Here is a 57,671-nt window from a genome sequence, read left to right as displayed (position 1 = left end):
CAGGAACTGTCAGCCCGCTTCCCGAAGGGCGTCAGCTACGCGATGCACTACGATACGACACGTTTCGTTTCGGCGTCGATGCACGACGTGCTGGTCACGCTCGGCGAGGCGCTGGTCCTGGTCGTCGCGGTGGTGTTCATCTTCCTGCAGAGCTGGCGCACCACGATCATCCCGACGATCGCGATTCCCGTGTCGCTGATCGCCACGCTCGTCGTCATGTATATGTTCGGCTTCTCGCTGAACATGCTCAGCCTGCTCGGCATGGTGCTGGCGATCGGCCTCGTCGTCGACGATGCGATCGTCGTCGTCGAGAATGTCGAGCGCCAGCTGGAAGCCGGCCTCAAACCGCTGGCTGCCACGCGCGCGGCGATGGCCGAGGTCACCGGGCCGATCATCGCCACGACCGCCGTGCTGATGGCCGTGTTCGTGCCGGTCGCCTTCATACCCGGCGTTTCCGGGCGGCTCTACAACCAGTTTGCGCTGACGGTGGCGATCTCCTTCGGCATCTCCGCCTTCGTCTCGCTGACGCTCACCCCGGCGCTCAGCGCCGCCTTCCTGCGCCACCGCCCGGCAACCCAGTTCGTGCTGTTCCGCTGGTTCAACACGGGCTTCGAGCGGCTGTCGCATGCCTATGCCCATGGTGTGCGCTTCCTCATCCGCCTGCGCTGGATCATGCTCGGGCTGTTCGCGGCCGGGCTTGTCGCGACCTATTTCGTCTGGCAGCGCCTGCCCTCGACCTTCCTCCCGGTCGAGGACCAGGGTTATTTCTTCGTCGTCATCCAGTTGCCGGATGGGGCATCGCTGGAGCGCACCGACGCCGTGGCCCGCAAGGCACGCGCCATCCTGCAGAACACCCCCGGCGTCGATATCGTCGGCTCGATCAGCGGCTTGAACTTCCTCACCAACGCAGCCCAGTCGAACTCGGCGGTGGAATTCGCCATCCTGAAGCCATGGGACGAACGCGGCCCTGACCAGAGCGCCTCGAAGCTCGTCGCCGACGTGCGCTCGAAACTCATGGAGCTTCCGGAAGCCTTCGCGCTGAGCTTCGATCCGCCTTCGATCCCGGGTATCGGCACGACCGGCGGCTTCGAATTCCAGGTGCAGGATCTGACCGGTCGCGGCAGCGCTGCGCTCAACGATGCGACGCAAGCCGTACTCGCCGAGGCGCGCAAGCAGCCCGAGCTCAACCCGCAGCAATTGTTCTCGTCGTTCTCGACCTCGACGCCGCAGTTCAACTACGACCTCGACCGTAACAAGGCGAAGCTGCTCGGCCTCAGCCTGCCTGACGTGTTCAACACGCTGCAGATCTATCTCGGCTCGCTCTATGTGAACGACTTCAACCTGTTCGGCCGCACCTTCCGGGTGACGATCCAGGCCGACAAGGATGCGCGTGCGGGTGCTGCCGACATTTCACGGCTCTATGTGCGCAATGCCTCTGGCGGCATGGTGCCGTTGAGCACACTCGGCAAGCTGGTGCCTATCGTCGGCCCGGAAACCGTCCCGCATTACAACAACAATGCGTCGGCCCTGATCAACGGCGGTGCTGCACCCGGTTACTCCTCCGGACAAGCGGTCGCCGCGATGGAACGTGCCGCTGCCACGGCACTGCCGAAGGATTTCGGCTACGAATGGACTGGCATCACCTATCAGGAGCTCAAGGCCGGATCGATCGCCTCGATTGTCTTCGGTCTCGCCATGGTCTTCGTCTTCCTGATCCTCGCCGCCCAATATGAGAGCTGGGCCATGCCTTTCATGGTTCTGCTGGCGGTGCCGCTTGCCCTGTTCGGTGCCTTTGTCGCCTTGTTGATGCGTGGCATGCAGATCGACGTCTATTCGCAGATCGGCTTCGTCATGCTGATCGGATTGGCGGCGAAGAATGCCATTCTGATCGTGGAGTTTGCCCGGCGCCGGCGCGAGGAAGGTCTCAGCATCGTCGACGCCGCGATGGAAGCGGCGCGCCTGCGGCTGCGGCCCATCCTGATGACCGCCTTCGCCTTCATCCTGGGCGTGCTGCCGCTGATGTACTCAACAGGCGCTGGTGCAGCGAGCCGCCAGTCTATCGGCACCACCGTCTTTGGCGGCATGGTCGCGGCGACGATCCTGTCGCTGGTGTTCGTGCCGGTCTTCTATGCGGTGATCGAGCAGCTGCGCGAGCGCGGCGGCAAGAGCGAACCTGTTGCCGAACCGACTGAACCAACTGCCGAACCCGCTTTCGAGCGATTGGCCGAAGCGGCCGAATAGGATTGGAGAATTGATCATGCGTAAATGGAAAATTGCGTTGGGAGCGGCCGTCGCCCTGGGGGCGATCTCGATGGCGAGCGTTCACTTGCTCGACATGGGCAATTTCGGCCTCAACGCCGGTACGGCAGGAGCAGCAACGCCTGAACCCGCGGCGACCGAGCCCGCAGCGTTTGTCATGCCGGTGCCGGTGGTGAGCGTCGTCAAGAAGACGATCCCGATCTATCTCGACTATGCGGCCCGCACCGAGCCGATCCGCAGCATCACGCTGCAGGCGCGCGTGCCGGGTTATCTGCAGGAGCAGGTCGCGCCCGACGGCAGCGATGTCAGGAAAGGCGACCTTCTCTACAAGATCGCTCCAGAGGATTTCCACGCTGCCCTCGACCAGGCGAAGGCCCAGGTCCAGCGCGACGAAGCAACGCTCGACTATGCGCGTTCCAACCTAGGCCGCGGCACCGAGCTGGCAAAGAGCGGATACATCGCCAAGGATGCGTTCGACCAGCGCACCAGCAGCTTGCGCGAAGCCCAGGCCTCGCTCGCCGTGAACCAGGCGGCTGTGCGAACGGCCGAGCTCAATCTGAGCTATTCGGAGATCAAGGCGCCATTCGCCGGGCGCGTCGGCCGTAACCAGGCCTCTATCGGAACGCTGGTCAGTGTCGCCGGCACGGTGCTCAACACACTGGTGCAGCTCGACCCGATCTATGTCACTTTCAATCCGAGTGAAACGGATCTGGCGCAGATCGAGGAAGCCCGCGCGGCGGGACCCATCGATGTCGACGTCCTGCTTCCCGGCGATACGGAACCGCGCCAGAGAGGTCAGCTCACCTTCATCGACAACACGATCGATCGTTCGACCGGCACCATCACCGCACGGGCGACGATCGGCAACGCCAAGTTCACCCTGCTGCCGGGTCAATATGTTCGCGTCAGGCTGCACATCAAGCAGCAGCCCGATGCATTGATGGTGCCGCAGACGGCTCTGGGATCGAGCCAGCTCGGCAAATACCTCTACGTCGTTAGCAAGGACAACACTGTCGATCAGCGCATCGTTTCGCTCGGGCCGACCAATGGCGATCTCATCGCTATCTCAAGCGGCGTATCGGAAGGCGACCAGATAATAACAGGCAATCTGCAAAAGATCGGCCCTGGAATGCCTGTCTCGCCGCTGCCACAGAAACCGGCCACCTGATAACCCCCCGTCAGGTCCGGTCCAGCGGCGCCCTCGGCTCCCACGCCAAGGGCGCCGTTTTGCTGAGCAGTTCGACAAGGCCGGCGACATCGGCGCGATCGGCCTTGGCCGCAGGCATGAAAGCGCAATAGGGATGGCCGAGGCGCAGAGATACCGACGAGAGCGCGATCAGGCGGCCGGCCTCCAGATCGGCGCGGGCCATGATCTGCTGGCCAAGGGCAATTCCGAGACCAAGCCTCGCCGAGGTGATCGCCAGGCTGGACAGACCGACACGGCGTCCATGCGACGGATCAGGCGCGCGGCTGCCGCCTGACGCCGAAAACCAGTCCGCCCATGTCGGATGCGAGACATAGGTCGGACCCCAGTTGGTGTGGATGAACAGGCTCTCATGCACATCCGCCAGGCTGGATGCACCGTTGCCATATCTCTGCCAGAAGTCCGGCGCGCAGACCGGCAGGACGTCATCATGGATCAGACGGATCATCCGTAAACCGGGATAGTGATAATCGCCGTAGCTGATACGAAGATCGATGTTCTGGCGCAGCAGGTCGACGGGATCGTCTTCGACCCTAACGTCAATCGCCATTTGCGGGAACGTGTCTAGAAGCACGGCCAGCCTCGGCGCCAACCACAATTCTGCCAGCGAAAACGGCACGCTGACGACGAGACGCGTCCTCAGGTTTCCATCCAGCATGCGCCGCCCGATCGCCGCGATGTCGCCCAAGGCGCGTGCCGTCTGCGGATAGATTGCGTGGCCGGCGTCGGTCAGCGCTATGCGGTTGCCGCTGCGCACGAACAGCTGCTTGCCGAACCAGGTCTCGAGATTGCGTATCTGCTGGCTGACCGCCGCCGAGGACACGCCGAGTTCGGTGGCGGCCAAAGTGAAACTGCCGGTCCGCGCGGCGACCTCGAAGGCCTTGATCGCGTTTAGCGGGGGGAGCCGTTCCATGCGTGCCTTCCATAAGTTTTTCCTGCGCAAGACTAATAATTTTCATTGTTGAGAGAAAGATTTTTTTGCCGTCTTCTGGCGCTCGAACCTTGGAGCACAAAACGATGAAAGACGTTCTCGATCTGGAGCGGTACCCGCTCGACCGTAAGGGCAGCGCTGAGTGGAAGCGCCTCGTGGAGACCTCGGCTGCGGCGCTGGAAGCCGACGGCATGTTCAATCTCGAAGGTTTTTTGCGGCCCGGCGTGGCCGAACGGGCGGTGCAGGAAATCCAGCCCGTCATGGCGGCTCGGTCGCACGCGCACCGGCGGATGCATAATATCTACTTCAAGCCCGATATCCCGGAACTCGCTCCCGACCACCCCGCCCTGCGTAAGGTCGAGACCATCAGCCATACGGTCTGCGCCGACCAGATTCCTGATAGCCTCGTGCTCGCCATCTACGAATACGAACCGCTGCTGCGCTTCCTGGCCGCGGCAATGGGGAAGACGCGGCTGCATGTCATGCAAGACCCGCTGGCGCGCACCAATGTGATGGCCTATCGCGCCGGCGAGGCGCTGAACTGGCATTTCGATCGCTCGGAATTCACCACGACGCTTCTATTGCAGGCATCGCAGCGCGGCGGCGATCTCGAATACCGCACCGATCTCCGCTCGGACGACAATCCCAACTACGACGGCGTTGCCAGGCTGCTCGAAGGGCGCGACCCCGAGGCAAAGATACTGCGCATGAAGTCAGGCACGCTCAATGTCTTTCGTGGCAAGAACACCGCCCATCGCGTCACCACTGTCGAAGGCGAACGCGAACGCATGATCGCGGTGTTTTCCTACTATGAGAAATCAGGCGTGATGTTCAGCGAAGAGGAGCGGGTCGGTTTTTACGGCCGGGCTGCCTGAGACCGAAGGCGCCCACTCCTGCCCCGAGGCGGAATTCGGAAACGACCTCTTGCTAGATTGTCGACAATCTGCTTGTCTGGCTTTCGGTTCCTCTGGAGTGGCCGAATGGGCAAGCTGGATTTCAGTCCGATCGCGGATACGACACGCAGGGGCGAGATCGTGGCGCTGCTTCGGCGCGCGATCCTGACCGGCCAGCTGGAACCCGGACAGAAGCTCAACGAGCTCAGGATTGCCGAGCAGATGCGGGTGAGCCGCGCGCCGTTGCGCGAGGCGATGCGAGAGCTGGTGCAGGAAGGCATTCTGACCAGCATTCCCTACGCCGGAACCTTCGTTATCGACGTGGCCGCCAAGGACATCGACGACGCCTATTCGCTCAACAAGGTGCTGGACGAGTTCGCCATCGAACTGACCTGGCCGCTTCGCGACCAGCGCTTCTTCGACGAACTTGACCGGCGCCACGAGGCGGTGAAGCAGGCGACGCGCGATCTCGACACCACCCGCCAGATCGAGACGGCGCTGCAACTGCACGGGCTGATCTACGAATGGGCCGACAATTCGGTGCTGCTGGAGACCTGGCAGCGCCTGACCAGCCGGCTGCAGATGTATTTCGCCCTGCACCAGCGCGCACGCAACGAACCGGTGCCTGCCGCTGATGTCCACGAGACTTATGTGCGGCTGCTGAAGGGCGCCGACATGCACGCAGCCCAGCGCCATGCCCGCGAGCATATCGACCTCGATTTCGAGGAGCTGCTCACCTATGCGCGCAGCCTCGAATCCAAGGGCGCGGGGGCCGATCGCGGCGGCCTGCCACGCAAGCGGCCGGGAGAGGCGTGAAGCACCAATCATCGCCGCCAGCAGCGAATCTGACAACGGACAAAGAAATTGCGGATCAAAACCATCAAAGCCTACCATGTCGTGCAGCCCTTTGTGGACGGGCCCTACCGCATGTCGAAAGGGCGTGTCGCCGACGCATTCGACGCGGTAATCGTCGCCATCACTTCCGACAGCGGCCTCACCGGCTGGGGCGAGATGGCGCCGCTCGGCAATTTCTACTCCCCCGCCTTCGCGGCCGGCACGCGCGCCGGCGTCATGGAAATCGCACCGCACCTGCTCGGGCAAGATCCCCGTGCGTTGGCAAGTATCGGCAGGCTGATGGATACGGTGTTCAAGGGCCATCCCTACATCAAGTCCGCGCTCGACATGGCGTGCTGGGATTTGGCAGCACGTGCCGCCGATGTGCCTGTGGTGACGCTGCTCGGCGGGCGCGAAAGCGAGACGGCCGAACTCTACAAGGTCGTCACCCACGGCACGGTCGACGCGATGGCCGCACTCGCCAAACGCATCGTCAAGGACGGATTTCACCGGCTGCAGGTCAAGGTCGGCGGCAACGTCCATGACGACGTCGAACGCGTCACCGCGGTCGCCGCTTCGGTGCCGAAGGGGACGGTGATCTTCTGCGACGCCAATGCCGGCTGGACGCCCTATCAGGCGCGCCAGTTCACCGACGCGACGCGCGCCATTGATTACACGTTCGAGCAGCCCTGCACCACGATCGACGAATGCATGTCGGTTCGCCGCTCCCTCGACAAGCCGATGGTGCTCGACGAATCCGTCGCCTCGCTGGACGACATGCTCGACATCCATCGCAAGGGCGCTGCCGACGGGCTGACGCTGAAAATCTCGCGGCTGGGCGGCGTCACCAAGACGCGCCAGATCCGCGATCTTGCCGTCGATCTCGGCTTCATGATCACCGTCGAGGATACCGGCGGCGCCGAGATCGACACATCGGCCATGGCACATCTGTCGCTGTCGACGCCGGAGGAGCGCCGGCTGCACGCGATCGCCTTCCACGAGTGGGTGACGGTGCGCACCGCATCGAACATGCCGCCGGTTTCGGGTAGCCGCATGGGCATTCCGGACGGGCCGGGTCTCGGTATTGACGTCGTTCCAGAGCTGCTTGGCAGACCCTTCTTCGAGGTCGGCAGCTGAGATGAAGATCCGCCGCATCACCGCAACGCCAATCAACCTCCGGCTCGAAGCGCCCTACGCTTGGGTGTTCGGCGAGCTCGACGGGTTCTCGCCGACCATTGTCGAGGTCGAGACCGAGGACGGACTGATCGGTCTGGGCGAAGCGCCGTCGCCGGCGGCGGCGGCAATCATCAGTGACAATCTTGCGGCACGACTGGTCGGCCGCGACGCTTTCGACATCGCGGGCGCTGAAAATGTCTGCCTGCCTTACTGGACCGGGGTCCAGTCGATCAACGACCGCACCCGCATCATGGCCTTCGGCGCCATCGAGATGGCGCTGTGGGATTTGCGCGGCAAGGCATGGAAGCAGCCGCTCTACCAGCTGCTCGGCGGCGCCATTCGCAAGGACATCCCGTTCACCGACTATTTCTCGCTGCGCGGCGATGGTCCTGGTGTGAAAGGCGAGAGAACGCCGGAAGCGGTCGCCGACTATTGCGTCGAGCTGCACGAGACCTACGGAACGACCTACTTTGAAGGCAAGTTCTCGACCGGGAATGCGAAGATCTCGCTGAGAATGGTGGAGCTGATCCGCACAAAGCTCGGCGACGATGCGATGATCCGCATCGATTCCAACCAGGCGTATTCGCTGGCGACGGCCAGGCTGCTGGCGCGGCCGTTGGAGGAACTCGGCGTGCGCAACTGGGAAGACCCGGTGGCGACCATCGAGGCGATGCGCGAATTGCGCCGCCATTGCTCGATCCCGTTCTCGACGCACAATATCGACATTGCGCGGGCCATGGAGGCGAAGGTGCCGGATGCGTTCGTCGGCAATCCGACCACGCATGGCGGCATCGGCCGCCTGCTGCGCTTCGTCGGTGCCTGCGAACATGCCGGCATCGACTACTGGTGCTACAGCGGCGACAGCGGCATCGGCAGTGCCGCCTACCTGCATGTTTGCGCCGCACTCGGATGGATCAGGGAACCCAACCAGTCGCTGTTTCGCATGCTGCCGATGGATATCACCCTGGAAGGCCCGTTTTCGCCCAAGAACAATGTCGTGCGGGTGCCGGAAGGTCACGGGCTCGGCGTCACGCTGTCGCGCGAGAACCTCGCCGCTTGCCACCGCGACTTTGCCGAGAACGGGCCGTGCAACAAATATCACGACCCGGCAAAGCCGGGGACTTATCGCCGTCTGCCGTTGAACTAGGAGTGATGACACCAGCCAACAGGAAAAGGATACAACAAGAGAAGCCTCGAGCCGTGACAACGATCGGGTATTGCGGACAGAATGGGTGGAAGCAATGCCTCGAAAATCCAAGCCTCTGCCGCAGGCAGCGGATGGACCGAAAAAGACCGCATGCTAAAGCCCCGGTCAACAACGCTCGTTGACGGCCGGGATACGGAGAACTCCACGGATTTTCGTCAACCATAAGAACAAAGGGGAAAGGGTCAAACCCATGAGCAAAGACTATCGCATTCTCGACTTCTTCAGGCGCAATCGTTCGCCGCTCGAAAACCACCTGATCGACGGGCTTGTCGACGGCAGGGTCAGCCGCCGCGACTTCATTCGCCACGGCAGCCTGCTCGGCCTGTCGTTGCCGCTTCTGGGCCGCATCGGTGCTGCCGCCGGCTTTGGCGCCATGCCGTCGCTCGCTCGTGCCCAGGGAGCGCCCGGTGCCACCATCCGCGTGGCAAGCAGCGTGCCCACCGCGGCGATCGATCCGGTAAGCATCGCCGATGCGGGCGGCTTGGTGGTGCTGCAGCAAGTCGCTGAATTCCTCTGCATCGATGGTCCGGACCTCGTGCTGCGGCCGGCTCTGGCTGAAAGCTGGAAGCCGAACGACGACGGCACTGTGTGGACCTTCAAGCTGCGCAAGGGCGTGAAGTTCCACAGCGGCGGCGAGATGAAGGCGGAAGACGTGGTGGCCAGCATCGATCGGCTCGCCGATCCGGCCAACTCCTCCAACGCGCTGTCGGTGTTCAACGGCATCTTGAAAAAGGGCGCGACCAAAAAGGTCGACGACTACACGGTGGAATTCCACCTCGACGCGGCGAACGGCAACTTTCCCTACATGGTGTCGTCCGACAATTACAACGCCGTCATCATCCCGGCGAGCTATGTCGGCGATTACGAGAAGAGCTTCGACGGCACAGGGCCGTTCAGGGTCGATAAATACACGCCGAAGGTCGGGGCGTCGTTCGTCCGCAACGAGGATTACTGGGGCCCGAAGGCGTTGCCGGAGCGCACCGAGTTCACCTTCTTCGCCGACATGCAGCCGCAGATCCTGGCGCTGCAAGGAGGTCAGGTCGACATCATCAACCAGCTCCCGGTGCTGGCCGGCGTCGGCCTGCTGAGCGATCCGAACATCGAAATCATCAGCCTGAAATCGGTCGCGCATCAACAGTTGCATCTGCAGTGCGATGCGGATCCGTTCAAGGATCCGCGGGTGCGCCGCGCCATCGCGCTCAGCCTCGACCGCAACAAGCTGGTTGCCGGCCTGATGAAAGGCCGCGCCGTAGCCGGCAATGACAGTCCGTTCGCCGCCGCCTATCCCTCGACCGACCCGACCGTGCCGCAACGCCAGCAGGATATTGCGCAGGCCAAGCAGCTCATGGAAGCGGCCGGCGCCGGCAAGGGCTTCAAGGTGACGCTGACCACCGAGCGCTATCTGGAAATCCCCGAATACGCCCAGCTCATCCAGAACGCGGTCAAGGAGATCGGCATCGAGCTCGAGCTCAACATCCTCGACCAGAGCGCCTATTACGGCGAGGCGGTGTTCGGCAAATCGAACTGGCTGGATTCGATGATGGGCATCACCGACTACGGCCACCGCGGCGTGCCCAACGTCTATCTCGCCGCACCGTTGAAGAGCGAAGGCACCTGGAATGCGGCGCACTTCAAGAACAAGGACTACGATACGCTGGCGACCAGCTATATCGCCGCCCTTGATCTCGAGGCGCAAAAGGCGGACGCTGGCAAGCTCCAGAAGCTGCTGCTTGAGGAAACACCCGTCATCTTCGGCTATTTCTACGACTACCTGACGGCGACGGTGAAGGGCGTGACCGGCGTGCAGCCGACCGCCATGTCGCAGCTGTTCCTCGACAAGGCGTCGAAAGCCTGAACGGGAGGGAAAGCCAGATCCTCTAACGGCCAGTTCCTGCCTGAAGCTGGCTCCGCAAGGAGTATTAGCCATTCTCTCCTTCCTTGTCCGGCGTGTCTTCCTGTCGCTTGTCACGCTGTTCCTGCTTAGCATCATGGTGTTTCTGGGCGGCCAGGTGCTGCCCGGAAATGTCGGGCGCGCCATATTGGGTCCGTTTGCCGACCAGCGCGCCGTCGATGCGCTCAATCACACGCTCGGCGTCGATCGGCCGCTGCTCACCCAATATTGGAGCTGGATCTCTAATTTCGTGCAGGGCGACATGGGGACGTCCTATATTTTCCGCTCGCCGGTGGCGCCTTTCGTCATCGATGCGCTCGGCAATTCGCTGAAGCTGGCAGCGGTCGCCTTCATACTGGTCGTGCCGATCGGTATTCTAGGCGGTGTCATTGCTGCGCTCAATCTCAACCGGCCGCTCGACCGCATCATCAGCCTCGGCGGACTGTCGGTAACGGTGCTGCCCGAATTCGTCACCGGCATCATCCTTATTCTGATTTTCGGGGTCTGGCTTCGCTGGTTGCCAATCTCTGCCGCATGGCCGCGCGACGCCGGCTTCTTCACCCAGCTTTATTACCTGATCCTGCCTGCCCTGCCGCTGTTCCTGGTGCTGTTCGGCTATATCGCCAGAATGGCACGCTCAGGCATGATCGAGGCGCTCGATTCCGACTACACACGGACCGCGGTCCTCAAGGGCCTGCCGTGGCGGACAGTGATCTGGAGGCACGTGCTGCGCAACGCGCTGTTGCCGACCATCACCGTCATCGCAACGCAGACCGGCTATCTTATCGGCGGCCTCGTCGTGATCGAAACACTGTTTCGCTATCAAGGGATCGGATCGCTGATCTTCACCGCCGCGCGGGGCAAGGATTTCCCGGTCCTGGAAGCCGGCATCCTGACCATCGGCATCGTCTATGCGGTTGCGACATTGGCCGCCGACTTCCTCTATTCCGTGCTCAATCCGCGCATCCGGCTGGGAACAGACCAATGAGCGCCACCGACAGTCCCGCCAGCACCTTGCCGCCTGACAATACGGGCCGGCGCGGGCCCATGGCGGAGGTGTTCTATTCGCTGCTGCGCTCCGGCACCTTTCTCACCGGCCTCGCCATCGTGCTGTTCTGGGTCATCTGCGCGCTGTTCGGTGAACATTTCGTACCCTACGATCCGCTTGCGGACGACATCATCAACGCGCTGGCGCCGCCTTCGGCCGAGCACTGGTTCGGCACTGACCAGATCGGCCGCGACGTCTTCTCGCGCGTCATCGTCGGCTCACGCGACATCCTGACCGTGGCGCCGCTGGCTACATTGCTGGCGACCGTGGCAGGTACGGCGCTGGGCCTGTTCACCGGTTATTTTCGCGGCATCGTCGACGACGTCATCAGCCGCATCCTCGAAGCGTTCATGGCGATCCCGGTGGTCATCGTCGCGCTGCTGGCCATCGTCGCGCTCGGCACCTCCAAGGCCACGGTCATCGTCGTCATCGGCCTCAGCTTTGCGCCGATCATCGCACGCACGGTGCGCTCGGCGGTGCTTGCCGAACGCGAGCTCGACTATGTCGCCGCCGCCCAGCTCCGGCACGAAAGCGCGCTGCATACGATGTTCGTCGAGATCCTGCCGAACGTCATCCCGCCGATCCTGGTCGAAACGACGGTCCGCCTCGGTTATGCGATCTTCGCGGTTGCGACGCTGAGCTTTATGGGCTTTGGCATCCAGCCGCCGTCGCCCGACTGGGGGCTCTCGATCTCAAGCAATTACGGCATGATCGGCGGCGGCTTCTGGTGGACGGTGCTGTTCGACGCACTCGCCATCGCTTCGCTGGTGATCGGCGTCAATCTTGTTACCGACGGCGTGCAGGGGGCTCTCAATGACTGAGCCCGCCAACGCGCTTGAACTGCACGACCTCTCCGTCGCCTACCGCGTCGGCGGCCGCAACCGGGCGGTGCTGCGCAACCTCAGCCTCACCATCAGGCAGGGCGAAGCCTACGGGCTGGTCGGCGAATCCGGCTGCGGCAAATCCACCGTGGCGCTTTCCGTGGTGCGCTATCTGCCGAGAAACGGCTCGATATCAGGTGGGGCGATCTCGCTCGACGGCCAAGACATCATGAAGCTCGACGCCGAGGCCTTGCGCCGCGCCCGCGCGGAAAGCGTGTCGATGGTCTATCAGGATCCCGGCAAGGCGCTGAACCCATCGATCCGCGTCGGCCGCCAGTTGACGGAGATATTCGAGCTCGGCGGCATTTCGGGACAGGCCGGCACCGACCGGGCGATCGCCATGCTGAACCGGGTGCGCATTTCCGATCCGGCCAGCGTCATGCAGCGTTATCCCCACCAGCTTTCCGGCGGCATGCAGCAGCGTGTGGCCATCGCCATGGCGCTTGCCAACGACCCGACCATGCTGATCCTCGACGAGCCGACGACCGGTCTCGACGCGACGGTGGAAGCCGAAGTGCTCGACCTAATCGCACAGCTGCGGCAGGAGCTGTCGGCTTCGATCCTGTTCATCAGTCACAATCTCGCAGTCGTCTCCAACATGTGCGACCGGGTCGGCGTCCTCTACGCCGGCATGCTGGTGGAAGAAGGGCCGACCGACGTCGTGTTCAACGATCCACGCCACCCGTATACGGTCGCCCTGCTGCGCTGCCTGCCGCGCGGCGGCCAGCGCAAGGATCATGGTCGCCTCGACACCATTCCGGGATTCCTGCCCGGCATCGGTGCGGCGATCAAAGGCTGCGCCTTCGCCGATCGCTGCGCCCTCGCTACCGACCGCTGCCGCAACGAATTGCCGCCGCTCTACGATCTGGGCGGCCGGCTGTCGCGCTGCCCCTATCATGAACAGGCGCAATCGCTGCCGCGCGCCACCCCAAGCGATGTCGCCACTGACAGGCCGAAAGCCAAATCCGAGCCAGTCCTCAATATCGAGGGATTGAGCAAGACCTATGCCAGCCACGGCCATGCGCTGCGGGCGGTGAAGGATGTCTCGGTCAGTCTCAGGCCCGGGGAAACGCTTGGCCTGGTGGGTGAATCCGGCAGCGGCAAGACGACCTTCGCCAGGCTGCTGCTCGGCCTCGTGCAGCCGGACCAAGGCGGCACGATCGAACTTGAGGGCAAGAAGCTGGCGCCTCGACTGGACAGCCGCAGCGCGGACCAGATCAAAGCCTTGCAGATCGTCTTCCAGAATCCGGATTCGGCGCTGAACCGCTCGCATTCAATCCGCCATCTCATCAGCCGGGCGCTGAAGAGACTGGCCGGCCTCAGCGGCAAGGCGTTGGAGGCACGCCTGGACGAACTCGTCCGTTCGGTTCGACTTACCGACCGGCATCTTGCCGTCAAGCCGCGCCAGCTTTCGGGCGGACTGAAACAGCGCGTCGCCATCGCCCGCGCCTTCGCCGGTGACCCGCGCATCGTCGTCTGCGACGAACCGACCTCGGCGCTCGACGTATCGGTGCAGGCGGCCATCCTCAACCTGCTCGCCGACCTGCAGTCGAAGGAGCATGTCAGCTATATCTTCATCTCACACGATCTGGGGGTCGTTCGCTATCTCTCCGACCAGATCGCTGTGCTCTATCTTGGAAGGATCATGGAGCTGGGTCCCTCCGAAGATGTCTTTGCCGGCCCGCATCACCCCTACACGGAAGCGCTGCTGTCGGCGGTTCCCAAGCTGGACCAGAGCGAGACGTCGCGCATTCGTCTCGACGGCGAAATCCCCAGCGCCACCAATCCGCCGTCGGGCTGCGTGTTCCACACGCGCTGCCCACGCAAGATCGGAGCGATCTGCGAGGAGCAGGAGCCGCCGCTGGCTGAGGCTAAGCCCGGCCACACGATCCGCTGCCATATTCCCTACGTTGAGTTGGCAATGCTGCAAATGCCGAAGACCGCCGAAACGGAACCCGCCTGATCGCCGCCGGGACGCTGCTTAATCGGCCATGCTGAAAGCGCGGTCATTTTCCGAAAAACCCTGATCGCCCGACCAGTTCTTTGCCAGCGTCCGCAGTCCGGACAGCGCGACCTCAAGAACATCGGACGAGGCTGGATTGCTCGGATAGGCGAGATAGATCGGTCTTTGGAACACCGGCGCACCCTCGATGCGCCGGAGTTCGCCGCGTTCGATGTGGCCGCTAACCGCGCTCAGCGGCAGATAGGCGGCAGCCTGCTGCGACAGAACATGCTGCAGCCCGATGAACACCAGCCCAGCCGATATTGCCGGCTTCACCATCGCGGCGAAGGCGCGATCATGCTCGATGCGAAATTCCAGCCCCCAGTCCATGAGAATGTAGTTCTCGGTCCATGGCCCGGTTTGCGCGGCATGCTGGACCAGGACGACCTGATCGACCGCCAGCGTTTCATAGGCGATGCCGGGATGCGGCCGTGGCAGATAAAGGATGCAGATGTCGAGCAGGCCCTCCGCCAGTTGATCGATCGCCAGGTCAGGAAAGCTGCCTTCGAGCCGCAACGCAACGTTCGGTCGCCTGGCGCGCATCCATTCGACCCATGGCGAGGTGATCAGATCCCACAGATAGGCGGGAGCGGTAAGCCGCAGCAGCGTCTCGTAGCCATCGGGAACCGCGATATCTTGCCTTGACTGTTCCCAGGTGCGCGTAATCGAGGAGGCATGCGGCAGGAACTGCCGGCCGGCCGGTGTCAGCGTGACGCCGTCGCGATCGCGAACGAAAAGCCGGCGCCCCAATTGCTCCTCGAGACCCCGGATCCGCGCGCTGACAGTCGATTGTGCGAGGTTGAGCCGGTTAGCTGCGACGGTGAAACTGCCATGGGTGGCAACCTCGAGAAAACTGCGCAGGTTTTCAGTATCCATGCCGGCTCCTGCATCGAAAATTTCGATGACACCTATCAAAAAATATCGCTTTTCGGTCGCGGTCAACAATGAACTAGATGGCAAAGCCCCACGAGACGCGAGGGAATGCAGCCATGCCGAAGCATTTCAAGACGATCGATATCGCCCGCAGAAACCTGAGCTCAATCGAAAATTCCGCTGTCGACGAACTCCTGGCCGGCAGGCTCGACCGCCGTGATTTCCTTCGCCATGGCAGCATGCTCGGCTTGTCACTGCCGTTCCTGGGCGGCATCGTTGCCGCCGCCGGTCTTGGTACCCAAAAGGTACGCGCTGCCGGCACGCCGGGCGGAACCGTCCGCGCCGGCATTGCTACGCCGGGCGGGGCAATCGATCCGGTCACCTATTACGACAGCGGCAGCTATCAGCTGGTTTTCCAGACCGCCGAATTTCTCTGCGTCACCGAACCAGACCTGACGCTGCGGCCGGTGTTGGCGGAAAGCTGGGCGCCGAACGAGGACGGCAGTGTCTGGACCTTCAAACTGCGCAAGGGCGTCAAGTTCCACAATGGCGAGGATTTCAAAGCCGACGATGTCGTTGCGACGTTCGACCGCCTCGCCGACCCGAGCGGCTCGTCCAACGCGCTGTCGGTGTTCAAGGGGCTGCTATCGAAAGGCGGCACCCAGAAGGTCGACGACCACACCGTCGCCTTCCATCTCGACGCGCCGAACGGCAGCTTTCCCTACTCGGTGTCGATCGACAACTACAACGCCGTCATCCTGCCGGCGAGCTACAAGGGCGACTACGAAAAAACCTTCGAGGGGACCGGTCCCTTCCGGCTCGAAACCTACACGCCGAAGGTTGGCGCGACCTTCATCCGCAATCCAGACTATTGGGGTGAAAAAGCGTTTCCCGATCGTCTCGAGTTCAAGTTCTACGGCGACGTGCAGCCGCGCATCCTGGCGCTGCAGGCGGGCGAGGTCGACCTTCTCGACGCCATTCCGCTCGATGTCAGCCAGGTCATGCTGAACAATCCCGACATCACGGTGCTGCGCGTGGCCTCGACCGCCCACCGACAGCTGCACATGCGCTGCGACATGGCGCCCTTCACCGACAAGCGGGTGCGCCAGGCCCTGGCCCTGAGCATCGATCGCAGCAAACTGGTCGACGGGCTGTGCCGCGGCATGGCCGCGACCGGCAATGACAGCCCGTTCGCGCCGGCCTTTCCGGCGACCGATAAATCGATACCGCAGCGCACGCAGGATATCGTCAAGGCAAAGCAATTGCTCGAAGCGGCGGGACTGGCCAGCGGCTTCGACATGACGCTGACGACGCTGCGCTATTCCGACATTCCGGGCTACGCGCAATTGTTCCAGAACTTCGCCAAGGAGATCGGCGCCCGCATTTCGCTCAACATCGAGGATCAGGACAAATATTACGGGAAGGCGGTGTTCGGCCAGTCGGACTGGCTGGACAGCCCGCTTGGCATCACCGACTACGCGCATCGCAGCGTGCCGAACGTATTCCTGAAAAGCCCGTTGGTCAGCGACGGGCCATGGAACGCGGCCCACTTCAAGAGCTCCGCCTATGACGGCCTGGTCACAAGCTATCTGAAGGCGCTCGACATCGGCGCGCAGCGAAATGCTGCCTCCGAGATCCAGAAACTGCTGCTCGACGAGACGCCGGTGATCTTCAGCTATTTCCCGGACTTGCTGGTACCTGTGCGCAAGAATGTCAGCGGCCTGCCGCCGATCGCCGCCGGGCTGCTGCTCGACCGCGTGTCGATAGGCGGACCATGACCGCTCACCAACGCCAGATCGCGAAAGAAAAGAAACGGGAGACTACCATTCGCAAGCCCCATTTGCGCGGCCGGGGGCCGCATTTTCCTTTGCTCGACACGATCGAGCAGTACGAGTTCGAACCTGGCTACGTCGCCTTCACCATGCCCTGCCCCAAGCGGCTGCGCGTACAGGTCGGCTCGATAATCGTTGCCGACACGACCAAGGCGCTGGTCTTCTACGAGTCCGATCATCTGCCGGTCTATTACTTCCCGATCGGCGACGTGCGCGAGGAGTTCCTGCTGCCCAGCCGGACGACAACGGAGGACCCGTTCAAGGGCGTGGCCACTCATTATTCGCTGAACACCGGCATCACGCTGGTCGAGGACGGCGCCTGGCGTTACCTCAACCCGGTCAAGGGCTGCCCGCCGATAGCGGACTACATGTCCTTCACCTGGAGCAAGATGGGGCACTGGTTCGAGGAGGACGAAGAGATCTTCGTCCATGCCCGCGACCCGTTCCGCCGGGTCGACTGCCTGCCCTCGTCACGGCGGGTGCAGGTCATCCTCGACGGCGAGCAGGTCGCGGATTCACGTCGCGGCGTGTTCCTGTTCGAGACCGGCCATCCGGTGCGCCACTATCTGCCGATCTCAGACACGCGGCTCGATATGTTCGCGCCCAGCCGCTACATCTCGCGCTGCCCCTACAAGGGCATCTCCAATTATTATCACGTGACGACTCCCAAGAAGCGCCACGAGAACCTCGTCTGGTACTATCCCGAACCGGTGCACGAAGCCGAGCGCATCAAGGGGCTGGTGTGTTTCCACCATGAACTGGTCGACAAGATTCTTGTCGACGGCGTCGAAATCCCGAAGGAAGCCACGGCCGCGTCGGACGGCTATTTCTGAGCTGTTCTCCCCCAACGTCCGCTGAAATCCAATAGCCGCAGTGACTGCAACGCGCAGTCGCCGGGGCTATGTGTTTGCGTCGCATTGCAGTGATCCGACGCTGCCTCTTCACCAATCCCTGGAGTAGTTCGCGTTGCTGACACCTGCACCGCCCGTCGAAGATTTGCCGAATTGCCGATTGAAATATTTTTCAAATGGAAATAGGAATGTTCAAAAGATGAGTTTGGCGCTGCGGCGCGTCTGGAATTGGAGGAGCGATATGTCCCATCCGCAATTTGCAGCGGAACTTTTGCAACGCGCCGAAAAGCAGGGACCGATCACCATCGGGCTTGCCGGCGCCGGGCAGATGGGCACCGACATTGTCGTCCAGGTCGCGCTGATGCCAGGCATGCGGATCGGCGCCATTTCCGAGGTCAGGCCGCAGGCGGCGATCGACGCGGCGCTGCTCGCCGGCCACGACCGCTCCGATATCGTGCAGGCCGGCAATGCAGCGGCCATCGACCGTGCCATCGAGGCCGGCAAGATCGCGGTGACCGAAGACCTGCACGCACTCGCCGCCGCCGGCCGCATCGACGTCATTATCGACGCGACAGGCAATCCCAACATCGGCACGCTGTTCGCGCTCGAAGTGATGAAGAACGGCAAGCACATCGTCATGCTCAACGTCGAGGCCGACATCACCATCGGCCGTTTCCTGAAAGAGGAAGCGCGCAAGGCCGGGGTCGTCTATACGGGTGCGGCCGGCGACGAGCCGGCCTGCACGCTGGAGATCATCGGCTTTGCCAGGAGCCTCGGCTTCGACATCATCGCCGCCGGCAAGGGCAAGAACAATCCGCTGAAGATCGACGCCATGCCGGCCGACTACGAGAAGGAGGCCGCCGAGCGCAACATGAATGCGCGCATGCTGGTCGAGTTCGTCGACGGTTCGAAGACGGCGATCGAGATGGTGGCGATCGCCAATGCCACCGGCCTGGTACCCGACGTGCCGGGCATGCACGGCCCGACCGCGACGCTGGAGGAACTGGCCAGCGTGCTCTGCCCGCGCGAGGATGGCGGCGTGCTGCACCGCAAGGGCGTCGTCGATTATTCGATCGGCAAGGGCGTGGCGCCCGGCGTGTTCTGCATCATCGAGACAAGGCATCCGCGCGTGCTGGAGCGCATGGTCGACCTCAAGGTCGGCAAGGGCCCCTATTTCACGATCTTCCGTCCCTATCATTTGACCAGCCTGGAAGTGCCGTTGTCGGCGGCACGCGCCGTTGTCTACAAGCGCGCCGACATGGAGCCGCTCGACCATCCGGTCGCCGAGGCGGTGGCTGTGGCCAAGAGCGACCTTGGCCTCGGCCAGTCGCTGGGTATGATCGGCGAGAACGACTATCGCGGCTTCGCCATGACCTGGGAGGACGCGCGCGCCCGCGGCGCCCTGCCGCTCGGCCTCGCCGAGCGAGCCAAGGTGGTCAAGCCGGTCAAGACGGGCGATTTCCTCACTTATGAAAACTGTGTACCCGACGATTCGATGGTGATAACCCAGATCCGCCGTCGTCTCGACCAGTCGGACGGGCGGTTCGTTACAAACGCAGCCTGACTCCACCGGATCATTGCCTGATGGACGATGTCGTAATCGGGATCGACGCCTCGACCACGGCCGTGAAGGCGATCGCTTTCACCCGCGACGGCAAGGAGCTGTTCCAGGCGCGCGAAGCCTATCCGCTTTCAAATCCCAAGCCTGGCCATTTCGAGCAGGATGCCGAACATTGGTGGACCGCACTGGTCGGTGCACTAAAGCAGGTCACTGAGGCGGTTGGCGCTTCACAGGTGGCGGCGATCTCCATCGCGCACCAGCGAGAGACCTTCACGCTGATCGATCATGCCGGCAAGCCGCTTATTCCGGCGATCCTGTGGCTGGACGAGCGCGCCCGCCCGCAAGTCATCAGGCTGTCGGCGGAACTCGGTCGCGAGACGATCCGCGACTGGAGCGGCAAGCCGCCGGACCCGACGCCGGCGCTCTATGCTGTTCGCTGGCTTGTCGAACACCAGCCGCAAGCGCTCGGCGAGGCAGCTTCACTCGTCGATGTGCATGGCTTCTTCGTCCACCGGCTGACCGGGCGTCTGGTCACCAGCACGGCAAGTGCGGATCCGCTCGGGCTGCTCGACATCAAAACCAGCACCTGGCACGCTGAGCTCGTTGCGGCCGCCGGGCTGCGGCCGGACCAGTTGCCGGAACTGGTCGCGCCCGGCACGATCTGCGGCGGGCTCAATGAAAGCGTGGCCCGACTGACCGGCCTGAAGGCTGGCACGCCTGTTGTCGCCGGCGCCGGCGATGGCCAGGCAATGGGCCTCGGCATGGGTGTCCACGGCGAAGGCAAAAGCTATCTTTCGCTCGGCTCAGGCGTCGTCAGCGGGTGTTATTCCCATGGGATCAGGACGTCGGATGCGTTTCGAACGCTGGTCTCACCGACTGGCTCGGGATTCATGCTGGAGACGGTGCTGCGGTCGGGCATGCAGCTGGTCGACTGGATCGTGCGCACGACCGGCTCGCCGTCGGCCGCAGCCCTGGAGAGAGCGGCGGTCGACGTTGCCGCCGGCAGCGAGGGCCTGCTCGTCATGCCCTATTGGGCCGGTGTCATGAGCCCCTATTGGGACGGTGCTGCGCGCGGCGCGATCGTCGGCCTGTCGCTCGATCACCAACCGGAGCATCTCTTCCGCGCAGTTCTGGAAGGCATCGCTTTCGAGCAGGCGATCGCCAGCGAGGCGATGGAAGCTCAAGCCGGCGGTAAGCCGGCGGCGATGATTGCCGCCGGCGGCGGTACCAATTGCGCGCTGCTGATGGAGATCATGGCAAGCGTGCTTGAGCGGCCGCTCTTCGTTTCGCCCGTCAACGAGGCGGCAGCCTTGGGTGCTGCCATGCTAGCGGCCTCGGCTCTCGGATGGTTTGCCTCGCCTGAGGCTGCGGCCGAGGCGATGACGGCGCCGCCGACCAGGCATGTCGCCCCGGTCGAAGGGCTGGTCTCCGATTACCGCGCGCGCAAAGAAATCTACCGCGACCTCTATCAGGCGACGCGCGACATCCATGCCCGCCTCGAGGCGCTTGGAAAGGCTTAGCGGTTGAGCAGGCCCTTGGCCGCATCCTCGTCGGTGATCAGAACCGATACCTTGGTGTTGGCGAGCGCCGCCCGCATGATGGCAATCTTTTCCTGTCCTCCCGAGACCAGGATGATGGCCGGGATGTCCGCCAGATCCTGCAGCGGATAGGCGCAGACCCGGCGATTGACCTCATGGTCGACTAGCCGCCCCTCGGCGTCGATGAAATGACATAATATATCGCCAACTGCGCCGGCCGCCTGCAGCTCCTCGAGTTCGCTGGGCTTGATGAAGCCGTAATTGGCGATCGGGCTGTCGTTTGAAAACGATCCGACGCTGAGCACGGCGATGTTTGCCCGGCGCGCGCGAAAGACGACGTCCTGAACGCTGCGCTGGCTCATGAAGGCGTCGCGCTGCTCCGGCCGGTCGGCATAGACCGGCACCGGCAGCAAGAAGCACTCGGCGCCGATCTTTTCGGCGAATTCCCAGGCGCTCTCGGTCGGGTTGAGCGGTTGGGCATGCGTCAGGCCGCCCAGCATGGAGACCACCGTCGTCCTGGCGATCGGCCGCCGCGGCAGTTCGTTGATGGCAAATTTCAGCGTCCGCCCCCAACCCAGTGCAATGACATCGCCGGCATTCACATTGTCGGCCAGATAGGCGCCCGCGGCATGGCCGATCATCAGCGGTGCGTTGCTTCGATCGGCGGCCGACGGCACCACAACGGCCTGGCTGAGGCCGAAACGCTGCTTCAGGGCCTCTTCCAGCACCATGCATTCGACGACGCTGTCGCGGATGCGGAACTGGACAATGCCCTCCTCACGCGCAGCGGAGAGGATGCGATGCACCTTGATGCGACCGATGCCGAGGATCTCCGAAATCCTCTCCTGCGTCAGGCCCTCGACATAATAGTGCCACGCGGCACGGGCCTTCAGCTCGGCATCCGGGAAGCGCGAGGCCTTGTCATTTTCCGTCATCGCCATCTTTTTGCCCTCCCGCGGATCCTTCGATGTCATTCAGACGGCGCATCCGACCGAGCGATGCAAATCGTTCTGCGTACCCAGCATTCAAGATCTAAGACATCGACAGGATATCGTCCACAACGCGAGATGAATCCAAAATGGTCAACATTTACTTTGTCTTGGCCGAGCTGCCCTGCCTCAATCAACCGAAATGAATTCGCAGGATGAGACCAGACCCGAAACGCGGCATTTCGTGCCCTTCCGTAAGACAAACCGCCTGGTGGCGCAAACTGGCGTGGAATGATGCGGCGGGCCTTGACAATTTTCCGACGAACAGTTTAGCTGAACAAAATTGCATATCAAAGATAAATTGTTCACAGGGAGGTGCCTGGTGAACAAGAGTAAGCCGGCGACGCAACGCCGGATTGCTGATGGAGGAGACAAAATGGCTGTGAGCAACGGTGCAAGCGACTTGAAGGCCGGCCCGGGCGCGCCAGCCGCGGCGGGCGCGAAGCTCTCGACCCTGTTCGCCGGAACCATGGGGCCGTTGATCGGACTGGTTCTTCTGTGCCTTGCGCTGTCGCTGACCACCGACACGTTCCTGACCGTGCGCAACATCCTCAATGTCCTCGACCAGGTCACCGTGCTCGGCATCATGGCGATCGGCATGACGCTGGTCATCCTGATCGGCGGCATCGATCTGTCCGTCGGCTCCGTGCTGGCGCTCGCCGCCATGGTGATGGGCTTCGTCGCCCATCCCGACCACCTCAACCTCGGCATGCCCGCCGGCATCGTCGCGGCACTTGTCGTTGCTGGACTTTGCGGTCTGGTTTCAGGCCTGCTCGTGACCGTCACCAAGCTGCCACCCTTCATCGCCACGCTGGCCATGATGTCGGTGGCGCGGGGTCTCGCCAACATGATCACCGACGGCTCGCAGATCATCGGCTTTCCCGACTGGTTCACCAGCCTGTCGATCATTCGCCATTTCGGCTTCCTGTCGGTCACCGTCGGGCTGATGATCGTGCTGGCCATCATCTTCGCGATCTTCCTGAACTATCGCGCGACCGGCCGCAGCCTCTACGCGATCGGCGGCAGCGCCGAGGTCGCCCGGCTGTCCGGCATACCGGTCAAGTCGCTGACCAACTGGGTTTACGCGGTCTGCGGCGTGCTGGCCGGGCTCGCCGGCATCGTGCTTGCAGCACGGCTCGATTCCGTCCAGCCGAGCTCCGGCTTCGGCTACGAGCTGGACACGATCGCGGCGGTGGTGATCGGCGGCGCCAGCCTATCGGGCGGCGTCGGCTCGATCGGCGGCACCGCCATCGGCGTGCTCATCATCGGCGTGCTGCGCAATGGGCTGAACCTGCTCGGCGTGTCGCCTTTCATCCAGCAGGTCGTGATCGGCGTGGTGATCGCGCTGGCGGTAGCCACGGATACGTGGCGGCGTAGAGCGCAATGAGATTCACCCGGGTGTCCGGGCGAAAACGGATCGGTGATCCGAACTGGGAGTTGTTCGGCCAAGGGCGCGGTGATGCGCGGCGGAACAGATTTGAACATCAACGGAGGAAACACATGCTGACCAAACGTTCATTGCTGCTTGCTGCCGCAGCCGTCATTCCGCTGCTCGGACTGTCCGACATGGCGTCGGCCAAGGAGGCCAAGAAGCTTGGCCTTGCCGTCGCCAATCTACAGGCCGACTTCTTCAACCAGATCAAGCAGTCAGTCGAAGCCTACGGTAAGGAAAAGGGCATCGAAATCGTCACCGTCGACGCCAAGGGCGATTCAGCGACGCAGGTCAGCCAGGTGCAGGATTTGATCACGCAAAATATCGATGCGCTGATCTACATCCCGGCCGGCGCTACCGCCGCCACCGTGCCGACCAAGACGGCCAAGGCTGCCGGCATCCCGGTCATCAATGTCGACCGCAATGCCGACGGCGCGCCGGGCGACACCTTCATCGCCACCAACAGCGTGGCATCGGCCAAGGCGGTTTGCGACTACATCGCCAAGCAGGCCGGCGGCAAGGGCGAGCTGATCATCATCCACGGCCAGAAAGGCACGACGCCGGAGGTCGACCGCTCGAAGGGTTGCGGCGAAGCGCTGAGCGCCTATCCCGACATCAAGGTGGTCGGCGAGTTGTGGAGCGAAGGCTGGCATCAGGACGAAGGCTTCAAGCTGACCCAGGATCTCTTACAGTCGCATCCAGACGTGTCGATCGTCATCGGCCAGGCCGATGCGCTGGCGCTCGGTGCCGCGCAGGCGGTCAAGGTCGCTAATCCCGGTCACAAGGTCTGGGTTGCCGGCTTCGACGGCGACGTGGCGGCGCTCAAGGCATTGAAAGGCGGCGTCTTCGACGTAACTGCGACGCAGCAGACACAAGGCATGGGCCGGCTTGCCGTCGACGCGGCGATCAAGCTGGTGGCCGGCGAAGCCGTTCCCGCAGAACAGCTGCAGGACGCGACGCTGACCACCAAGGACAATGTCGATCAGTTCATCGCCAAGCATCCCTGACAATCGGTAGCGGAACGATGTCCTTGGATCCCAGCCATACGCAGACCCCGCATCTGGGGCTCTTCGTCAGCGGCCTCTGCAAGAGCTACGGACCGGTCCAGGTCCTGGCCGATGCGAGCTTCGAGGTGCGGCCGGGTGAGGTCGTGGCGCTGCTTGGAGAAAATGGCGCCGGCAAGTCCACCGTTTCGAACATCATCGCCGGTTCGACCAAACCCGATGCCGGCACCATCACATGGCGGGGGAAACCCTATTCCCCCGCCTCTCCCGCCGCAGCCATCGACGCCGGCGTCGGCATGATCCACCAGGAATTGAAGCTGCTGCCGGACCTGTCGGTGGCCGAGAACGTCTATGTCGGGCGGCTGCTGATGCGCGGCGGCCGCATCGACCGCGCAGTGATGAATGCGCAAGCATCGGCGCAACTGAGGCGCCTCGGCCTCGATGTCTCGCCGGAGCGCAAGGTGCGCACGCTGCGCATCGCCGCCCAGCAGCAGGTCGAGATCGCCAAGGCGCTGACGCTCAATGCCGAGCTTCTGATCTTCGACGAACCGACGGCAGCGCTTGGCAGCGAAGAAACGGAACTTCTGTTCCAGCAGATCCGCAAGCTCAAGGCGGAGGGCATGTCCTTCATCTATATCAGCCACCGGCTGGATGAGATCGCTGAGATCGCCGACCGCGTGGTGGTGATGCGCGACGGGCGCATCGTCGCCCGGCACGAGCGCGCCGACATTCCGGTGCGCACCGTGGTCGAGCAGATGGTCGGCCGCAGCGTCGAACGGATGTTTCCGCCGCTCTCTGAACCGGGCAGCGAGACGTTGCTCGAGGTCGAGAACGTGTCCTCGCCGGAACGCAGCTTTCAGAATGTCAGCTTTTCGGTGCGGGCCGGCGAAATCCTCGGCATCGCCGGACTGATCGGCGCCGGCCGCACGGAGCTGGTGCGGGCGATTGCCGGCGCCGATCCGATTTCGTCCGGGTCGGTGCGTGTCGCCGGCAAACCGGTGCACCTCAATGGCCCGGCGGCGGCGATCAAGGCCGGCGTCGTGCTGGTGCCGGAAGACCGCAAGGCGCAAGGCGTGGTGCTCGACCAGACCATCGGCGAGAATCTGGCGATCGGCAATTTCGACCATGTCGCGCCGAATGGCTGGGTGTTTCCGAGGGCGGTGCAGAAATTCGCCGAGGCAGGCATCTCCAGGCTCGGCGTCAAGGGCCGGCCGAACCAGGCGATCAGCAAGCTTTCCGGCGGCAATCAGCAGAAGGTGATCATCGCCAAATGGATTTCACGGCCGCCCAAGGTGTTCATCCTGGACGAGCCGACACGCGGCATCGATGTCGGGGCGCGTGCGGCGATCTATGACGTCATCGCCGACCTCGCTCGCTCCGGCATGGCGGTGGTGGTGGTGAGCTCCGACCTCGAGGAAGTGCTCGGCCTGTCGCATCGCGTGCTGGTGCTGAGCCGTGGCCGCCAGCGCGGCATTCTCGACCGCAGCGAGGCCAGCAACGTTGCCGTCATGGAACTTGCCACGAGCTAAGGCGTAACCGGGAATCGGAACAAAGCGCAGCAGGTGATATCCTCCCAAGCACCGGACCGCGCGGGGCGCCAGCTAGGACTGGCGCCCCTTCATTCCCTAGGCAGCACCGGCGGCTCAACAGGAAACATTTCGATGAAACTTTTCGATCTTCATGGGGACGTTGCTCTCGTCACCGGCGCCGGCAGCGGCATCGGGCAAGCAATCGCCATCGGCCTGGCCGAGGCCGGCGCCGACATTGCCTGTTTCGGTCATGCCTCAAAGGGCGGGCTGGAGGAGACTGCGCACAGGATCTCGCAGCTCGGCCGCAAGGCACTGGTGCTGACCGGCACCGTGACTTCAGAGGCCGATCTCGCGGCGGCGGTCGAGCGCACGGAGAAGGAACTCGGTGCGCTAACCATCGCCGTCAACAATGCCGGCATTGCCGGGGCCGAGCCGGCGGAGACGCTGTCTCTCGAGACGTGGCAGAAGCTCTACGATGTCAACGTCAACGGCGTGTTCCTGTCCTGTCAGGCCGAAGCGCGCACGATGCTGACGCGCGCCAAGGGCTCGATCATCAATATCGCCTCGATGTCGGGCTCGATCGTCAACCGCGGCCTGACCCAGGCGCATTACAATTCGTCGAAGGCCGCCGTCATCCACATGTCTAGGAGTCTCGCCATGGAATGGGCCGATCGCGGCCTGCGCGTCAACGTCGTCAGCCCCGGCTACACGCTGACGCCGATGAACAAGCGGCCGGAGGTCGCCGAACAGGTCAGGATCTTCGAGCGCGATACCCCGATGGGGCGCATGGCAGCGCCGGAAGAGATGGTCGGCCCGACCGTGTTCCTGGCCAGCCGCGCTTCTAGTTTCGTCACCGGCATCGACCTGATCGTCGATGGCGGCTTCGTCTGCTGGTAGGAGAGAAAATGCAGAAGCGATTTGAAGGTAAGACGGCGGTCATCACAGGCGCCAGCGGCGGCATCGGTGCGGCAATGGCCAGGCGCTTCGCGGCGGAAGGTGCTGCGGTCGTCGTCAGCGCCATCGACCAGCGCGTCGAAGAGATCGCCGCTGGCCTCAAGGCTGAAGGCGCCAAGGTCGCATCGCTGCGCATGGACGTGACCAAGAAGGACGAGGTCGTCGCCCTCTACGATCTGGCCGAGCAGCAGTTCGGCCGCGTCGACATCTCGGTGCAGAATGCCGGTGTCATCACCATCGCCCGGATCGAGGCGATGACCGAGGCCGAATGGGACAAGGTGATGGCGGTCAACACCAAGGGCGTATTCCTGTGCTGCCAGGAGGCGATCGCGCGCATCCGCAAGCATGGCGATGGCGGACGCCTGATCAACACCGCCTCCGGCCAGGCGCGGCAGGGTTTTATCTACACGCCGCATTATGCCGCGTCGAAATTCGGCGTCGTCGGCATCACCCAGAGCCTGGCCAAGGAAGTGGCCAAGGAGAAGATCACCGTCAACGCGATCTGCCCCGGCATCATCGACACCGACATGTGGGCCTACAACGACGCTGCGTGGGGCAAGCTGATGGGCAATTACAAGCCCGGCGAGCTGATGGCCGAATGGGTAAAGAATATTCCGATGGGCCGTGCCGGCAGCGGCGAGGATGTTTCCGGTCTGGTCAGCTTTCTGGCCAGCAACGACGCCGCCTACATCACCGGCCAGACCATCAATGTCGATGGCGGCCTGATCATGTCGTGAGGATAGTCGGACGGCAGTGCGCCGCTCGAATTTCATGGTCGGCACGGCGTTAGTCGTTGCGCGACATGAACGTTGGTATATATAATTTCATCCCATGAAAATGGCGTCGGTGACCGCCGGCAGCCGACATCATGGGACCTTGATGGCTCGCAAGCTTGAGGGCGCCGCAAGACCGGCGATCGATCCGCGGATCACTGCTTCGGCAGCTCGGCAGTCATGACGCGACCCGTCCCGCACGACATCCTTATCGAATTGGGCACTATTTCCTCCGCGCCGACAGTAATGTCGTGCCATTGGGTCTTGCGCAACGACCGGCTTTGCCAACACAATCAAAAAAAGACGCCGGAAGGGAACGAACGATAACTTCCACCAGAGCTTGACAGGAGAACAAGCATGCCACTGCGGAGTATGATTTCCAGACTATCAATGGGAGCCTTAACACTTGCCGCGGCAAGTGTGCTGACGTCTTCGGCCCAGGCTGCGGCGCCGGAATCCAACGACCCGATCAAGATCGCGCTGTTCGACTGGACGAGTGTCAATCTCAACGCGAAAATCCTCGGCGGCATTCTTGAAAAGCTTGGCTACACGGTCGAGTACCCGACTGCCGATTATCTCTCCAGCCTGACGACCGGACTTACCAATGGCGATCTCGCTGTCGCCATGGAATTCTGGGACACGACGGCCGGCGAAGCCATGAAGGCCTCGGATGCGACCGGGCAGACCGAACGCCTGGGTAAACTCGGGCCCAAGGCCAAGGAAGAATGGTGGTATCCCGAATACATGAAGGAGAAATGCCCGGGCCTGCCGAACTGGGAGGCGCTGAAGGACCCGAAATGCGCAGAGGCCTTTTCCACGGCGGAAACCGCGCCGAAAGGGCGCTATCTCGGCGGTCCCGTGACATGGGAAGGCTTTGACGACGAACGCGTCGAGGCGCTGAAACTGCCCTTCACCGTCATCCATGCCGGCACCGATGCGGCGATGTTCGCCGAACTGGATTCGGCCTATCAGCGCAAGGCGCCGATCATGCTGTGGGTCTATTCGCCGCATTGGGCGCCGGCCAAATACAAGGGCGAATGGGTGGAATTCCCCGACCATACGGCGGAGTGCTACAACGATCCGAAATGGGGCACGAATCCGGACGCCAAATATGACTGCGGCAAGCCGCATGGCGAGATCTGGAAATATTCCTGGGCCGGCATGAAGGACAAATGGCCGGTCGCCTACAAGGTCGCGAAGAACTACACGGTCGACACCGACGAGCTCAACAAGATGAGCGGCGAGATCGATCTCGAAGGCAAGACGCCGGAAGACGTCGCCGCTGCCTGGATCGCCGCCCATGAAGCCGACTGGAAAGCCTGGGCGCAGTGATCGTTCCAACTGGAAACTGCGAGACCTGGTCATTCATGGCCGGGTCTCTATCCCATATTCCAGAAGGACGACTGCATGGCCGATACGACTGAACAGGTGCCGCAAGCGGCGGGCACGCCAAGGGATGCCCGCCCGATAAAACTTGCCTGCCGCAACGTCTGGAAACTGTTCGGCGCGAACGCGGCCAATTTCATCCGCCAGCGCAACGGCGCAGCCAGCATGGCGGACGTCGCGGCGGCCGGGCTGGTCGGGGCGGTGCGCGCCGTCGACCTCGAAATCCGCCAGGGCGAGATCTTCATCATCATGGGGCTTTCGGGCTCGGGCAAGTCGACGCTGGTGCGCTGCATGTCGCGGCTGGTCGAGCCGACGCATGGCAAGGTCGAGTTCGAGGGCAAGGATCTGCTGAAGATCTCCGATGCCGCGCTGATCGAATTGCGGCGCCACCGGATGGGAATGGTGTTCCAGAATTTCGCCCTGCTGCCGCATCTGAACGTGCTGGAGAACATCGCCTTTCCCTTGGGCATTCAGGGGCAGGATCGGCCTACGCGCGAGAAACGCGCGCGGGAAGTGATCGAGCTTGTCGGCCTGCGCGGCCGTGAGCATTTCTATCCGCGCGAGCTTTCCGGTGGCCAGCAGCAGCGTGTCGGCATCGCGCGCAGTCTCGCCACCAAGCCGGAGATCTGGTTTCTCGACGAGCCGTTCTCGGCACTCGATCCGCTGATCCGCCGCGAGATGCAGGACGAGCTGATGCGGCTGCAGACCATGCTGCACAAGACCATCGTCTTCATCACCCATGATTTCGACGAGGCCATCCGGCTGGCCGACCGCATCGCCATCATGAAGGACGGCGAGGTCATCCAGATCGGCACGCCGGAAGAGCTGGTGGTCAATCCGGCGACGGACTATGTCGCCGAATTCACCCGCGACGTCGACCGCGCCAAGGTGATCTCGGCGCGAAGCCTGATGCGCGCCTGCGACGGCACCGAGCATGGCGGCGCGGTTACGCCGGATGCCAAGATATCAAGTTTTTCGGCCGACATCGTCTCGGCCGGCAAGCCGTTCGCGGTGGTCAACGGCACCGGCAAGCCGATCGGCGAGGTCACGCCGCAAGCGGTGATCGATCTTCTGGCCGGCATCGATCGTCATGGGGCCGGCGCATGACGGTGACGGCAAGCGCCAGCGCAGCGAGACCCCGGCCGGTTCAGACCTGGCTGGTTATCTGGGCCTGCGCACTCGCCGCCGTGCTCATCGTGTTCCTGCTGCAGGACAGAATGCCTTGGGCCGTCAATTATCCGGCCGATGCAGTCGTTCCCGTTGCCGACTGGGTCAGCGTGTTGATGAACTGGCTGAAGCGGAACCTAGCCTGGCTGACGCGGTCGATCACCGCGGCGCTCAACGTGCCGCTCGATTTCGCGCTCAATCTTTTGGCCAAGAATTTCAAGATCGGCCATGGCGCGGATATGGTCGTTCTGCCGCGTCTGTCATGGGTTGGCGTCTGTGCCGCCGCATTCCTGGCCGGACGCGCCGCCGGCGGCTGGAAGCTCGGCGCGCTGGTCGGCGGCTGTTTCCTCTACATCGCGCTGTTCGGCCAATGGACCAGCGCCATGCTGACGCTGGGGCTGATTTCCATCGCCGTGCCGTTCTGCATCGTCACCGGGCTGTTCGTCGGCATCTGGGCCTGGCGCAAGCCTTGGGCGGAGAGGCTGTTGATCTCCCCTGCCCTCGACCTGATGCAGACCATACCGACCTTCGCCTATCTGATCCCGATGCTGCTTTTGTTCGGCAACAGCCCGGTTTCGGCGATGATCGCGACGGCCATTTTCGCGACGCCGCCAATGGTCCGGGCGACCATGCTTGGGCTGTCGCGGGTGCCGTCCGAGATCGACGATTTCAGCGAAATGGCCGGCTGCACGGCGCGCCAAAAACTGTGGCGGGTGTTTTTGCCATCGGCGCGTCCAGCGCTGATGGTCGGCGTCAACCAGGTCATCATGCTGGCGCTCAATATGGTGATCATCGCTTCGATGATCGGCGCCGGCGGCCTTGGCTACGACGTGCTGCTGGCGCTCAGGGCACTGAAGGTCGGCGAGGCGATGGAAGCCGGCCTCGCCATCGTCGCACTGGCGATCGCGCTCGACCGGCTGAGCCAGGCGATCGCGCGCAATCACGCGCAGGGCCATGTCTATCAGGAAACCAGCCCGAGCTTCTGGCGCCGCTATCCGAATCTGACGCTGGCCATCGCCATCCTTGCAGCAACGACGCTGCTTGGCCTGTTCGTGCCGGCCTTCGCCGCAGTGCCGAAGGCGATCACCCTGACCACCGCACCAATGTGGAAGACAGCGGTGAGCTGGATCACGATCAACTTCTTCGACACGATCGAGGCGTTCCGCGTGGCGCTGATCCTCAATGTGCTGAACCCGGTGCGCGCCTTCTGCGAAGGCTTCCCATGGCTCGGCGCGGTGTTCCTGCTCGGTCTTGCCGGCTACCAGCTCGGCGGCCTTCGCCTGGCCGCTCTGGTCGCGGCGCTGACCGTGTTCTGCGCGGTGACTGGCCTCTGGGAAAAAACCATGGCAACGGTCTATCTCTGCGGTATCTCGGCTTTCATCGCTTGCCTGATCGGCATCCCGATCGGGCTGATGGCATCGCGCAGCGACCGTGTCGAAAAGATCGTCACCCCTGTTATCGACACGCTGCAGGTGCTGCCGTCGTTCTGTTTCATCATCCCGGTGGTGATGCTGTTTCGGGTTGGCGACGTGACGGCGATGATCGCCACCGTCGCCTTCGCCGTGGTGCCGGCCATCCGCTACACCAATCACGGCCTCAGGCAGGTGCCGCCGGCACTGATCGAGGCGGCGAAGGTTTCGGGCTGCACCAAACGCCAGACGTTCCTGCGCGTGCAGCTGCCGCTGGCGCTGCCGGAGATCATGCTCGGCGTCAACCAGACGATCCTGATGGCGCTGGCGATGATCATCATCTGCGCCATGGTCGGCACGCGCGATCTTGGCCAGGAGGTGTTTATCGCGCTGTCCAAGGCCGATTCCGGCCGCGGCATTGTCGCTGGCCTCGCCATCGCCTTCATCGGCATCGTCGCCGACCGGCTGTTCAACGCCTGGACGGCGAAGGCACGGGCTAGGCTGGGATAGCCGGAAATAGAGGATCGCGCGCGCCGCGAAACGTCGGCTTCCAGAAGCTGTCCCTGCCAAGCTGATCGCAAGAATGTCAGCTCTGGGGCCGCAAACGGACTGACGGGTTCGGGCGGTAAATATTCAGAGCGGACGTTCAAGATCGGTTTCATCGCCTCGACGTCCGAGCCACGAATTCGAAGAAGGCTTTGACGCTGTAGGCGACGGCCGTCGGGATGCGTGAGCACGCGCAATGCGGGTCAACTCGGGAATGGGGTCCACAACGAGTACGAGGGTCCGATTCGGGATCGCCGAGCGCAATCGGCAGGGGCGCAACGGTTTGTTTCGCATCCACCCCCTAACCGCAGCCGAAGAAATAGCAAATCATCGTTCCGATCAGGGGTATCCCGGCTATCACGCCAGCAACATGCTCGTATTTCTCGCGAGGCAAATTGCTGTCACGGGCTTGGTTGTAATCCGAAACCGTGCAGTTGGGGTATTTGGTGCCGGTCGACACCCTGAGGAACTCGCGTCCTGGGTCGATGTCTCCCGTTTTCCATTCCACCACGAGGTTGGCGTTCTGGCACGATACGTGGAACAAATAGTCAGTCGCTTGGGCTTCGCTCGCCAGGAAAGAAGACACCAGCGCGGCGACGTACCAAAGTCTGCGCAATTTCATTGCCTTCCCCACAACCGATTCGGCGGAGCGAGAGATTAGCCTCATTGTAAGGAACCGAAGCATTGAGCGCTTCACCCTCAAGGGTGGAAGCGCGTCGATAGGCATCATAAGTGGGATTGCCATCGCCCGCATGACCCAATTGGGTCGAATGCGGGCGCGTTTAGTCCCAGACGAATGAGCAAAGTCCTTGGTCGGGCTCCCGATACACCCGGCTGCCTTCAGTTATTGCGAGCTGTTTCCTGGATTTTCAAGCTTGTCAAAGAGCCGACTACGCAAAACGAATGTTCCTTGCCAGCATCGGATCGAACAGGTCTCAATTCGAATTTCGTTCCTGAGAAGTCAATGGCGCTCTGTGTGTCGAAGGCAAACTCAAGGACTGGCCCGACAGGAACAGGAACGGCTATCGGGTGGCCGATTCCTATGCCCCACAGAGAGGCGTTGATCGTGACCGGGACCTCTGTTGGCGACAGCAGGTCCACTTTGCCGCTGGCCCATTTGTTTGCAACGGAAAACAGGTTGATTGCAAAAGCAACGGAAACCCCGTCTTTGCGGACCGCGACAGTGTTGTGAGAACCGATCCTGGCCAGCATCTTTTTAAGATGTACGGCGCCTTGAACATTTGTGGTGAAGCTGCCCGTCCACCTGATAGGGCCTTCTTCATGGGGACCAAGTTGAAAATCCGTTATCTGAACACCCAGTGTTATGGATGGTCTGTCGTGGAACTCGAGAAAGTTGTTGCCGCTCGCCCAAATCTGACCGTCTATGGCGACGCTTCGCCCAGCCACAGCCAAGGGAATATTCGCGCGAATGAGCGCTAACAAGACTTCCTGCAGCTTCTCCAAATCGGCCACTGCCAAAAACTGCGGCGCTTCCGGTTTGAACGATGGGCAAATCTCGACCGCTGAACTTACCCGGCCGTTTCCAGTCTCTGTTTCAGCGGGACGAGCGTGCGCGGCAAGGTGTGAGGCGGCCCCCAAAAGGCCTACGAGCACTGTCGCCTGGAACAGTCGCATCGGATCACCCTCCGTTGTCGATGGACGCAAGCGCCAAAATGACAGCGCCGTCCCCTACAATTTGAGCATCGCCGACTGCAGCCTTGAGGGAAACAGGCTTCATTGAGAAACCGAACGTAACGCCTGATCCGCCGATTCTCTTCGAGAAGTTCGGAATTGTCGCACTGACGTCCTGGGACAACTCGAATGTCGGGTCGAAGGAGATGACGCCATCAGCTGCAAAGACAAGGCCGGCGGCTGAAATGATGCGGGAAACCAATCGTGGGATAGGCGTATCGAAACCTTCAGCACCGATGCGCAACTTATCAATATCGAGAAAGGCTATACCGAGTTTGGCCTCTCGATCTCCCTTTGTGATCTCAACCTGCGCGGAGAATGTCCCTTGGATGCTGGGAACGACCGACAACTCGCTCTCCAAGACAAACGAGCCTTCAATTTCAGGAAAACCACTGGATGGCAAGAATTTCAGTCGATGAATCTGCAATACGGACCGAAGGGGTGCGACCCGGAAACTGGTTGCGAATTCGGAAGCGGCGCTGTTGATGGTATCGATAGGCATGACGACCGAAACGTGTTTCGCAACAGCGGATTCCAAAAAGTTCTGATGGAGTTCAAAGCTTCTGCTGTTTGCTGATTGCTCCTTGAAGAAAAGGAAAGCGCTGCTTGCAAAGGATATGGCAAGCACAGCGCCGACCAGAAGGACGGCGGCCGCCCAAGCTATTCTCAGCGTTCGCATTGCTTGCTCCAACGGTTGCTGATCAACACATCTCGCTTCTATTTACATGCAAACATAGGCATATGCGGGATGTCCCGGAGCACACATCGCAGGACAAATATTGATCTGGACCATTTGGTTTGCGCAACGGGGTTCAGGTGCAGTTGAAGCGGGTGTTGGCCCCCAGCACCCGCAAACCTGCATTCCAAAGCCTGGCGGGAACCCTGCTCCGGCAGCCGCCGGGGTCGGCACTATGGCAAGCGGCACGAGTGCGCCCGTAATCGGCCCTTGAGTCGTGTCGCACCAACAGGGAGTTCCAACCGGAGCGGAACCATTGACTTGGCAAGGACCTATCCAGGTATGGCAGACATTGGAGCTTCCGCTCGCCGAAAAATTGGCGACCGGACGGTTGACCATGAACTCGGTCGTTTGTCCTGTCGAAGAAAACTCGTTGGAGTTGCGAATGGCTGCCCATGCCAAATATCTTGTCTCGGCTTCGTAAGCTTCACGCTCGACGCTTTCGTGGCTCCTGAGATAGCGGATGGCGAAGTCATGCAAGCCCCATTGCTGATACTGCCCAACGTGCGTCAGTTCATGAACCCAAAGAGTTGGATTGTAGAGGGCGTCATTTTGGTCCTTGAAGACGATCACGTAATCCAGCGTAATCGCCTGCGCCTCGCCATATCGAATTGAGTTCACCTGGAGCGTAAGATCGCCGCCGCCCTGAACTCTAAATCTTGCCGCATCGAGGATGCGGTCCGGGATAAATCCGACCAAATTGTTCCGGATCTCGGGAGGTACTGGCTCCACCCCATTGTTCAAAGCGTCGTCTCTTGAGCGGGCAATCAATTCCTGCAGGATGGGCGCACCGGACTGGACAAGGGTTTCATTGACGAGTTGCGACGTTCCCTCCTCTATGGCTTTGTATGGAGGGATTGCCTCCTTTATTTCGCGATGCGCGTCATCGAGCCTGGTTCCGACGCCCGGGGCGATCGTGTTGACCAAATCGCCAATCAACCCGCCAGCCGTCGCTGTTGAAACAAAGCAGGCCATTGCCGTGAAAAGGACTGCCTTTCCTATCGCGGAATAGCCCAAAGGCATGATCTGGCTCCTTCGCGACATTGATGGAATTCTCGTCGACATGGCGTCCTCCTTGCCAAAAATTGGCGTACGCCCGATCGAGAACATCATAAAAGGGAATGGTTGCCGTCTGCATGACCCAATTGGGTAATGGCTACTGTGCTCCTACCCGAAGCCTGGAGAGCAGAGCCATCAGATCAGACTGGCGATGGGTTTCGGTCTTCGCAAAGACAGCTTTCAGCTGGTTTCTGGCTGTCTCATACGTGATGCAGAGGTGCTCGGCTACGGCGAGCAGGCAATCTCCCCCAGCCAACATCCCCGCCAGTTTGGCCTCGGCCCGGGTCAGCCCGAAACAGGACATCAAAACCGTCTCCGTGGGCCGCGACCGAATGTCGGGGTCGACGAAGACCGCGGCGGCCTGGCAGGGCGAAAGGGAATTGTGCGTGACCTTCGGCAGCCGCAGCAGGTAAGCCAGCAGCGGACGTCCTCCGGCGTGCGGTCTCGGCAGCTGGACGGGCGGCATCATTGCGGCCGAGCCGGGAGTTCGGAGCAACTCGTTCAGGCTCCTGTCGAATGTATCGGTGGCATTCCTGCTCCCGGAAACAAGCCGCCCGGATACAATCCTGAGGTCCTGGTCTAGCAGCGCCTCGGCCGGTCCGTTGATCCCGACAACGGCACCGTCGCGCCCCAACATCGCAGCCGGCGTCCCGGTCGCCATGAAGGCGTCGCACGCCGCCTCGAACCGGGCATAGCCGATCGCACAGGCAAAGGCGGCCGCAGTTCCCAATCGCTGCGATAAATCCGCCAGTTCAATGACTTCCCGGCGATTGAATGGTCCCTGCCGGCTCGTTCTTTGGATCGAGAGGCACCAAAGGTCATCTCCTGCAGCCACCTTCACCCCGGCAAACCACCGCAAACCAAATGGGGCGAGGAATTCCTGATAATATGGATGGCGTGCCATTTCGGCTTCCGAGACGATGTCGAGATCGACACCGGCACCCCGCTGGTGAAGGACGGGAGCTATTCGGTAGCGGATGTCCCTGTCGATCCAACCGCCTCTCACGTACTCATCAAACGAGGGCTCTAACGTGCGGCCGCGCGGGATGCCGGGCAAATGATTGTTCACGTCAAAAAGGATCGCACCGTAGCTCCGAGTAGCCTGCGAGACGGCCTCCATTGCCGATCCCCAGAGTCCCGGGTCAAGTGCAGCTTCGGCAAACGCCGAGCTGATCGAGTTCAAATCGAACGCAGCGCCCATATCCCCACTCTTCCCAGGGTCGAACGATGGATCGATGCATTAGAACACAACTCAGGGCAGATTTCGAATCATGCAATAGGAGGGGCCGGGGCCTGCAAAGCAACCAAGACCTGGAGAGGCCTTCGATCGCCCGGCCGCCTATGGGCCGAATGCGGACTGGCTGCTTTCAGCATTGCCTAAGAGCAGACATCCAGAGCCCGTGCCGCCGGGCTATCATAGATCTGGAAATAACCAAGTGGCGCGATACGATTTGGCGGTACTCAACGAGCGCATTCAGGGCTTTGCAAGTTCCGACCGTCCGTGCCCCAAGCGGCCAGCCATGTCGACTGACCTTCTGCAAGGCAGGCGTCTCTGCCCGCGCGTCACCTTGGTCTTGCCCGAAATGCATCCCAAGCTGGCTTCATGCTGAAGTTCTCCACCGTGGTTCTAGCCCTTCTCCTCATCCTTTCCGTCACTGCGCACGGTGCGGATGGCCTGGAGCAGCGGCTTGAAAAGCTCTTCGACGAGGCCGAGCGCCTGGCGCCGCTGCGCACGGTTGCCGTCGCGCATGAGGGCGCGGTGGTGGCGGAGCGTGGCTATCGCGGCCACTCTCCGGCACGTCCTGCCAACGTAAAATCGGCCTCCAAGTCGATCATCTCCGCGCTCGTCGGCATCGCCATCGACAAGGGCGTGCTCCAAGGCACTGACCAAAAGATCGCTCCGCTTCTTCAAGCCGACCTGCCCGCCGACGTGGATCCGCGGCTGCAGGAGGTTACGATCGGTCATCTGCTTTCCATGCAGGCAGGGCTGGGTCGGACCTCCGGCCCAAACTACGGGCGCTGGGTGGCAAGCGACAACTGGGTGCGGGCAGCGCTCGCCATGCCCTTCGACGGCGAACCGGGCGGTACCATGCTCTATTCCACCGGCTCAACCCATCTCCTTTCGGCGATCCTGACGCGCCGGACCGGCCGCTCAACCCTGGAACTGGCGCGCGAATGGCTGGGGCCGCAGGAGGGCTTTTCAATCGCCGCCTGGGACCGGGACCCACAGGGCATCTATCTCGGCGGCAACCAGATGGCCATGAGCCCGCGCTCGCTGCTCGCCTTTGGCGAGCTCTACCGCAACGGCGGGATGAGCCGCGGCGGACGGCAACTCGTGCCGGCCGATTGGATCAAGCTCTCCTGGCAGCCACGCACCGCCTCCCGTTTCACCGGTGACGGTTATGGCTATGGTTGGTTCATCCGGCAGATCGCAGGCGAAGCGGTCTTCTACGGGTGGGGGTATGGCGGGCAGATGGTCTATGTTGTGCCCGGGCGCGCGCTGACCGTGGTCATGACTTCCGATGAAAATGGCCCCGCCGGCCGCAGCGGCCACCGCGACGATCTCCATGCCCTGCTCGAGCGGATCATTGAGGCGACGAAAGACGTGCGCGAGGCTCGCAGCAACTAATATCTCTGCATAGGGGATTTGAAGGTATCTCGTTTTCGCTGGAGCGGTTGGCTCGCAGGTACATTTCCAGCCAGGAATAGCCGCTCGCTGTGCGGCTGCCTTTCCTGCATTCATTGGACCCACCAATGCGGCAACGTCGCCAGAAATCGGGAACTTGTGTCTCGGGCATTTGTTCTAGTCATGCCGCTGAGGTGGCGGGAATTTCGAACGCTGTGAGCTCCAGCTGCCCAAGCGCGATGAACTCGATGACAAAAGACGGCAATGGCCCCGCTCGTGACGCAGCGCTTCGGGGTGTCTTGCTCGAGCGTCGCCTACTGGCGAACCGTAGCCGAGCGAGCAGTCTACGCTGGTTATGGGTGCTCGCCGTCATCATCGCGGGGTTGCTTCCCACGCTTTGGTTCATCACGGCGGCGACCCCTCGGTTTGCCCCTAACGATCGAACATTGATGGGAGGCGACGTGGCTCGTGGGCGGCTCGTCTTTGCTGCGGCAGGGTGCGGTTCCTGCCATGCGAGGCCAGGCCAACCCGATCCGCTCGATCTCGGTGGAGGCCTAGCACTGGCATCCCCTTTCGGAACCTTCCGCGTTCCCAACATCTCACCTGACCCCATCGACGGAATCGGATCATGGTCAGCCGCCGATCTTGCAAATGCGCTGATCTCCGGCGTCTCGCCGGCCGGTGAACATTATTATCCCGCGTTCCCCTATCCCAATTACACGGGTATGCGCATCGAGGACGTTGGGGATCTCTACGCCAATTGCGAACGCTGCCGGCCGTTTCGGGGCGGCCGCCGCCGCACGACCTGCCTCTGCCGTTTCGGATCCGCCGTCTTCTTGGCCTCTGGAAAGTGCTGTTCTTCGACGAGGGCGGATCAGAGGCACGCCTGAACGGCGATCCCCTTCATGATCGGGGCGCCTATCTCGTCGAGGTGCTTGGGCATTGTGACGACTGCCATTCGATGCGCAACATCCTTGGGGCAATCAAGCCGTCGACGCGGTTCGCGGGAGGTCCCGATCCAGAGGGTACCGGATTTGCACCGAACATCACGCCGAGCCGTATCGGCCACTGGTCCGAGACCGAGATAGCAGAAATTCTGACGAGCGGGAGAACGCCGGAACGCCGGCGCTTGGGATCGTCGATGGCCGATGTCGTCTCCAATATCGCTCAACTGCCGCAAAGCGACCGCGTGGCGATCGCGCGCTACATCAAATCGCTGCCGGCACGGCCGACGCCGCATCCCTGACTCAGCGTGCGTAGAGATAGGCCGCAAGATCCCTCGCCTCTGCTTGCGAAATACCGGTTGCGGGCATCGCCGACCGCGGTGAAAGGCGCTGCGGGGAAACAATCCATTGGACGAGATTGTCCGGGGTGTTGTTGACGACCCCGCCGACATAGACCTGCTGCCGCAGATCGACAAGCGGGCCGCCGACCTTGCCGTCCGCGCCTGAAATGCCGGGGATGACGTGGCACCCTCCACATCCATACCTGCGGAAAATCGCCGGGGCCCGTGACGGATCCCCGCCGGTCATTGCCATCGCCACCGCGCGACGCTGCTCCCGGTCTTTGATGAGGTTGGCTCCGATCCCGACCGACAGCAACACCAGCAGGGCGCTCGCCAGAACAAGACGGAAGTCAGGGCGAAGGGAAACGACTGGCATCGAGACCTCCCTTGCCCGAATTCGCGATCCACAGCGCAAGCATCGTCAGCGCCGCTCCGGCATAGATGATGCCGCCGGGCACCCACATCACGATGCCTGCCAATTGCTGATCTTCGAGCGGCGTAAGGCCCCAGTCATCGGCGGCTCGCGTCTGCGCCACATAGATGGCGCGCGGTGCAAGCGCGATCAGGGCGCCGAGAATGCTGGTATGCAACATGGTGAGGAAGAGGTGCCACGAGGCAAAGCCGCGGTCGCTTCGCCAGACCATTACCCACCAGAAGAGGATCGCCGTGATGAAGAAGCTCAGATGCTGTAGGCGGTGAAGCGTTATGTCGCTCACCGTTGCGTCGAGCAGGACTGGCGCATGCCAGACCCATATGGCGACGCCGTGCAGGATGGTTGCGCCGGGTCCTGTCCCCAAGGCGTTCCAGGTCTTTCCTACAACAGCCGTTTTCATGGCGCTACGGACCAGATGCCGGATCGACCGCGGCAGGCCCCAGAGCAGCACGCCGATTGGTCGCGCGAGCACAAAAAGCGGCGCCGAAACCGCCATGACGAGCTCATGCTCGATCATATGGAAGGTGAACAGGTGCTCGCCTAGATAGTGCAGAGGCGATACCAAGGCAGCTGCCAGCACGATCCACCCCAACCAATAGGCGGCTGCGGATCTGATCAGGGACTGACGACTGTTCGACCGCTGCGCCAGCCTGAACGAACCGGCTGCGTAGAGAGCGCCGGCCAGGGCGATCGGAACGACGATCCACGGATCGAAAGTCCAGACGAATGCCGAGCCATGCGCGTCCCCGTTATGCGCCGCCACTTGGCTGACGCTCATCAGAAGCAGCATGATGGCAGTCAGCGTTCGCATGCACTCAGCAGCAGCGTAGCTGCCCCCTGCAGGACAAGCGCAAAGGCGAAGGCAAGGCCGAGGAATACATTCAGCCTGCTGATGAAGAGCTTCGTTCTAGAGGCTGTCGAAACGCCACCGTTGCGCGCGACGAGCACGCCCGTCAGCGCCAGAACGGTAGCGGCGAATGCCGCGCCAGCCGTCCAGCCTGTGCTGCTGGCACAGTCCAGATGGGGAAGCATTTGGCCGAGTTGGGTGTTGATCGCCCATGCGCCCGGCGCCAAAAATCCTATATACCTCGCCGCTCCGATACTCATAGACGTGGCACCCAGTAGATGCAGGCATACAAAGGAAGCCACGCAATGACGACAAAGTTCCAATAGAGCGCGTTGTCTTCGACATCACCATATCGACGAACGTTGTCGCCGTGCCGAGAAAACATCAGGCACGTCAACACCAGCGTGTCGATAAGATCCGTGATGATATGGACGGTGTGAAGGCCAAGTATTGTCCATACAATCGAGCCGTAGGCGCTGTCATCCCAGCTCACATGCTGAGCCGGAAATTCGAAGATGCGCAACGCGAGTGGCGCTATGCCGCACAGCGCCATCACGATGAGGCCGATGCGAACCCTTCGCAGTTTTCTCTGCTGCGCCCAACGGGATACGAGGACGTTCGGCACGACGCTCGCCAGGAGCAGAACTGTCAGACATGTTCCGGCAAACAGATCGGGCGGTGGCGCATCGGGCGGCCAGTGCGGCGCCAGGCTCATCAGGTAAAAATAGACGGCTATGGCGAGGCCGAAGGCGGATCCCTCGATGAGCATGAAGGTGCATGTGCCCCACCAGGCGGGACTTGCCGTTCCCATGCCGTGCAGCGGCAGTTTCGAGACGTCCAGGACCGGCCGTTCCTTCACGACTCATCCTCCGCAATGCCCTTCGGCCAGAACCATCCGATCAGGGCGATCGCGATCGGGATGGAGCCCCAGACGATGGCCCAGGGCGAAAACATCGACCAGATCAGCATGATCGACGTGGCTATGGCCGCCCAGAATGGCCAGACGGAATCCCGCGGCGACGACTCGCGCGCTTCTGGCAGGGCTTCGACGATGCTGCTGATCAAAAGTTCGCGACGATCGGTGCGCAGGCCGGACGCCACCGGCAGTTCATCAGATCCACACCAAAGAGGATCGCGCGCATCGACGACCGGAATGCGCCGGAAATTATAGGACGGAGGCGGCGAATTCATTGCCCATTCAAGGGACGATGCGTTCCATGGATTTTGCCCGGCCGGCGGGCCGGCCGACCAACCGCGGACGACGTCGATGAAGAAGACGAGAAAGCCTGAGGACAGGATGACCGCGCTGAGGCTGATGAACAGATTAAGCCCGCCCCAGGGCATCTCCGGCTGATAGGTGTAGATGCGGCGCGGCATGCCCTGCAGCCCGAGAATGTGCATCGGGAAAAAGGTAAGGTGGAAGCCGGCGAAGATCAGGCAGAATGCCCACCGCCCGAGCCGCTCGCTCATCATCCGGCCGGTCATCTTGGGAAACCAGTAGTAGATGCCGGCGATCAAAGGAAAGATCGCGCCGCCGATCAGCACGTAATGGAAGTGCGCGACGACGAAATAGGTGTCGTGGACCTGAGCGTCAAACGGCACCGACGCCACCATAACGCCGGTCAGGCCACCGATCACGAATGTGACGATGAAGCCGATCACGAAGAGCAGGGGCGTCTTGAATACCGGACGCCCCGCCCAGAGCGTTGCCAGCCAGCAGAAGATCTGGACGCCCGCGGGTATCGCGATCGCCATGCTCGATGCGGTGAAAAAGCTTTCACCGAGCCTGGGCAGGCCGACCACGAACATGTGATGCACCCACAGCCCGAACGCCAACACTCCGGTCGCGATCAGCGCCATCACCAGCGGTAGATAGCCGAAAATCGGACGCTGCACGAATGTCGGCAGGATCGCTGAAACCATGCCGACCGCCGGCAGAAAGATGATGTAGACCTCCGGATGGCCGAAGAACCAGAACAGGTGCTGCCAGAGCAGCACATCGCCACCTTCGGCAGGATTGTAGAATTGCGTTCCGACAAGCCGGTCCATGATCAGGGTCGAACTCTCGAACATGATGGCCGGCATCGCCATGATAACGACGAACGCCATGACGAGCATGGACCAGACCAGCAGCGGTATTCGATCGAGCGACATGCCCGGCGCGCGCTGCTTCAAAACGGTTACGACAATTTCCACCGCGACCGCGAGCGCCGACAATTCGGTGAAAGTGATCATCTGCGCCCAGATGTCAGCGCGCTTGCCCGAGCCATATTCAGGCCCCGAGAGAGGCACGTATGCGAACCAACCGACGTCCGGCGCCGTGTCGAGCGCAAAGGAGATCCAGAGCAGCAGTCCGCCGGCCAGGAATATCCAATAGGAAAAGGCGTTCAGTCTCGGGAAGGCTATGTTTCGGGTGCCGACCATCAGCGGCACGAGATAGACCGCCATGGCCTCCATCACCGGCACGGCGAACAGGAACATCATGTTCGACCCGTGCATGGTGAAGATCTGGTTGTAGCGATCCGCGTCGATAAAGCGTGCCTCCGGCTGCGCCAGCTGGATGCGCATCGCGAGCGCGAGCATGCCGCCGAGGATAAGGAACACGAATGCGGTCACGATGTAGCGCCGCGCGATCACCTTGTGGTCAACAGCAGCGATTGCACCCCAAAAGCCCGTTCGTCGGGCCCATGTCCGATCGAGCCGACGGTCGAGTTCGACATCGTCCAGATCGACGTCGGTCGCTGCCGACGATCTCTGCTCGATCGTCATTTCAGGCTGCCCATATAGGCGGAGATCTGCCGCAATTCGTCAGCCGAGAGCGGCACTATCGGCATGTTGTTCCCGGGCTTGAGCGTCTGCGGGTCGGCGATCCAGGCTGCAAGCGAGCCGCGGGTGTTCTCTAGCAGCCCGGCGGCGATAGTGCTGCGGCTTCCCATATGGGTCAGATCCGGACCGGTGATTCCGGATGCCTCGGTCCCGCGGATCGTGTGGCAGGCCGCACATTGTCTCGCCATGAACGCGGCTTTGCCGGCGGCCGTTTCCGGCTCGCGCGGCTCCAGCCCTTCTTTCCGCTGTGCTGATGCCCATTGCCGGTAGCTCTCCTCATCTTCCGCGATGACAAAAAGAGCCATATGGCTGTGCTGAAGCCCGCAGAACTCGGCGCATTGACCGCGATAGACGCCTGGCCGCTCCGCCCGAAATGTCAGGACATTCGCTCGTCCCGGTATAAGATCCTGCTTTCCCGCAAGGCTCGGCACCCAAAAGGAGTGGATGACGTCGCTGCTTTCGAGCAGCACACGCACGTCTTTCCCGACCGGAATATGGAGTTCGTTGGCAGTCTGGAAGGACCGCGCTGGATCGGCGTCTTCGTAAATGAACCGCCACCACCATTGCTGGGCGCGGACACGGATCGTCAGGCTGGTATCCCGCGCCGGATCGAGGCCACGCGTCGTGTAAAAGCTGGCGATCGTCAAGCCGCTGATGATGAGCGCCGTCGCCGCGACCGCTCCGGATACGGCTATCGTCATGCGTCGATCCAAGCTTCCATCGTCCATCGCTTGCCGATCACGGCGGCGGACGAGCGACCAGACGAGCACGAGCATGACGACGATCCACACGGCGAAACAGGTCGCCACGACGAAGACGATCAGGCCTTTGAGGAGGATGGCATTATCCCCGTGCGCGTCGAGAGCCGACTGAACGCCGCCGCATCCTGAAAGCAAAAGCAGGAGCGAGAGGGAAACCGCGGCTCTTTTCAAAGCGACGGCCCCTGCTCTGGATGGACCGGAGCCGGATCCTGCTCGAAGAGGATCGCAGCCGGGGCACGGTTCTCGGCGGGCCGCGTCTGCCGCTCGTCGTTGCGGCTGGGCGCGGTCAGCTTGGCGGAATAGGCCTCGACGGCTTTGATGTAGCCGGCAAGCTGCCAAATTTCAGCGATTGTCATCCTGTCGCGGAACGCCGGCATGCCGTGCGGGCGCCCATCACGAATGGAAGCCGCAATCGAGACCATCGATGGCCCGTAAAGCCACCACCCATCCAGAAACGATGGCCCGGCCCCACCTTCTCCGTCACCATGACAGGATGCGCAGCCGAACCAGGAATAGAGGCGCTTGCCCTGGTTAAGGTCGTAAGCCGTCCTCTCATAGGGTTGGCCCAGCGCAAAATAGACTTCCGGAGGAGCGCCCGCTATGCCGTTCGGCATCAGGCGCAGCCCCTCAAGTGCCGCCGATACGGGGGGATCGACGCGGTATTGTCGCGGCTGCCGCAGCAAACCCACGGTGGCCGTCACCACGAGCGCAACGACAAAGAGGCCGACCATCGCAAGCAGGCTGGATGATTTGCCCGAAAAAATTGGGCCTAAGGCAACAGTTGGGCCTGGGACAGTTGACGACATCGCGGACCTCTCATCCGGCGATCCTCAATTGATCGGCATGTGGCTCGGCCGGCTGAGACATACCGGCTGAAGCTCGGAGGATGGGGTTTCCGCCCCGATCTCCGGCGGGATCGCCGCTGGCAAGACCGATGTCCGGCGTTCTTTCCTGATCCCCCTGTCATTGGGTTCGGCCCGCAAAGCTGCGTGGGAAATCAAACCACCAAGGAGCCGCTTAGTTCCAATATTATTCGGACTTTCCTATCCTTCTACCCCGCAATGGACGGCGATCGCTGACCACAGCTTCGCGCATTGTCGCAAAGCGGCGGCTCCAGTGGGACCGTTGCCGTAGGGCCGGCGCAGCCATCCGATCCCGGCCTGGCCGAAGGCCGGCAGGCCGGAAAGCCCTCCGAAATGAAGCGGCTCAGCCTGGCTGGTATCGCTGCCTTGCCGTCGTCAGCCGTTCGCTCAAAGCGTAGACGAGATTTTCGATGTCGGCTGTCCAGGACGACAGGCCAGCCTCTTTCACGCGGTTCTCGACATCGCTGTATTTGCCGATGCGGGCTTCTAGGAAGGAGCGCATACGCTGGTGAAACTGGCCGACGGTGAGCTGTCTTCCGTTGGCCTTGAATATCGCGGTATTGAAGCGCGCTGCCTTGGGGAAGAGTTTGCTGGCTTTGACATTTGGCTTCTCATCGGCATTCGACAGGAGCGTTGCTGCCCCGTTCGTGCCAAGGAAATGGGGGAGGTAGAGATCCCTTTCGTCCATGACCTTCTCAAGACGGGCCTCGATAGTTTCCTTGGCCGCAAGAAGGTTCTTGGCCGCAAACGCTGCCGACAGATAGGGATCGCGCCTGATCTCTAGGATGCGCTGTTCTTCGGCCTTGTCCTCGACGAAATGGTGTTCGCGCTTGCCATCGGGGCGGGTCCGGATCAGTTCCGCTTCTTCGCCCAGGCCGAATTCTGCGCCGTGGTTCTTCACGGCCTCGAGCCATGTCTGGTCGAGGAATTGCATAAGACCAAGTGCCGACCCTTTAGGCGGGCGAATGTCGACGTCAAAAGAGGATTCCTTCTCGGCGATCGCGAAAAGCGTATCGGCGGGAAATTGGGTGTCCTTGGCTGCACGGAGGATTTCGCTGGCGACGTGCTGCGACACCTTGTACGTGCCGAACTCGTGCACCGACATACCGGTGACGATCTGTTCGGCGCCTTCGGAAAGAATGGAGACGGTGCTTTTCAGGGCCTCGGCCAGCGTGCGTTCTCCCTCGCGTCCGGAGGTCGGCGTGGTGCCTAGATCGAACTCGGGGGCGGATGAGAGGAAATCCAGAAAAGGAGACGGAATGGCAGTGGCAACCGCGAACTCGGTCACTCCGTTGGCCATAACTCCCGAATAGAGCGGCCAAGGCACGATCGCCACTGTCGCCGCCAAGCCAAGCCCCGCGACCATTTTCGACAAAGGTCGTCTGCCCGAAAGGAGAACGCCTCCGCAAGCCAAGAATTCACGTGTGCTCTGGAGTGACGCCAGGTCCCCCTCCGTTCCTTGTCTAGCTGTCCAGACGCCTTCGGACAGATCTACTTCCAACGCTGCGCCGTCAACGTCGAAAAAGACAAGAAGAACGGTCGGTGTACCCTTGAGGTAATCACGGATCGTGGCGGCACAATGGCCGTAGTGCGGCGAAACAAGTCGCGACGTACAATGAGATGATTTTTATCGAGCCTCGCATAATCGATGCGTTGCTTGTGAAACCCACCGGTTGCGAGCAGAAAATTCCCTGGTGAGTCTGCCTATGGTTCAAACCCAATCAGCGCGTTTTGGCGGTAGAAGCCGGCGAAACCATCCATACTGAAAATAGCCACAAGTATAGCCATGCGGCCGCTACCTTGTTGCTGCGCGCAGCGGGATGGTCGCCAATGGCCGACTGGAGCGACGACAAAGGCCTGTTCGGCGCCCTCCTGTGCGAGGCCAGACCGGAGCTGTCCGCTCCATGACGGGCTAGCAGTCGCCTATCATCAATTCCGGCTCCTCGGCGCAAATCGCGGCGAGAAAATCGATGAACTGCCGCACTCGGGAGGGCATGCGCCGTCCGGCAGCGGTAACTGCGTTGATCGGGAAGGGCGGCGGCGCATGCTGGTCCAAAATTCGTACGACCTCGCCGGAGGCCAGCACATCCGTGAACAACCAACTCGCGTGATGGGCGATGCCGAGGCCCGCGAGGACCGCGCCGCGGACATGCTCGGCGTCATTTGTGCGGAACGCTCCCCCACCGTCGACCGTGACCTGCCGGCCGTCTACGTGGAAGCCCCACCCAATGATATCGCCCTGGTAGACATAGCTGATACGCTGGTGGTTGCGCAGTTCGTCTAACGTTTGCGGCGTGCCGTGTTGGGCAAAATAGTCGGCGGAGGCCAGGGTTATCATCCGCATATCGCCGATGCGCCGGGCGACGAGTGCCGAATCCGAAAGCCGACCGATACGGATCGCGACGTCTATTCCCTCCTCGATAAGGTCAACGTGCCGCCCGGAGACTTCCATCTCGATCGCGACGTCAGGGAAATGGTTCCTAAAATCCGCCAGCCGGGGAATAACGAACATCCTCCCGAAGGCTGGCGAGAGGGTCACGCGAACCAGCCCCGAGGGCGCCGACTGCCCTTCAAGGACTCTCTCTTCGACGAAGTCGAGATCTTGAAGGATACGGACGGTGGCCTCGTAATAGTCCTGTCCTGCGGGGGTGACGGCAAGGGCACGCGAATTTCTCACGAGGAGCTGCGTCCCGAGCCGCGCTTCAAGCGCAGCGAGCTGTTTGCTGACGGTCGGCTGGCTGACATTGAGGTCCCGCGCTGCCTGTGAAAAGCTTCCGCTTTCGACGACGCGCACGAACATCCGCATCGCGTCCAACTTATCCACCACATCCATTCCTCAGTAGAACAGGAGACATAACCGTTTCCGATCTTACCCGATTGCTTAACTGACGTAGATTCGCGATCGAACGGACGCCTTTATGGCCGACCGTAGAATTCTGACACCCGACGCAAATCATCCCCTCGGAGAGTCCGGGCTGAACAGCGTCTGGACCTATGAGACACCCTTCGAAGCGGTTGGCGACATCGCCGGCTATCTCGCTTTTATCCCGACCGGGTGTCGATCGAACTTGCTGGCTAGGCGACGACCCACCAAGCGCACAATACATCAATAATTCCAAAGCAGAATAGATAGTATTCTGAAGGCGCCAATATCATTCGAAGTAGGAATGTGAGAATCGGCATTCGGCCGCCCGTTCACGGGCCCGGAACCGAAAGGAACAGCTATGACAATCAAGATCTATGGTGATGCGGGCTCAGGCAGCTTGCGTCGCGTGACCACCGCCGCGAAGATCATGGGCATCAAGTTAGAACGCGTGAACGTCGATCTGTTTAAGGGCGAAAGCCAGACCGACGAGTTCAAATCGCGCTTCAATCCACACGGCCTGACGCCGGTTCTGGAAGATGGCGATTTCATTCTTTATGAGGCCGCCGCGATCAATCTTTATCTGGCTAACAAGATAAACTCGCCGCTGGTCGGAACCACGGAAAAAGATCGCTTTCAGGTCCTTCAGTGGATGTTCTGGTCAGGCGAGCAATGGCGCATCTTCGCAACCACCCTCTTCGATGAGCGGGTCGGGAAGACGGTCATGGGCCTACCGAAGAACGAACCCCTCATCGCGTTCGCCGAGGGTAAGATTCGCGCCGCAGCAAAGGTGCTCGACCAGCATCTTGAAGGCCGCAAGTTCATGGTTGGCCAAGCTCTGACGCTTGCTGATATCGATATTGGGGGGCCCTTCTCCCAGATCGATCGTTCAAAGCCTCCCTTCCGGGAGTATCCGAACCTCATGGCCTGGCACGACAATCTTCTCCAGTCGTTCCCAGCGTGGGCGGAGACGAAGGCTGAGGTTGACAACCGTATGGAAAGCTTCCTGGCGAGCATCGGCGTGAAACTGTAGTTCTGGCCCTCCTGTCTGGCCAGCGGGCGTATGAGATGGCGCGCGCTGGCCGCAATCGCGACCATCTTGTCAGTGGCGCGGTGGGCGGCTTATCGCCTACTCCGCCGCCACCCCTTTCACTTCCAGATAGCTTTCCATCGAATCGTCCATCGCCTGCAGCCAGGGCGTATGGTGCAACGGCGCCATCGTGCCGGTCATCAGCGAACGGTAGGCATTGTCGCGGAATGTCATGATGTTCTCCATCTTGTGGTGCTCCCACTCCATGAAGGTCTGATTGACAGCCTCGACATCGAAGCCGGGATAGTCGGTCTGCTCCATGAGCTCCTTGGTGTAGTCGCCCTGGAACCAGATCATCTGCTCGGCGTCTTCCAGCGTTTCCTCACGCGCCCGCCATTTCGCGCCGTGCTCCGCCATCACTTCTGCCGAAGGCAGTTTTATGCGGCCCATGATGACGTCGCGGGCGAACCAGGCCTGGGCGTCGAACATGTTGAAGGTGTAGAACTGGTCCTGCATGCCGATATAGGACAGCTGCGGGTTCTTCTCCCAGACGACGCCCTCATAGAGCCCGTCCGGCCACATGCGGTTGGCGGTCTTGAGCTTCAGATCCTCGGTGAGGAACGGGAAGGAATGGAGGTAGCCGGTGCACAGGATGATGGCGTCGACATCCCTGGTGCTGCCGTCCTTGAAATGCGCGGTCTTGCCGACGACCTTCTGCAGCAGCGGCACTTCCTGCCAATTGTCAGGCCATTTGAAGCCCATCGGCTTCGAACGGTAGCTGGAGGTGATCGATTTGGCGCCGTATTTGTAGCATTGCGAGCCGATATCCTCGGCCGAATAGGAGCGGCCGATGATGAGGATGTCCTTGTCCTTGAATTCCATGGCGTCGCGGAAATCGTGGCTGTGCAGGATGCGGCCATTGAAGGTCGAAAAGCCTTCGAAATAAGGCACGTTGGGCACGGAGAAATGCCCTGAGGCGACGACGACGTTGTCGAACTCTTCCGAATAGGTGACGTCGTTGGTGCGGTCATGCGCGGTGACGGTGAACTTCTTTGTCTCGTCCGAAAACGTCACCATGCGCACCGGGCTGTTGAAGCGCACCCATTTGCGCACGCCGGATTTTTCGACGCGGCCCTTGATGTAGTCCCACAGCACCGCACGCGGCGGATAGGAGCCGATCGGGCGGCCGAAATGTTCCTCGAACGTATAATCGGCGAATTCGAGGCATTCCTTCGGTCCGTTCGACCAGAGGTAGCGGTACATCGAACCATGCACCGGGTCGCCATGCTCGTCGAGGCCGGTGCGCCAGGTGTAATTCCACAGGCCGCCCCAGTCGGACTGCTTTTCGAAGCAGACGATTTCCGGGATGTCCGCGCCCTTGTCGGCCGCCGCCTTGAAGGCTCGAAGCTGGGCCATGCCGGAAGGTCCGGCTCCAATGATGGCAACACGACTTTTCATTGCGGGCCTCCCGTTCTCATTTCCCCAGCGAAACAAATTTCACTGACAGGACAGTAATTGCCCCTTCGATGCTGTCAACAGGCCTTTGCCTGAAACCACGCTTCACCAGATCGGATTTTCAGCAAAACTGCTGGCGGCGAAAATCCGGCGCGCACGAGGTTCGACATGAAGCGGCTTGCTGCCGCAGTTGCGCTTAGGTATCCGCAGCGAATATGTTCACCGTGAGTGAAATAAATCCTGAGAACCCCGGGGGTGGCGACATGGCGAAGAAAGCTTCGAACATTAGGAATGGGACAGCTCCCGCCAAGACCAAGCCATTGCCGAAGGGCGCGGCAACGATCCGGGCGCCACTGACCCAGAACCCGCACGCCGTTCGCGACATCCGTGAAAAAGTCCTGGAGGTCGCGATCGGCCGCGAGGTGCGGGCGTTCCGCAAGAAGCTTGGCATCACCGTCGCCGATCTTGCGACTGCCACCGACATTTCGCTGGGCATGCTGTCGAAGATCGAAAACGGCATCACCTCGCCGTCGCTGACGACGCTGCAGGCGCTGTCACGAGCGCTCGGCGTTCCGGTCACCGCCTTCTTTCGCCGCTTCGAGGAGGAACGCAGCGCCGTCTTCGTCAAAGCAGGCGAAGGGCTCGATGTCGAGCGCCGAGGCACGCGCGCCGGCCACCAGTATAATCTGCTCGGCCATATCGGATCGAACACCAGCGGCGTTGTCGTCGAGCCCTATCTCATCACGCTGACCGAGGATTCCGATGTGTTTCCGACCTTCCAGCATGAGGGCATGGAGTTCCTCTACATGCTGGAAGGCGAGGTCGTTTATCGGCATGGCAGCCATCTCTACCCGATGAAGCCGGGTGACAGCCTGTTCTTCGACGCCGATGCACCGCACGGACCGGAAGTGCTGACGGTTCTGCCGATGCGCTATCTCTCGATCATCTGCTATCCGCAGAGTAGTGCGGGGTGAGGCCCTTCGTGTCCCAAAACCGGGGCCACTTCTGGGCGACATGCGCTAGCGCCTGCGGCGCCCGGTTGATGAGGCAAGATACCCAAGCGCAAGCGTCATGGCGGCGACCGCGATCCCGGTGCAGATCACGCCTGCCGGCGTTATCCTGGCACTGCCTTGCAAGGTAATGTGCTTCCCCACTCGCAGATCGAAAACTGATTTGATTTCTTCAGGATGCGGGGGCGAAGGCTCTTCTTGAACAACTGGCATCTTTAGAACTCCGGTTCAAATCTGCCATCGCTCCACAATGATCGGCGCGAGCAACGCTTTGCCCGGTGAGAGGCATCGCAAACACTATAGATTAAACTCAATCCGGCCCAAACCCTGGGCTCGTCGGGCTGCCGTCGTCCAGTTTCGACAGCCATTCGAGCAGCGTCGGGCGATAGCGGGTCAGGCCCTTGTAGGTGGCGAGTTCCTCGGGAAGATCGCGGATGACGCGGTGCAGGCGCCGCGCCCATTTCGGCTGCGTCACCAGCTCGTCCATCTTGATCAGGTAGCAGCGGATCGGAAACACGATGCCGTTCGAGCGGGGCAGCCGCCAGAAGCTCTGCAGCTCGACGCGCAGATGGACCTTCTCGCCAACGTTTTCTGATGTCACCGTCGTCCGGTCCGGTCCCCATTTGTGATAGTTTTCCGGGCTGGTGTCGAGGCGCGGATTGATGGTCATCGTCCAGTTCAGCCGGCGCGCCGGCTTGCCTTGCTGGATGTTGGTGAGGAACTTCAGCGCCCGGACGAATATGCCCTTCTCATGCGCCAGCGGCACCGGCGCGTGCCATTCGAAGAAGTTCATGCCGATGTCGAAATCGAGCGACCAGTCGGCCTGAGTGGTGACCATGCCGGCGTCCATCCACAGATTGCCGTCGCGCTGGTCGAGGATGCAGAAATCGCCCTGGCTCTGGCGCGTGATGTATTCCATCGGTCCATAGGGCAGCGTCGACACGTCGCCGAAGGTGAAGCTGTCGTCAATGCCGAGCGGCCGGTTTATCCAGCGCCATTTGTCGCCGTCGCGCGTCAGCGTGAAGTGCTCGGGATAACCCAGCGCCTGCTGTTCCATCAGGAGTTCGAGCAGATCCCAGCCGGCCAGCGTCATGTGCGGCAACGACTGGCAGCGCAGTGGGTCTTCCGCCAGCACCAGCGCGCGGTCCTGCATCTCGGCGACATAGTGCTCGTCGACGTCGATCAGGTTTTCGAGTACGCTGCCCTTCGGCCCCACAACATGCGGCTCGATGTTGACCGCATACATGTAGCTGTCTTCGTGGAACGGAAACGGGAACCGCCTGATGTGCTCCGGGCTGTTCCTGAAGGTAAAATCGTTACGGAACGTTTCGTTACGAAAGGTAATGCCCAAGCTCGCCTCCTACCTCTCCAACACCAGCGACCTGCCCTCGAAGCGCGACACGCAGGGCATGATCTTCTTGCCGCAACGGTGCTCTTCCTCGCTCAGCCAATGGTCGTTGTGGATGAATTTGCCGTCATGCGAGATGACGTTGGTTTCGCACTGGCCGCAGACGCCGCCGCGGCAAAGATAGGGCGGATCGACGCCGGCGGCCTCAATCGCTTCAAGCAGGCTCTGCTGCTCGCCGACACGGAGCGTCTTGCCGCTGACCGCCAGCGTCACCTCGAACGGCGCGCCGGGTTGGGGGGCCGCGAAATGCTCGAAATGGACGGTTTCCGTCGGCCAGCCGAGCGCGGCGGCACGGTCGCGCACCCAGCCGATCATGCCGGACGGGCCGCAGACATAGAGATGCGTGCCGAGCGGCTGCGACGACAGCAGCCGGTCGAGCTCGATGCGCTCGTCGCGGTCGTCGTGGTAGAGCCTTACCCGGCGGTCGTAACGCTCTCTGAGCACATCGGCATAGGTGCCGAGCGAGGCGGTGCGGCAAGTGTAATGCAGCTCGAAATTGCCGCCTTCCGCCGCCAGCTGCGCGGTCTGCGCCATGAACGGCGTGATGCCGATGCCGCCGGCCAGCATCAGGTGTTTTTTGGCGCGCAGATCGAGCGAGAACAGATTGACCGGATAGCTGATCACCATCTCCATGCCGGGCCTGACATGCCTGTGCATGAACAGCGAGCCGCCGCGGCCGACATCGTCGCGGCGCACCGAGATCGTATATTCGCGGGTGTCGAGCGGCGAACCCATTAGCGAATAGGGGTTAAGCCTAGTGCGCTCGCCGTCGCGCATCTCCACCACAACATGAGCGCCGCCGGAAAATGTCGGCAACAGCTGCCCGTCGCGCCGGCGGAAATGGAAGCGCGTCACCAATTCGTTGACCGGTACGACGTCGCTCACCACGACGTCAAGCTTAGTGGTGCCGGTGCTCATCGAAAGATCTCCTCCACCGGAGGAATTTCGCTGCGATCTTCAGCATTGATGCAGACGCCCTGGAAGGCCGCAATCCGCCTGGAATAATGATCGCGTACCAGAAGAAGCAGGCCACAATGCGAACAGGTCGCCGGCTGCGTCGTCACGTTCTCGGTGATGCCCTTGCAATGAACGCACTGCATGCGGCGCGCCAGCGAGCCGCGATGCTCGGTCTGGATCGACGTGTGATCGATGCCGGCCTCGAGTGCCGCCTGCATGGCCTGGCCGATCAGTCCCTCGGTGCCGGCGAGATAGAGGCGCAGGCCCATATGCGCGTTGGCCAGGGTCTGCTTCAGCCGCGGCAAGGCGCTGGCGAAGGAAGGTCCCTGGTAGAGCTGCGCCGGGTTCAGTGCCTCGAGCACAGCGACATGCTTACCGTCATGGTCGGGGCTAGGGCCGGGGATGAAGATGATATGGGCATCGGCAAAGAAGCCGGCGGGCGCCTTGGCGGCTAGCTCCGTTATCGCCAGCGCACCCTCTGCATCCGCCACGAAAAGATGGTGCTTGCCGGGCTGCGGGGACAGGGTTCCGTAGACCGGCCGGCTGATGATGCTTTTGGCTGCCATCCTCTCAGTATGCCTCAGCCTTTCGCCGTGCGCTTGGTCTTCTTGGGATCGTCGAACGGAAGTGGCTCAGCGGTCGCGCTGATGGCGCCGCTCTTGTTGCGGATCTCGAGCCTGGTGCCCTGGACGGCGCAGTCGACGTCGAGCCGGGCAATGCCCATCGATTTCTTGACCAGTGGCGAATACATGGCGCAGGTCACCACACCGACCTTTTTGCCGTCGCGATAGACTGGTGCGCCCTCGTCGGCCGGCTCCTTGCCTTCGAGCAGCACGCCGAAAATCTTGAAGCGTTCCTTGCCCTTGAGGCGGTAATGCTCCTCGGCGCCGCGAAAGCCTGTCTTGCCGGGGCTGACGGTAAAGTCGAGACCAAGTTCCCACAGCGTATCGCCGGGGCCTTCGTTCTCGAACGGATATTTCTGCGAATTATCGTAGGGGTAGAACAGGAGATAGCTCTCGACGCGCAGCATATCGAGCGTGGTGAACCGGCACGGAATGATGCCGGAACTCTTGCCCTCGTCGAGGATGGTGTCCCAGATCGTGCCGGCGTCCTGGCCACGGCAAAAGATCTCGTAGCCGCGTTCGCCGGTGTAGCCGGTGCGCGAGATCATCACCGGAAAACCGAACAGCCGGGTTTGCATGTGATGGAAATAGGCGAGGTCGCGAATGCCCGGCACATGCTTTGCCAGATAGTCGACAGCTATCGGCCCCTGCAGCGAAAGGTCATGTAGATTGTCGTCGAAGCGCAGCGAGACATCGCGGCCCATCGCGGCCCGCTGCAGTTCCTCATGGCCGGTGCCCGAACCATGCACAACCATCCAGGCATTCGGGCCGGTACGGTAGAGGATGCAGTCGTCGGTGAATTTTCCCGCCTCGTTGAGCATGCAGGCATAGGCCGACTTGCCGGGATATATTTTCTCGACGTCGCGCGTCGTCGCCAGGTCGATCAGATGCGAGGCATGCGGCCCGGTGATGTGGACCTTCTTCAGGCCCGACACGTCCATCAGCCCGGCCTTGGTGCGGATGGCGATGTATTCCTCGTCGGCGTCCTTGTCGTAGGTCCAGGCGGTGCCCATCCCGCTCCAGTCTTCGAGCTTCGAACCGAGCGCGCGATGGCGGTCCGCCAAGGTCGAAAATCTCCAGGATGCCGTCATGGACTTGCTTCTCCTCAACACGATTGCCGACGTTTCGCCACTGCGGGGCACTGCGGTGCCATGTGACGGTCCGCGCATATTGACTCAAAACTCCAAAAGCGCGCAATACTAAGATGCAAAAAGTTTTACTGAGAGGCAAAGAACGCAACTGAACGGAGGGGACATGAAATGGAAGGGAATCTCAACGCGTTAACGACCATTTTCACGGAATTCTATTACTGGGTGACCATCGTCATGATGTTCCTCATCCATGTCGGGTTCTGCATGTACGAGGTCGGCGTCTCGCGTCGGCGCAACCATCTGAAAACGCTCATGAAGAACGCGATGGCGATCCCGCTCGTCACGATCACCTTCTATTTTTTCGGCTGGTGGATCTATTTCGGCTTCCCCAACGGACCGGGCATCGTCCCGGGCGGGCTTGTCACGGCACCTTTCGCTGAAGCGTGGAATCCGCTGATGGGCACTCATCTGTCCGGCGTCAATCCAGGCGAGACAGGGGTCACGCCGACCGATGCGGCGCTGTGGCATCGCCTCAACGGCGTGTTCTGGGGCGCCTTCCTGCTGTTTTCCATCACGACGGCGTCGATCATCTCGGGTTCGATCATCGAGCGCGCGCGCTCTGGCGCATTCTGGATCGTCGCGGTGCTGGTCGGCTCGGTCCTGTGGATCCTCGACGCATCGTGGGGCTGGCATCCGCAAGGCTGGATGGTGAAGCTCTGGGGCTATCATGATGCCTATGCGTCGGGGGTCGTGCACGCAATCGCAGGCGGAGCGGCGCTCGCCTTCCTCATCGTGCTCGGACCGCGCATCGGTAAATTCAGGCCGGACGGCACGCCGCGCGACATTCCGCCCCACAATGTGTGGCTGGTTACGATCGGCCTATTCCTGATCTTCACCGGCTTCTGGGGCTTCTATGCCGCTTGCAACATTCCGCTGATCAGCCCGGCCACGATTGCTGGCCAGATCACCGGTGAGACCTGGACGGCGACCAACATCTATCTCGCGCCGACCACGCTCTCTGCGATCACCTTCAATTTCCTGATGTCGCTGTCTGGCGGTATGTTGGCCGGCTACATCGTCTCGAAAGGTGACCCGTTCTGGACATTCTCCATGGGGCTCTGCGGCGTAATTGCAACCTCGGCCGGCAACGACCTCTACCACCCGATCCAGGCGATGCTTATCGGCGCGATCGTCCCTAGCATCTGCTACAAGCTGCACTACTTCGTCGAGCGTCGCTTCAAGATCGACGATGCGGTAGGCGCCGTCGCCGTGCATGGTTATGGCGGGTTCCTCGGGGTCGTCGTGGCGGGCTTCATGCTGTGGGGACAGCCGTCCTCACCCTATGAGGGCTTCGCGCACATCAACCCGCTCGGCAATTTCGCTGGCGCGGTGCTGATGTTCGTGCTCGGCTTCGTCCCCACCTTTGTCGTCTGCAAGATCCTCAACAGCATGAACCTCCTGCGCGTACCGGCGAAGGTCGAACTCGAGGGCGTCGACTTTGCCCTCAACCATGCGTTCGAGGCGTCGGTGCGCGAAGTGGGAGCCGCCGAAAAGGCCATGATGAAATAGTCAAAGGACAAGGAGAATTCGCAATGTCGACCAATGGAATGGAAAGCTGGGCCGTCGATCTCAAGGACGTCGGCGCGATCTACCCGTTTCAGGGCTCCGAGGTCGTGATGGTCATCATCGGCCTCGTCTTCTGGATCGGGTGGCACGTCCTCCAGACGCGCCACGAGAACGCTGAAATCGAAGCCGATATGGCTGCGGATCGCACCGGAGAGGAAACCAGAAAGGCGATCGACCGCCATTAAGCCACCATCGGGGGGGGGGGGGGGGGGGGGGTGGGGAGCGCCCCCGAAAAAAAAATAAAAAAAAAAAAAATAAATGTAGTATAAAATAAAAAAAAATATTTAACAAAAAAAAAAAAAAGAAGAAT

Annotated in this window: 50 protein-coding genes and 1 pseudogene (1 of these 51 running past the window's edge); 29 read left to right on the top strand and 22 right to left on the bottom strand. The window is 61.7% G+C overall.

Translation table 11 applies throughout. The features are described from left to right. Window positions 1–2,241 carry the 3' portion of an efflux RND transporter permease subunit gene (locus NKH73_RS28075; RefSeq protein ID WP_352937775.1) on the top strand. 936 nt of this gene lie to the left of the window's left edge, so only the last 2,241 of its 3,177 coding nucleotides appear in the window; its start codon lies beyond the left edge, outside the window; the stop codon is at window positions 2,239–2,241. A 16-nt stretch (window positions 2,242–2,257) separates the two neighbouring features. Next, window positions 2,258–3,427 carry an efflux RND transporter periplasmic adaptor subunit gene (locus NKH73_RS28070; RefSeq protein WP_352937774.1) on the top strand — a complete coding sequence of 390 codons (1,170 nt, stop codon included), beginning with the start codon at window positions 2,258–2,260 and terminating at the stop codon, window positions 3,425–3,427. 10 nt (window positions 3,428–3,437) lie between these two features. On the opposite strand, the gene NKH73_RS28065 is transcribed toward NKH73_RS28070, so the two are convergent. Further along, entirely contained in the window at window positions 3,438–4,376 is a 939-nt protein-coding gene (locus tag NKH73_RS28065) for a LysR substrate-binding domain-containing protein (RefSeq protein WP_352937773.1), read from the bottom strand. A gap of 104 nt (window positions 4,377–4,480) precedes the next feature. Here NKH73_RS28065 and NKH73_RS28060 point away from each other — a divergent pair, with 104 nt between their 5' ends. The 8 genes from NKH73_RS28060 to NKH73_RS28025 all read left to right on the top strand — a co-directional run bounded on the left by NKH73_RS28060 (window position 4,481) and on the right by NKH73_RS28025 (window position 14,287). Continuing rightward, complete coding sequence (locus NKH73_RS28060) at window positions 4,481–5,269, top strand: HalD/BesD family halogenase (protein WP_352937771.1); 789 nt, start codon at window positions 4,481–4,483, stop codon at window positions 5,267–5,269. Between the two features lie 105 nt (window positions 5,270–5,374). After that, a complete protein-coding gene (locus NKH73_RS28055; RefSeq protein ID WP_352937770.1) occupies window positions 5,375–6,103 on the top strand; it encodes a GntR family transcriptional regulator in 729 nt (242 codons plus the stop codon). Between the two features lie 48 nt (window positions 6,104–6,151). Next, window positions 6,152–7,258: a mandelate racemase/muconate lactonizing enzyme family protein gene (locus NKH73_RS28050; RefSeq protein ID WP_352937769.1), complete on the top strand. Its 1,107-nt coding sequence runs from the start codon at window positions 6,152–6,154 to the stop codon at window positions 7,256–7,258. A 1-nt stretch (window position 7,259) separates the two neighbouring features. Continuing rightward, on the top strand, window positions 7,260–8,444 hold the full coding sequence (locus NKH73_RS28045) for a mandelate racemase/muconate lactonizing enzyme family protein (RefSeq protein WP_352937768.1): 1,185 nt from the start codon (window positions 7,260–7,262) through the stop codon (window positions 8,442–8,444). 250 nt (window positions 8,445–8,694) lie between these two features. After that, on the top strand, window positions 8,695–10,359 hold the full coding sequence (locus NKH73_RS28040; protein ID WP_352937767.1) for an ABC transporter substrate-binding protein: 1,665 nt from the start codon (window positions 8,695–8,697) through the stop codon (window positions 10,357–10,359). Window positions 10,360–10,429: 70 nt separating this feature from the next. Next, window positions 10,430–11,383 carry an ABC transporter permease gene (locus NKH73_RS28035; protein ID WP_352937830.1) on the top strand — a complete coding sequence of 318 codons (954 nt, stop codon included), beginning with the start codon at window positions 10,430–10,432 and terminating at the stop codon, window positions 11,381–11,383. Further along, a complete protein-coding gene (locus tag NKH73_RS28030) occupies window positions 11,380–12,264 on the top strand; it encodes an ABC transporter permease (RefSeq protein ID WP_352937766.1) in 885 nt (294 codons plus the stop codon). The genes NKH73_RS28035 and NKH73_RS28030 overlap by 4 nt, the downstream gene beginning before the upstream one ends. After that, the gene (locus NKH73_RS28025; RefSeq protein WP_352937765.1) at window positions 12,257–14,287 is read left to right on the top strand and encodes a dipeptide ABC transporter ATP-binding protein; all 2,031 of its coding nucleotides are present in this window, start codon (window positions 12,257–12,259) and stop codon (window positions 14,285–14,287) included. Before NKH73_RS28030 ends, NKH73_RS28025 begins: the two co-directional genes overlap by 8 nt. Window positions 14,288–14,305: 18 nt before the next feature. Here NKH73_RS28025 and NKH73_RS28020 read toward each other — a convergent pair whose 3' ends face one another. Then, window positions 14,306–15,202, bottom strand: coding sequence for a LysR family transcriptional regulator (locus tag NKH73_RS28020; RefSeq protein WP_352937763.1), 897 nt, complete (start codon window positions 15,200–15,202; stop codon window positions 14,306–14,308). A gap of 113 nt (window positions 15,203–15,315) precedes the next feature. Here NKH73_RS28020 and NKH73_RS28015 point away from each other — a divergent pair, with 113 nt between their 5' ends. The 4 genes from NKH73_RS28015 (at window position 15,316) to NKH73_RS28000 (ending at window position 20,963) form a co-directional block, all read left to right on the top strand. Next, window positions 15,316–16,977 carry an ABC transporter substrate-binding protein gene (locus NKH73_RS28015; RefSeq protein ID WP_352937762.1) on the top strand — a complete coding sequence of 554 codons (1,662 nt, stop codon included), beginning with the start codon at window positions 15,316–15,318 and terminating at the stop codon, window positions 16,975–16,977. Beyond that, on the top strand, window positions 16,974–17,864 hold the full coding sequence (locus NKH73_RS28010) for a DUF427 domain-containing protein (RefSeq protein ID WP_352937760.1): 891 nt from the start codon (window positions 16,974–16,976) through the stop codon (window positions 17,862–17,864). Before NKH73_RS28015 ends, NKH73_RS28010 begins: the two co-directional genes overlap by 4 nt. A gap of 259 nt (window positions 17,865–18,123) precedes the next feature. After that, entirely contained in the window at window positions 18,124–19,446 is a 1,323-nt protein-coding gene (locus tag NKH73_RS28005; protein ID WP_352937759.1) for an NAD(P)H-dependent oxidoreductase, read from the top strand. A 20-nt stretch (window positions 19,447–19,466) separates the two neighbouring features. Further along, the gene (locus NKH73_RS28000; RefSeq protein ID WP_352937757.1) at window positions 19,467–20,963 is read left to right on the top strand and encodes a xylulokinase; all 1,497 of its coding nucleotides are present in this window, start codon (window positions 19,467–19,469) and stop codon (window positions 20,961–20,963) included. Here NKH73_RS28000 and NKH73_RS27995 read toward each other — a convergent pair. Then, window positions 20,960–21,922 (bottom strand): sugar-binding transcriptional regulator, encoded by a 963-nt coding sequence (locus NKH73_RS27995; RefSeq protein ID WP_352937756.1) that lies wholly within the window; start codon window positions 21,920–21,922, stop codon window positions 20,960–20,962. The two genes, NKH73_RS28000 and NKH73_RS27995, sit on opposite strands and share 4 nt — an antisense overlap. Window positions 21,923–22,346: 424 nt before the next feature. Here NKH73_RS27995 and NKH73_RS27990 point away from each other — a divergent pair, with 424 nt between their 5' ends. The 8 genes from NKH73_RS27990 to NKH73_RS27955 all read left to right on the top strand — a co-directional run bounded on the left by NKH73_RS27990 (window position 22,347) and on the right by NKH73_RS27955 (window position 32,134). Further along, window positions 22,347–23,357: an ABC transporter permease gene (locus NKH73_RS27990; RefSeq protein ID WP_352937755.1), complete on the top strand. Its 1,011-nt coding sequence runs from the start codon at window positions 22,347–22,349 to the stop codon at window positions 23,355–23,357. Between the two features lie 113 nt (window positions 23,358–23,470). Continuing rightward, window positions 23,471–24,409 (top strand): sugar ABC transporter substrate-binding protein, encoded by a 939-nt coding sequence (locus NKH73_RS27985; protein WP_352937753.1) that lies wholly within the window; start codon window positions 23,471–23,473, stop codon window positions 24,407–24,409. A 23-nt stretch (window positions 24,410–24,432) separates the two neighbouring features. Continuing rightward, window positions 24,433–25,935 (top strand): sugar ABC transporter ATP-binding protein, encoded by a 1,503-nt coding sequence (locus tag NKH73_RS27980; protein ID WP_502894042.1) that lies wholly within the window; start codon window positions 24,433–24,435, stop codon window positions 25,933–25,935. A gap of 132 nt (window positions 25,936–26,067) precedes the next feature. Beyond that, window positions 26,068–26,832 carry an SDR family oxidoreductase gene (locus NKH73_RS27975; protein ID WP_352937749.1) on the top strand — a complete coding sequence of 255 codons (765 nt, stop codon included), beginning with the start codon at window positions 26,068–26,070 and terminating at the stop codon, window positions 26,830–26,832. 8 nt (window positions 26,833–26,840) lie between these two features. Then, window positions 26,841–27,626, top strand: a complete 786-nt coding sequence (locus NKH73_RS27970; RefSeq protein WP_352937748.1) for an SDR family oxidoreductase — start codon at window positions 26,841–26,843, stop codon at window positions 27,624–27,626. A 393-nt stretch (window positions 27,627–28,019) separates the two neighbouring features. After that, on the top strand, window positions 28,020–28,994 hold the full coding sequence (locus NKH73_RS27965; protein ID WP_352937746.1) for an ABC transporter substrate-binding protein: 975 nt from the start codon (window positions 28,020–28,022) through the stop codon (window positions 28,992–28,994). Window positions 28,995–29,069: 75 nt separating this feature from the next. Continuing rightward, on the top strand, window positions 29,070–30,155 hold the full coding sequence (locus tag NKH73_RS27960) for a quaternary amine ABC transporter ATP-binding protein (RefSeq protein WP_352937745.1): 1,086 nt from the start codon (window positions 29,070–29,072) through the stop codon (window positions 30,153–30,155). Continuing rightward, a complete protein-coding gene (locus NKH73_RS27955; RefSeq protein ID WP_352937744.1) occupies window positions 30,152–32,134 on the top strand; it encodes an ABC transporter permease in 1,983 nt (660 codons plus the stop codon). The genes NKH73_RS27960 and NKH73_RS27955 overlap by 4 nt, the downstream gene beginning before the upstream one ends. Before the next feature lie 337 nt (window positions 32,135–32,471). On the opposite strand, the gene NKH73_RS27950 is transcribed toward NKH73_RS27955, so the two are convergent. The 5 genes from NKH73_RS27950 to NKH73_RS27930 form a co-directional block, all read right to left on the bottom strand. Further along, the gene (locus tag NKH73_RS27950) at window positions 32,472–32,792 is read right to left on the bottom strand and encodes a hypothetical protein (protein ID WP_352937743.1); all 321 of its coding nucleotides are present in this window, start codon (window positions 32,790–32,792) and stop codon (window positions 32,472–32,474) included. A gap of 218 nt (window positions 32,793–33,010) precedes the next feature. After that, window positions 33,011–33,805, bottom strand: a complete 795-nt coding sequence (locus tag NKH73_RS27945) for a hypothetical protein (RefSeq protein WP_352937741.1) — start codon at window positions 33,803–33,805, stop codon at window positions 33,011–33,013. Window positions 33,806–33,809: 4 nt separating this feature from the next. Further along, window positions 33,810–34,541 carry a hypothetical protein gene (locus tag NKH73_RS27940; protein WP_352937739.1) on the bottom strand — a complete coding sequence of 244 codons (732 nt, stop codon included), beginning with the start codon at window positions 34,539–34,541 and terminating at the stop codon, window positions 33,810–33,812. Window positions 34,542–34,583: 42 nt separating this feature from the next. Beyond that, window positions 34,584–35,621 carry an eCIS core domain-containing protein gene (locus NKH73_RS27935; RefSeq protein WP_352937737.1) on the bottom strand — a complete coding sequence of 346 codons (1,038 nt, stop codon included), beginning with the start codon at window positions 35,619–35,621 and terminating at the stop codon, window positions 34,584–34,586. A 133-nt stretch (window positions 35,622–35,754) separates the two neighbouring features. Beyond that, the gene (locus NKH73_RS27930; RefSeq protein WP_352937736.1) at window positions 35,755–36,858 is read right to left on the bottom strand and encodes a helix-turn-helix transcriptional regulator; all 1,104 of its coding nucleotides are present in this window, start codon (window positions 36,856–36,858) and stop codon (window positions 35,755–35,757) included. Window positions 36,859–37,260: 402 nt separating this feature from the next. On the opposite strand from NKH73_RS27930, the gene NKH73_RS27925 reads away from it, so the two are divergent. Together NKH73_RS27925 and NKH73_RS27920 are read left to right on the top strand one after the other, a co-directional pair. Then, window positions 37,261–38,286 carry a serine hydrolase domain-containing protein gene (locus tag NKH73_RS27925; RefSeq protein ID WP_352937735.1) on the top strand — a complete coding sequence of 342 codons (1,026 nt, stop codon included), beginning with the start codon at window positions 37,261–37,263 and terminating at the stop codon, window positions 38,284–38,286. Between the two features lie 356 nt (window positions 38,287–38,642). Next, window positions 38,643–39,529: pseudogene (locus NKH73_RS27920) on the top strand (c-type cytochrome). A 1-nt stretch (window position 39,530) separates the two neighbouring features. Here NKH73_RS27920 and NKH73_RS27915 read toward each other — a convergent pair. The 8 genes from NKH73_RS27915 to NKH73_RS27880 form a co-directional block, all read right to left on the bottom strand. Then, a complete protein-coding gene (locus NKH73_RS27915) occupies window positions 39,531–39,944 on the bottom strand; it encodes a c-type cytochrome (RefSeq protein ID WP_352937734.1) in 414 nt (137 codons plus the stop codon). Then, window positions 39,919–40,812, bottom strand: a complete 894-nt coding sequence (locus NKH73_RS27910) for a cytochrome c oxidase assembly protein (protein ID WP_352937733.1) — start codon at window positions 40,810–40,812, stop codon at window positions 39,919–39,921. Before NKH73_RS27910 ends, NKH73_RS27915 begins: the two co-directional genes overlap by 26 nt. After that, on the bottom strand, window positions 40,800–41,075 hold the full coding sequence (locus tag NKH73_RS27905; protein WP_352937732.1) for a hypothetical protein: 276 nt from the start codon (window positions 41,073–41,075) through the stop codon (window positions 40,800–40,802). Before NKH73_RS27905 ends, NKH73_RS27910 begins: the two co-directional genes overlap by 13 nt. A gap of 29 nt (window positions 41,076–41,104) precedes the next feature. Then, window positions 41,105–41,707, bottom strand: a complete 603-nt coding sequence (locus NKH73_RS27900; RefSeq protein ID WP_352937731.1) for a cytochrome c oxidase subunit 3 — start codon at window positions 41,705–41,707, stop codon at window positions 41,105–41,107. After that, a complete protein-coding gene (gene ctaD, locus NKH73_RS27895; protein WP_352937729.1) occupies window positions 41,704–43,617 on the bottom strand; it encodes a cytochrome c oxidase subunit I in 1,914 nt (637 codons plus the stop codon). The genes NKH73_RS27900 and ctaD overlap by 4 nt, the downstream gene beginning before the upstream one ends. Then, on the bottom strand, window positions 43,614–44,606 hold the full coding sequence (gene coxB / locus NKH73_RS27890; protein WP_352937727.1) for a cytochrome c oxidase subunit II: 993 nt from the start codon (window positions 44,604–44,606) through the stop codon (window positions 43,614–43,616). The genes ctaD and coxB overlap by 4 nt, the downstream gene beginning before the upstream one ends. Continuing rightward, entirely contained in the window at window positions 44,603–45,166 is a 564-nt protein-coding gene (locus tag NKH73_RS27885; protein ID WP_352937726.1) for a c-type cytochrome, read from the bottom strand. Before NKH73_RS27885 ends, coxB begins: the two co-directional genes overlap by 4 nt. A 475-nt stretch (window positions 45,167–45,641) precedes the next feature. Then, complete coding sequence (locus tag NKH73_RS27880; RefSeq protein WP_352937828.1) at window positions 45,642–46,664, bottom strand: transglycosylase SLT domain-containing protein; 1,023 nt, start codon at window positions 46,662–46,664, stop codon at window positions 45,642–45,644. 365 nt (window positions 46,665–47,029) lie between these two features. Here NKH73_RS27880 and NKH73_RS27875 point away from each other — a divergent pair, with 365 nt between their 5' ends. Further along, window positions 47,030–47,206, top strand: coding sequence for an L-histidine N(alpha)-methyltransferase (locus tag NKH73_RS27875; protein ID WP_352937725.1), 177 nt, complete (start codon window positions 47,030–47,032; stop codon window positions 47,204–47,206). 4 nt (window positions 47,207–47,210) lie between these two features. Here the strand turns inward: NKH73_RS27875 and NKH73_RS27870 are convergent, their stop codons facing one another. Then, a complete protein-coding gene (locus NKH73_RS27870; RefSeq protein WP_352937723.1) occupies window positions 47,211–48,122 on the bottom strand; it encodes a LysR family transcriptional regulator in 912 nt (303 codons plus the stop codon). A 400-nt stretch (window positions 48,123–48,522) separates the two neighbouring features. Between NKH73_RS27870 and NKH73_RS27865 the strand changes: the two genes are divergently transcribed. After that, window positions 48,523–49,194: a glutathione S-transferase family protein gene (locus NKH73_RS27865; RefSeq protein ID WP_352937722.1), complete on the top strand. Its 672-nt coding sequence runs from the start codon at window positions 48,523–48,525 to the stop codon at window positions 49,192–49,194. A 96-nt stretch (window positions 49,195–49,290) separates the two neighbouring features. Here NKH73_RS27865 and NKH73_RS27860 read toward each other — a convergent pair whose 3' ends face one another. Beyond that, complete coding sequence (locus tag NKH73_RS27860; RefSeq protein WP_352937720.1) at window positions 49,291–50,649, bottom strand: trimethylamine monooxygenase; 1,359 nt, start codon at window positions 50,647–50,649, stop codon at window positions 49,291–49,293. Window positions 50,650–50,909: 260 nt separating this feature from the next. On the opposite strand from NKH73_RS27860, the gene NKH73_RS27855 reads away from it, so the two are divergent. Further along, complete coding sequence (locus NKH73_RS27855) at window positions 50,910–51,620, top strand: helix-turn-helix domain-containing protein (RefSeq protein ID WP_352937719.1); 711 nt, start codon at window positions 50,910–50,912, stop codon at window positions 51,618–51,620. Window positions 51,621–51,966: 346 nt separating this feature from the next. On the opposite strand, the gene NKH73_RS27850 is transcribed toward NKH73_RS27855, so the two are convergent. From NKH73_RS27850 to NKH73_RS27835, 4 genes are read right to left on the bottom strand one after another with little or no spacing between them, the layout of a single operon-like run. Then, on the bottom strand, window positions 51,967–53,007 hold the full coding sequence (locus tag NKH73_RS27850; protein ID WP_352937717.1) for a heme-dependent oxidative N-demethylase family protein: 1,041 nt from the start codon (window positions 53,005–53,007) through the stop codon (window positions 51,967–51,969). A 9-nt stretch (window positions 53,008–53,016) separates the two neighbouring features. Next, window positions 53,017–53,982, bottom strand: coding sequence for a PDR/VanB family oxidoreductase (locus tag NKH73_RS27845; RefSeq protein ID WP_352937716.1), 966 nt, complete (start codon window positions 53,980–53,982; stop codon window positions 53,017–53,019). Further along, window positions 53,979–54,587 (bottom strand): dimethylamine monooxygenase subunit DmmA family protein, encoded by a 609-nt coding sequence (locus NKH73_RS27840; protein ID WP_352937715.1) that lies wholly within the window; start codon window positions 54,585–54,587, stop codon window positions 53,979–53,981. Before NKH73_RS27840 ends, NKH73_RS27845 begins: the two co-directional genes overlap by 4 nt. Window positions 54,588–54,601: 14 nt before the next feature. Further along, a complete protein-coding gene (locus NKH73_RS27835; RefSeq protein WP_352937714.1) occupies window positions 54,602–55,735 on the bottom strand; it encodes an aminomethyl transferase family protein in 1,134 nt (377 codons plus the stop codon). 168 nt (window positions 55,736–55,903) lie between these two features. On the opposite strand from NKH73_RS27835, the gene NKH73_RS27830 reads away from it, so the two are divergent. Together NKH73_RS27830 and NKH73_RS27825 are read left to right on the top strand one after the other, a co-directional pair. Next, the gene (locus NKH73_RS27830; protein ID WP_352937712.1) at window positions 55,904–57,304 is read left to right on the top strand and encodes an ammonium transporter; all 1,401 of its coding nucleotides are present in this window, start codon (window positions 55,904–55,906) and stop codon (window positions 57,302–57,304) included. A gap of 23 nt (window positions 57,305–57,327) precedes the next feature. Next, window positions 57,328–57,546, top strand: a complete 219-nt coding sequence (locus NKH73_RS27825; RefSeq protein WP_027152229.1) for a hypothetical protein — start codon at window positions 57,328–57,330, stop codon at window positions 57,544–57,546. Window positions 57,547–57,671 lie beyond the last annotated feature (125 nt).

The sequence above is a fragment of the Mesorhizobium sp. M0938 genome, assembly GCF_040319125.1.
In the GTDB taxonomy this organism is placed as follows: Bacteria; Pseudomonadota; Alphaproteobacteria; order Rhizobiales; family Rhizobiaceae; genus Mesorhizobium; species Mesorhizobium robiniae.
This window is presented reverse-complemented; position numbering and strand designations above follow the sequence as displayed.

Excerpts from the sequence above, each read along its gene's own strand:
- NKH73_RS27885 (WP_352937726.1), bottom strand. The coding sequence starts at position 45,166 with ATGGTCGGCCTCTTTGTCGTTGCGCTCGTGGTGACGGCCACCGTGGGT.
- NKH73_RS28040 (WP_352937767.1), top strand. The coding sequence starts at position 8,695 with ATGAGCAAAGACTATCGCATTCTCGACTTCTTCAGGCGCAATCGTTCG.
- NKH73_RS27835 (WP_352937714.1), bottom strand. The coding sequence starts at position 55,735 with ATGACGGCATCCTGGAGATTTTCGACCTTGGCGGACCGCCATCGCGCG.
- NKH73_RS27860 (WP_352937720.1), bottom strand. The coding sequence starts at position 50,649 with ATGAAAAGTCGTGTTGCCATCATTGGAGCCGGACCTTCCGGCATGGCC.
- NKH73_RS28060 (WP_352937771.1), top strand. The coding sequence starts at position 4,481 with ATGAAAGACGTTCTCGATCTGGAGCGGTACCCGCTCGACCGTAAGGGC.
- NKH73_RS27965 (WP_352937746.1), top strand. The coding sequence starts at position 28,020 with ATGCCACTGCGGAGTATGATTTCCAGACTATCAATGGGAGCCTTAACA.
- NKH73_RS27855 (WP_352937719.1), top strand. The coding sequence starts at position 50,910 with ATGGCGAAGAAAGCTTCGAACATTAGGAATGGGACAGCTCCCGCCAAG.
- NKH73_RS27945 (WP_352937741.1), bottom strand. The coding sequence starts at position 33,805 with ATGCGACTGTTCCAGGCGACAGTGCTCGTAGGCCTTTTGGGGGCCGCC.
- NKH73_RS28010 (WP_352937760.1), top strand. The coding sequence starts at position 16,974 with ATGACCGCTCACCAACGCCAGATCGCGAAAGAAAAGAAACGGGAGACT.
- NKH73_RS27955 (WP_352937744.1), top strand. The coding sequence starts at position 30,152 with ATGACGGTGACGGCAAGCGCCAGCGCAGCGAGACCCCGGCCGGTTCAG.
- NKH73_RS28070 (WP_352937774.1), top strand. The coding sequence starts at position 2,258 with ATGCGTAAATGGAAAATTGCGTTGGGAGCGGCCGTCGCCCTGGGGGCG.
- NKH73_RS28025 (WP_352937765.1), top strand. The coding sequence starts at position 12,257 with ATGACTGAGCCCGCCAACGCGCTTGAACTGCACGACCTCTCCGTCGCC.
- NKH73_RS28065 (WP_352937773.1), bottom strand. The coding sequence starts at position 4,376 with ATGGAACGGCTCCCCCCGCTAAACGCGATCAAGGCCTTCGAGGTCGCC.
- ctaD (WP_352937729.1), bottom strand. The coding sequence starts at position 43,617 with ATGACGATCGAGCAGAGATCGTCGGCAGCGACCGACGTCGATCTGGAC.
- NKH73_RS27910 (WP_352937733.1), bottom strand. The coding sequence starts at position 40,812 with ATGCGAACGCTGACTGCCATCATGCTGCTTCTGATGAGCGTCAGCCAA.
- NKH73_RS27940 (WP_352937739.1), bottom strand. The coding sequence starts at position 34,541 with ATGCGAACGCTGAGAATAGCTTGGGCGGCCGCCGTCCTTCTGGTCGGC.
- NKH73_RS28045 (WP_352937768.1), top strand. The coding sequence starts at position 7,260 with ATGAAGATCCGCCGCATCACCGCAACGCCAATCAACCTCCGGCTCGAA.
- NKH73_RS27925 (WP_352937735.1), top strand. The coding sequence starts at position 37,261 with ATGCTGAAGTTCTCCACCGTGGTTCTAGCCCTTCTCCTCATCCTTTCC.
- NKH73_RS27825 (WP_027152229.1), top strand. The coding sequence starts at position 57,328 with ATGTCGACCAATGGAATGGAAAGCTGGGCCGTCGATCTCAAGGACGTC.
- NKH73_RS28030 (WP_352937766.1), top strand. The coding sequence starts at position 11,380 with ATGAGCGCCACCGACAGTCCCGCCAGCACCTTGCCGCCTGACAATACG.
- NKH73_RS27845 (WP_352937716.1), bottom strand. The coding sequence starts at position 53,982 with ATGAGCACCGGCACCACTAAGCTTGACGTCGTGGTGAGCGACGTCGTA.
- NKH73_RS27915 (WP_352937734.1), bottom strand. The coding sequence starts at position 39,944 with ATGCCAGTCGTTTCCCTTCGCCCTGACTTCCGTCTTGTTCTGGCGAGC.
- NKH73_RS27985 (WP_352937753.1), top strand. The coding sequence starts at position 23,471 with ATGCTGACCAAACGTTCATTGCTGCTTGCTGCCGCAGCCGTCATTCCG.
- NKH73_RS27880 (WP_352937828.1), bottom strand. The coding sequence starts at position 46,664 with ATGGTCGCGGGGCTTGGCTTGGCGGCGACAGTGGCGATCGTGCCTTGG.
- NKH73_RS27840 (WP_352937715.1), bottom strand. The coding sequence starts at position 54,587 with ATGGCAGCCAAAAGCATCATCAGCCGGCCGGTCTACGGAACCCTGTCC.
- NKH73_RS27970 (WP_352937748.1), top strand. The coding sequence starts at position 26,841 with ATGCAGAAGCGATTTGAAGGTAAGACGGCGGTCATCACAGGCGCCAGC.
- NKH73_RS28015 (WP_352937762.1), top strand. The coding sequence starts at position 15,316 with ATGCCGAAGCATTTCAAGACGATCGATATCGCCCGCAGAAACCTGAGC.
- NKH73_RS28000 (WP_352937757.1), top strand. The coding sequence starts at position 19,467 with ATGGACGATGTCGTAATCGGGATCGACGCCTCGACCACGGCCGTGAAG.
- NKH73_RS27975 (WP_352937749.1), top strand. The coding sequence starts at position 26,068 with ATGAAACTTTTCGATCTTCATGGGGACGTTGCTCTCGTCACCGGCGCC.
- NKH73_RS27865 (WP_352937722.1), top strand. The coding sequence starts at position 48,523 with ATGACAATCAAGATCTATGGTGATGCGGGCTCAGGCAGCTTGCGTCGC.
- NKH73_RS27935 (WP_352937737.1), bottom strand. The coding sequence starts at position 35,621 with ATGCCTTTGGGCTATTCCGCGATAGGAAAGGCAGTCCTTTTCACGGCA.
- NKH73_RS28055 (WP_352937770.1), top strand. The coding sequence starts at position 5,375 with ATGGGCAAGCTGGATTTCAGTCCGATCGCGGATACGACACGCAGGGGC.
- NKH73_RS27950 (WP_352937743.1), bottom strand. The coding sequence starts at position 32,792 with ATGAAATTGCGCAGACTTTGGTACGTCGCCGCGCTGGTGTCTTCTTTC.
- NKH73_RS28005 (WP_352937759.1), top strand. The coding sequence starts at position 18,124 with ATGTCCCATCCGCAATTTGCAGCGGAACTTTTGCAACGCGCCGAAAAG.
- NKH73_RS27995 (WP_352937756.1), bottom strand. The coding sequence starts at position 21,922 with ATGGCGATGACGGAAAATGACAAGGCCTCGCGCTTCCCGGATGCCGAG.
- NKH73_RS27930 (WP_352937736.1), bottom strand. The coding sequence starts at position 36,858 with ATGGGCGCTGCGTTCGATTTGAACTCGATCAGCTCGGCGTTTGCCGAA.
- NKH73_RS27960 (WP_352937745.1), top strand. The coding sequence starts at position 29,070 with ATGGCCGATACGACTGAACAGGTGCCGCAAGCGGCGGGCACGCCAAGG.
- NKH73_RS27830 (WP_352937712.1), top strand. The coding sequence starts at position 55,904 with ATGGAAGGGAATCTCAACGCGTTAACGACCATTTTCACGGAATTCTAT.
- NKH73_RS28020 (WP_352937763.1), bottom strand. The coding sequence starts at position 15,202 with ATGGATACTGAAAACCTGCGCAGTTTTCTCGAGGTTGCCACCCATGGC.
- NKH73_RS27990 (WP_352937755.1), top strand. The coding sequence starts at position 22,347 with ATGGCTGTGAGCAACGGTGCAAGCGACTTGAAGGCCGGCCCGGGCGCG.